General features: G+C 60.1%; 48 protein-coding genes and 1 tRNA gene. 15 read left to right on the top strand and 34 right to left on the bottom strand.

The annotated features are described in order from the left end of the window. Positions 1 to 102: 102 nt before the first annotated feature. Both CMG77_RS15650 and rapA read right to left on the bottom strand, forming a co-directional pair. Positions 103 to 384 (bottom strand): hypothetical protein, encoded by a 282-nt coding sequence (locus CMG77_RS15650; protein WP_024460422.1) that lies wholly within the window; start codon positions 382 to 384, stop codon positions 103 to 105. Positions 385 to 411: 27 nt separating this feature from the next. Further along, complete coding sequence (gene rapA, locus CMG77_RS15645; protein ID WP_286905144.1) at positions 412 to 3,336, bottom strand: RNA polymerase-associated protein RapA; 2,925 nt, start codon at positions 3,334 to 3,336, stop codon at positions 412 to 414. Between the two features lie 185 nt (positions 3,337 to 3,521). Between rapA and CMG77_RS15640 the strand changes: the two genes are divergently transcribed. Beyond that, positions 3,522 to 4,418 (top strand): D-hexose-6-phosphate mutarotase, encoded by an 897-nt coding sequence (locus CMG77_RS15640; RefSeq protein WP_286905142.1) that lies wholly within the window; start codon positions 3,522 to 3,524, stop codon positions 4,416 to 4,418. A gap of 125 nt (positions 4,419 to 4,543) precedes the next feature. Here the strand turns inward: CMG77_RS15640 and CMG77_RS15635 are convergent, their stop codons facing one another. From CMG77_RS15635 to CMG77_RS15610, 6 genes are all read right to left on the bottom strand, one after another. After that, positions 4,544 to 5,527, bottom strand: coding sequence for a malate dehydrogenase (locus CMG77_RS15635; RefSeq protein WP_286905140.1), 984 nt, complete (start codon positions 5,525 to 5,527; stop codon positions 4,544 to 4,546). Between the two features lie 217 nt (positions 5,528 to 5,744). Further along, entirely contained in the window at positions 5,745 to 6,899 is a 1,155-nt protein-coding gene (lapB, locus tag CMG77_RS15630; RefSeq protein WP_502691985.1) for a lipopolysaccharide assembly protein LapB, read from the bottom strand. A 35-nt stretch (positions 6,900 to 6,934) separates the two neighbouring features. Further along, positions 6,935 to 7,234 (bottom strand): lipopolysaccharide assembly protein LapA domain-containing protein, encoded by a 300-nt coding sequence (locus CMG77_RS15625; RefSeq protein ID WP_123637566.1) that lies wholly within the window; start codon positions 7,232 to 7,234, stop codon positions 6,935 to 6,937. 27 nt (positions 7,235 to 7,261) lie between these two features. After that, a complete protein-coding gene (gene ihfB / locus CMG77_RS15620) occupies positions 7,262 to 7,552 on the bottom strand; it encodes an integration host factor subunit beta (RefSeq protein ID WP_024460428.1) in 291 nt (96 codons plus the stop codon). 158 nt (positions 7,553 to 7,710) lie between these two features. After that, on the bottom strand, positions 7,711 to 9,612 hold the full coding sequence (htpG, locus tag CMG77_RS15615; RefSeq protein WP_123637567.1) for a molecular chaperone HtpG: 1,902 nt from the start codon (positions 9,610 to 9,612) through the stop codon (positions 7,711 to 7,713). Positions 9,613 to 10,241: 629 nt separating this feature from the next. Beyond that, entirely contained in the window at positions 10,242 to 12,587 is a 2,346-nt protein-coding gene (locus CMG77_RS15610; protein WP_502691984.1) for a glycoside hydrolase family 3 protein, read from the bottom strand. A gap of 293 nt (positions 12,588 to 12,880) precedes the next feature. Between CMG77_RS15610 and CMG77_RS15605 the strand changes: the two genes are divergently transcribed. The 3 genes from CMG77_RS15605 (at position 12,881) to CMG77_RS15595 (ending at position 14,699) form a co-directional block, all read left to right on the top strand. Next, positions 12,881 to 13,300, top strand: coding sequence for a secondary thiamine-phosphate synthase enzyme YjbQ (locus tag CMG77_RS15605; RefSeq protein WP_286905135.1), 420 nt, complete (start codon positions 12,881 to 12,883; stop codon positions 13,298 to 13,300). 89 nt (positions 13,301 to 13,389) lie between these two features. Continuing rightward, on the top strand, positions 13,390 to 14,364 hold the full coding sequence (locus CMG77_RS15600; RefSeq protein WP_286905133.1) for a DnaJ C-terminal domain-containing protein: 975 nt from the start codon (positions 13,390 to 13,392) through the stop codon (positions 14,362 to 14,364). Between the two features lie 2 nt (positions 14,365 to 14,366). Then, a complete protein-coding gene (locus CMG77_RS15595) occupies positions 14,367 to 14,699 on the top strand; it encodes a chaperone modulator CbpM (RefSeq protein ID WP_286905131.1) in 333 nt (110 codons plus the stop codon). A gap of 10 nt (positions 14,700 to 14,709) precedes the next feature. Here the strand turns inward: CMG77_RS15595 and CMG77_RS15590 are convergent, their stop codons facing one another. Beyond that, the gene (locus tag CMG77_RS15590) at positions 14,710 to 15,501 is read right to left on the bottom strand and encodes an ion transporter (RefSeq protein WP_286905129.1); all 792 of its coding nucleotides are present in this window, start codon (positions 15,499 to 15,501) and stop codon (positions 14,710 to 14,712) included. Between the two features lie 10 nt (positions 15,502 to 15,511). Then, complete coding sequence (locus CMG77_RS15585; RefSeq protein ID WP_286905127.1) at positions 15,512 to 16,183, bottom strand: RluA family pseudouridine synthase; 672 nt, start codon at positions 16,181 to 16,183, stop codon at positions 15,512 to 15,514. A gap of 35 nt (positions 16,184 to 16,218) precedes the next feature. Between CMG77_RS15585 and CMG77_RS15580 the strand changes: the two genes are divergently transcribed. Further along, positions 16,219 to 16,440 carry a DUF2970 domain-containing protein gene (locus tag CMG77_RS15580; protein ID WP_024460435.1) on the top strand — a complete coding sequence of 74 codons (222 nt, stop codon included), beginning with the start codon at positions 16,219 to 16,221 and terminating at the stop codon, positions 16,438 to 16,440. 1 nt (position 16,441) lies between these two features. On the opposite strand, the gene CMG77_RS15575 is transcribed toward CMG77_RS15580, so the two are convergent. Both CMG77_RS15575 and CMG77_RS15570 read right to left on the bottom strand, forming a co-directional pair. Beyond that, positions 16,442 to 16,840, bottom strand: coding sequence for a MarR family winged helix-turn-helix transcriptional regulator (locus CMG77_RS15575; protein ID WP_502691983.1), 399 nt, complete (start codon positions 16,838 to 16,840; stop codon positions 16,442 to 16,444). Positions 16,841 to 17,091: 251 nt separating this feature from the next. Continuing rightward, positions 17,092 to 17,229: a hypothetical protein gene (locus CMG77_RS15570; RefSeq protein WP_170162818.1), complete on the bottom strand. Its 138-nt coding sequence runs from the start codon at positions 17,227 to 17,229 to the stop codon at positions 17,092 to 17,094. Positions 17,230 to 17,615: 386 nt separating this feature from the next. On the opposite strand from CMG77_RS15570, the gene CMG77_RS15565 reads away from it, so the two are divergent. The 3 genes from CMG77_RS15565 to CMG77_RS15555 all read left to right on the top strand — a co-directional run bounded on the left by CMG77_RS15565 (position 17,616) and on the right by CMG77_RS15555 (position 20,608). Next, positions 17,616 to 19,280, top strand: a complete 1,665-nt coding sequence (locus CMG77_RS15565; protein WP_286905124.1) for a nitrite/sulfite reductase — start codon at positions 17,616 to 17,618, stop codon at positions 19,278 to 19,280. Continuing rightward, positions 19,177 to 19,773, top strand: a complete 597-nt coding sequence (locus CMG77_RS15560; protein WP_502691978.1) for a DUF934 domain-containing protein — start codon at positions 19,177 to 19,179, stop codon at positions 19,771 to 19,773. Before CMG77_RS15565 ends, CMG77_RS15560 begins: the two co-directional genes overlap by 104 nt. A 118-nt stretch (positions 19,774 to 19,891) precedes the next feature. Beyond that, positions 19,892 to 20,608 carry a LamG domain-containing protein gene (locus CMG77_RS15555; protein WP_502691976.1) on the top strand — a complete coding sequence of 239 codons (717 nt, stop codon included), beginning with the start codon at positions 19,892 to 19,894 and terminating at the stop codon, positions 20,606 to 20,608. On the opposite strand, the gene CMG77_RS15550 is transcribed toward CMG77_RS15555, so the two are convergent. From CMG77_RS15550 to CMG77_RS15510, 10 genes are all read right to left on the bottom strand, one after another. Continuing rightward, complete coding sequence (locus CMG77_RS15550) at positions 20,605 to 21,684, bottom strand: alkene reductase (RefSeq protein ID WP_286905119.1); 1,080 nt, start codon at positions 21,682 to 21,684, stop codon at positions 20,605 to 20,607. The two genes, CMG77_RS15555 and CMG77_RS15550, sit on opposite strands and share 4 nt — an antisense overlap. 162 nt (positions 21,685 to 21,846) lie before the next feature. Further along, on the bottom strand, positions 21,847 to 22,869 hold the full coding sequence (gene yiaK, locus CMG77_RS16045; protein WP_353743509.1) for a 3-dehydro-L-gulonate 2-dehydrogenase: 1,023 nt from the start codon (positions 22,867 to 22,869) through the stop codon (positions 21,847 to 21,849). A 21-nt stretch (positions 22,870 to 22,890) separates the two neighbouring features. Continuing rightward, positions 22,891 to 24,060, bottom strand: coding sequence for an ABC transporter permease (locus CMG77_RS15545; RefSeq protein WP_286905117.1), 1,170 nt, complete (start codon positions 24,058 to 24,060; stop codon positions 22,891 to 22,893). Next, complete coding sequence (locus tag CMG77_RS15540; RefSeq protein ID WP_286905115.1) at positions 24,057 to 24,740, bottom strand: ABC transporter ATP-binding protein; 684 nt, start codon at positions 24,738 to 24,740, stop codon at positions 24,057 to 24,059. The genes CMG77_RS15545 and CMG77_RS15540 overlap by 4 nt, the downstream gene beginning before the upstream one ends. Before the next feature lie 84 nt (positions 24,741 to 24,824). Next, complete coding sequence (locus CMG77_RS16040) at positions 24,825 to 26,345, bottom strand: alpha/beta hydrolase (RefSeq protein ID WP_502691974.1); 1,521 nt, start codon at positions 26,343 to 26,345, stop codon at positions 24,825 to 24,827. Positions 26,346 to 26,368: 23 nt separating this feature from the next. Then, positions 26,369 to 27,514, bottom strand: a complete 1,146-nt coding sequence (locus tag CMG77_RS15535; protein WP_286905113.1) for a patatin-like phospholipase family protein — start codon at positions 27,512 to 27,514, stop codon at positions 26,369 to 26,371. Between the two features lie 19 nt (positions 27,515 to 27,533). Then, entirely contained in the window at positions 27,534 to 29,162 is a 1,629-nt protein-coding gene (locus tag CMG77_RS15530; protein WP_286905112.1) for an AMP-binding protein, read from the bottom strand. 179 nt (positions 29,163 to 29,341) lie between these two features. Next, entirely contained in the window at positions 29,342 to 30,148 is an 807-nt protein-coding gene (locus CMG77_RS15525; protein WP_286905110.1) for a dienelactone hydrolase family protein, read from the bottom strand. Positions 30,149 to 30,605: 457 nt separating this feature from the next. Then, positions 30,606 to 31,463, bottom strand: coding sequence for a CheR family methyltransferase (locus tag CMG77_RS15515; RefSeq protein ID WP_286905107.1), 858 nt, complete (start codon positions 31,461 to 31,463; stop codon positions 30,606 to 30,608). A 49-nt stretch (positions 31,464 to 31,512) separates the two neighbouring features. After that, positions 31,513 to 32,466: a chemotaxis protein gene (locus CMG77_RS15510; RefSeq protein ID WP_286905148.1), complete on the bottom strand. Its 954-nt coding sequence runs from the start codon at positions 32,464 to 32,466 to the stop codon at positions 31,513 to 31,515. Positions 32,467 to 32,680: 214 nt separating this feature from the next. On the opposite strand from CMG77_RS15510, the gene flgA reads away from it, so the two are divergent. From flgA to CMG77_RS15485, 5 genes are all read left to right on the top strand, one after another. Next, positions 32,681 to 33,451 carry a flagellar basal body P-ring formation chaperone FlgA gene (gene flgA / locus CMG77_RS15505; protein ID WP_286905104.1) on the top strand — a complete coding sequence of 257 codons (771 nt, stop codon included), beginning with the start codon at positions 32,681 to 32,683 and terminating at the stop codon, positions 33,449 to 33,451. A gap of 139 nt (positions 33,452 to 33,590) precedes the next feature. Continuing rightward, the gene (flgM, locus tag CMG77_RS15500) at positions 33,591 to 33,908 is read left to right on the top strand and encodes a flagellar biosynthesis anti-sigma factor FlgM (protein WP_286905102.1); all 318 of its coding nucleotides are present in this window, start codon (positions 33,591 to 33,593) and stop codon (positions 33,906 to 33,908) included. Between the two features lie 69 nt (positions 33,909 to 33,977). Continuing rightward, the gene (locus tag CMG77_RS15495; RefSeq protein ID WP_286905101.1) at positions 33,978 to 34,472 is read left to right on the top strand and encodes a flagella synthesis protein FlgN; all 495 of its coding nucleotides are present in this window, start codon (positions 33,978 to 33,980) and stop codon (positions 34,470 to 34,472) included. A gap of 89 nt (positions 34,473 to 34,561) precedes the next feature. Then, positions 34,562 to 34,637 (top strand) — tRNA-Arg (locus tag CMG77_RS15490). A 36-nt stretch (positions 34,638 to 34,673) separates the two neighbouring features. Further along, complete coding sequence (locus CMG77_RS15485; protein ID WP_286905099.1) at positions 34,674 to 35,384, top strand: 16S rRNA (uracil(1498)-N(3))-methyltransferase; 711 nt, start codon at positions 34,674 to 34,676, stop codon at positions 35,382 to 35,384. Positions 35,385 to 35,394: 10 nt separating this feature from the next. Here the strand turns inward: CMG77_RS15485 and CMG77_RS15480 are convergent, their stop codons facing one another. From CMG77_RS15480 to ttcA, 3 genes are all read right to left on the bottom strand, one after another. Further along, positions 35,395 to 37,326 (bottom strand): putative bifunctional diguanylate cyclase/phosphodiesterase, encoded by a 1,932-nt coding sequence (locus CMG77_RS15480; RefSeq protein WP_286905147.1) that lies wholly within the window; start codon positions 37,324 to 37,326, stop codon positions 35,395 to 35,397. Positions 37,327 to 37,886: 560 nt separating this feature from the next. Beyond that, positions 37,887 to 38,999, bottom strand: a complete 1,113-nt coding sequence (ald, locus tag CMG77_RS15475; protein ID WP_286905097.1) for an alanine dehydrogenase — start codon at positions 38,997 to 38,999, stop codon at positions 37,887 to 37,889. 77 nt (positions 39,000 to 39,076) lie between these two features. Then, positions 39,077 to 39,958, bottom strand: a complete 882-nt coding sequence (gene ttcA, locus CMG77_RS15470; RefSeq protein ID WP_286905095.1) for a tRNA 2-thiocytidine(32) synthetase TtcA — start codon at positions 39,956 to 39,958, stop codon at positions 39,077 to 39,079. Positions 39,959 to 40,525: 567 nt separating this feature from the next. Between ttcA and CMG77_RS15465 the strand changes: the two genes are divergently transcribed. Together CMG77_RS15465 and CMG77_RS15460 are read left to right on the top strand one after the other, a co-directional pair. After that, positions 40,526 to 41,278: a flagellar brake protein gene (locus CMG77_RS15465; protein ID WP_286806499.1), complete on the top strand. Its 753-nt coding sequence runs from the start codon at positions 40,526 to 40,528 to the stop codon at positions 41,276 to 41,278. Positions 41,279 to 41,418: 140 nt separating this feature from the next. After that, on the top strand, positions 41,419 to 42,990 hold the full coding sequence (locus CMG77_RS15460; RefSeq protein ID WP_286876482.1) for a methyl-accepting chemotaxis protein: 1,572 nt from the start codon (positions 41,419 to 41,421) through the stop codon (positions 42,988 to 42,990). A 23-nt stretch (positions 42,991 to 43,013) separates the two neighbouring features. On the opposite strand, the gene gorA is transcribed toward CMG77_RS15460, so the two are convergent. The 9 genes from gorA to lolA all read right to left on the bottom strand — a co-directional run bounded on the left by gorA (position 43,014) and on the right by lolA (position 53,292). Beyond that, positions 43,014 to 44,381, bottom strand: a complete 1,368-nt coding sequence (gene gorA / locus CMG77_RS15455) for a glutathione-disulfide reductase (protein WP_286806494.1) — start codon at positions 44,379 to 44,381, stop codon at positions 43,014 to 43,016. A 387-nt stretch (positions 44,382 to 44,768) separates the two neighbouring features. Continuing rightward, on the bottom strand, positions 44,769 to 46,190 hold the full coding sequence (locus CMG77_RS15450) for a DUF3482 domain-containing protein (protein ID WP_286806492.1): 1,422 nt from the start codon (positions 46,188 to 46,190) through the stop codon (positions 44,769 to 44,771). Next, positions 46,187 to 47,233: a DUF2868 domain-containing protein gene (locus tag CMG77_RS15445; protein ID WP_286806490.1), complete on the bottom strand. Its 1,047-nt coding sequence runs from the start codon at positions 47,231 to 47,233 to the stop codon at positions 46,187 to 46,189. The genes CMG77_RS15450 and CMG77_RS15445 overlap by 4 nt, the downstream gene beginning before the upstream one ends. A gap of 110 nt (positions 47,234 to 47,343) precedes the next feature. Continuing rightward, positions 47,344 to 47,577: a hypothetical protein gene (locus CMG77_RS15440; protein WP_024460462.1), complete on the bottom strand. Its 234-nt coding sequence runs from the start codon at positions 47,575 to 47,577 to the stop codon at positions 47,344 to 47,346. Between the two features lie 121 nt (positions 47,578 to 47,698). Beyond that, the gene (cysG, locus tag CMG77_RS15435) at positions 47,699 to 49,096 is read right to left on the bottom strand and encodes a siroheme synthase CysG (RefSeq protein ID WP_286876141.1); all 1,398 of its coding nucleotides are present in this window, start codon (positions 49,094 to 49,096) and stop codon (positions 47,699 to 47,701) included. A 199-nt stretch (positions 49,097 to 49,295) separates the two neighbouring features. After that, positions 49,296 to 50,588, bottom strand: coding sequence for a serine--tRNA ligase (gene serS, locus CMG77_RS15430; RefSeq protein ID WP_286806487.1), 1,293 nt, complete (start codon positions 50,586 to 50,588; stop codon positions 49,296 to 49,298). A 357-nt stretch (positions 50,589 to 50,945) separates the two neighbouring features. Continuing rightward, positions 50,946 to 51,320, bottom strand: a complete 375-nt coding sequence (gene crcB / locus CMG77_RS15425; RefSeq protein WP_286806486.1) for a fluoride efflux transporter CrcB — start codon at positions 51,318 to 51,320, stop codon at positions 50,946 to 50,948. Then, the gene (locus CMG77_RS15420) at positions 51,320 to 52,672 is read right to left on the bottom strand and encodes a replication-associated recombination protein A (protein ID WP_286806484.1); all 1,353 of its coding nucleotides are present in this window, start codon (positions 52,670 to 52,672) and stop codon (positions 51,320 to 51,322) included. Before CMG77_RS15420 ends, crcB begins: the two co-directional genes overlap by 1 nt. Then, the gene (gene lolA, locus CMG77_RS15415; RefSeq protein WP_286806483.1) at positions 52,672 to 53,292 is read right to left on the bottom strand and encodes an outer membrane lipoprotein periplasmic chaperone LolA; all 621 of its coding nucleotides are present in this window, start codon (positions 53,290 to 53,292) and stop codon (positions 52,672 to 52,674) included. Before lolA ends, CMG77_RS15420 begins: the two co-directional genes overlap by 1 nt. Positions 53,293 to 53,654 lie beyond the last annotated feature (362 nt).

Below are 53,654 nucleotides of genomic sequence, written 5' to 3'. Positions count from 1 at the left end.
TGAACCCATCCCTGGGGGCTTCTCGTCGGCATCCATGCCTCCGAGAGTCTCCAACCGGTTTATACCGTGGCCGCCTCAGTGCCAGATTATTGTATCGGTGTCCTACTCATCAAACATCTGAATCATGTAGCCGCCTTTGATGGCGGCCTGCATCGCTTTGTCAGCTTCCACGACGCGGGGGTCTTTGCGCAGGGTGTCGGCGACGTATTTGCGGTTTTCAATTTCGATCTCGGTGAAGCCCGCGCGCATCAGGTAGATTTTGCACAGTTGTTCCGCACCGAATAAATCCACGTAGTCGATGTAGACGATAAACGGCTTTTTGTCGCCGGCTTTGATGTCGTCGCGATCCGCACGTGCGGTGCCATTGGCGGAAAATATATACATTCAGAATCCTCTGGGACGGCCGGGCCGTCATACCGTCATGATGACACGCACTGCGTCCATTCGCAGTTGCNCACGATTCAAATACTGCTCGGAATCCGNNAGCTGTTTTTCAAGCGTTTCGATTTCCTGGTGGCGAACGTTCGGGTTCACTTCGGCCAATGCCCTCAGGCGCTCAAGCTCTGCGGACAGCGCTTGGGTNACTCGTGTGCGTGCGTCGTCGATCAGGGCCTGTTGNTTGGGTGCAACCANGGCTTCNGCCTGGTCCATCATTTCCGCCAGTTGTGGGCGGGCGTGGCGGACGAGGTCCTGGGCGCTGGGGCGTGGGACTTTTTGCAGGAGGCTGTCGAGCTTGCCCGCTGCGAGTGCGCCGCTGAGGTCTTTGCCTTTTGGATCGAGCAGAACCCGCAGGACCGATTCGGGCAGGTAGCGGTCCAGTTGCAGTGCGCGCGGCGCCGGGCAGTGCAGNACGAACAGGGCTTCCAGCANCAGGGTGCCGGGNTTCAGGGGCGGCAGCTTGATGGTGGCCAGGGCGGTGTTGCCGAATTCGCTGTGGGCAATCATTTCCTGGGCGCCATGTACCATTGGGTGCTCCCAGGTCAGGTAGTGCATGTCTTCCCGGGACAGGGCGAGGTCGCGATCAAAGGTCACGGTCATGCCCTCTTCCACCAGACCGGGGAAGTGGGAGACGCGCATCTGTTCGCTCGGGTGCACCACCCAGCTCTGNTCNCCGTGCTCGTCCTGATCAATCCCGAAAGCGTCGAACACCCGCTCCAGGTAGGCCGGCAGNGTTTCATCGGAGTCCTGTTGTTCCAGCGCCTCGACCAGAGGTGCGGCTTTTTCCGGCTGNCAGGAGTTCAGCTCCAACAGGCGATCCCGTCCGGCCTGCAATTGCGCCCGCAGGGCTTCNGCCCGCTCGCGGGTGTCGTCCAGCAGNGNATCNAATGCGGTGTCGTCTACATCGGTGAGCGAGGCGAGCAGTCGCGCTTCAAACTCATCGTACAGTGTCCGGCCAATGGCACAGGTGTGCTCGAAGGCNTCCAGGCCACGGTGATACCAATACAGCAGGTGTTCCTGGGCGGTATCCGCGTAGTGCGGCGTATGGATATTGACCTGTCCCTGTTGGCCGATGCGGTCCAGGCGACCGATGCGTTGCTCCAGCAGGTCCGGGTTCAGAGGCAGGTCAAACAGCACCAGGTCCTGGGCGAACTGGAAGTTGCGCCCCTCACTGCCGATCTCCGAACAGATCAATACCTGAGCGCCGGCTTCCTGATCAGCAAAATAGGCGGCGGCCCGGTCGCGCTCCAGCAGACTCAGGTGCTCATGAAAAACGGCCGAGGCGATGCCTTTGCGCAAGCGCAAATAGAGTTCCAGTGCCTGGGCGCTATCGGCACTGGCGCAGATGACCAGTACCTTGTTACCGCGTTGGCTTTTGAGGAAATCACTCAGCCAGTCGACCCGTGGGTCCACCAGCCACCAGTCGGCCCCCCGGTGTTCAAACCAGAAATTTTCCGGTCGCAGTTGTTCATCCAATGGCCGCTCGCTCAGGGCCATCAGGTCGTCATCATCCAGGTCCAGGGGATGGTTGTGCAGCTTGCGCTCCGGGAAGCCGGATACGGACGCACGGGTATTGCGAAACAGTACCCGGCCGGTGCCGTGACGATCCAGCAGGGCGTGAATTGCCTGCCCCACGGCTTCACCCGGCTGATCCTTGGCCTGGGTCTTGAGGCGCTTGAGTTCCGCCTCCGACAGATAGTCGGTCAGGGCGCCATCCAATGCGTTTACCACATCGCTTGAGCTCCCGTCGCGGGCGGCCAACAAACCCTGTACCCGCTGATTGAGCGCTTCGTAGCCATCGTGCTCGGCGAGAAAGGCGTTCAGGTCATGGTAGCGATCCGGATCCAGCAGGCGCAGACGGGCAAAGTGGCTTTCCACACCCAACTGCTCCGGTGTCGCGGTCAGCAGCAACAGACCGTCCGAGACTTTCGACAGCCCCTCAATGCAGCGATAGGAGGCGCTGGGCTCGCCATCGTGCCACTGCAGGTGATGAGCCTCATCCACCAAGAGCAGATCCCAGCCGGCTTCCACCGCCTGCTGGTAGCGCTGCTCACTGCCGCTCAGAAACTCCAGGGAACAGAGAATCAGCTGTTCGCTTTCAAACGGATTGTCCTCGGCCTCGGCAATAACGATTTCCTCGTCATCGGGCAACAGGGACGGATCGATATCGTCCAGTCCGGCCATGCCCTGGCAGCGCGCTTCATCCAGTAGCGTAAAGCTCAGGTTGAAGCGTCGCAGCATTTCCACCAGCCACTGATGCTGCAGACTTTCGGGCACCACTACCAGCGCGCGACGGACCCGCCCGGTCATCAGCTGCTGATGCAGAATGAGGCCCGCTTCGATGGTTTTACCCAGGCCAACCTCATCCGCCAAGAGCACACGAGGCGCCTGACGTCGCCCCACTTCGCTGGCACTGTATAACTGGTGTGGCAGCGGTTGAATGCGCGGACCACTCAGGCCATAAACCGCGCTCTGCCGGTGGCGGTGCAGGGTGTCCAGGGTCTGGTGGCGCAGGCTGAAGTGGGTGTACTTGTCGATCTGGCCGGAAAACAGGCGCTCGCGCGGCGTGCTGAATTGGACAAAGCTGTCCAGTTCAAACTCCGGGATCAGGTGCTCGTCCCCTTCCTCGGTATAACCTTTGTAGGCCAGCAACAGCCCCTGCTCCATGACTTCGGCGATGGTGATGGTGGTGCCGTCCTGGTGGCTGATCACCTCGTCCACCTGATAACGGACCCGACTGACCGGCGCACTGCGCAGCGCGTAAGTCCGACGCTGACCGGCGGCCGGGAACCCCAGGGTGACCTGTCGCTCGTCGGTTTCCAGGACAATGCCCAGACCCAGTTCCGCTTCGGTGTCGCTTACCCACCGCTGACCAATGACAAATTGCTGTTGACTCACGCCGGCCTCTTTCTTTCGCTGATTTCAGGGTGCGCATGATACTGGCTGCGTGGCCGAAAGCCAAAGGGTGAGCGGGCGGCGGAGCAAAATAGCCGGTGTTGCCGCCGGCAACATGGTCTGTTTTCCCCCATTTGGCGTAAAATAGGACGGTTTTTCTTCACAACGTCCGTCGACGAGGAGTCACTATGCCCGCATTGGCCGATCTGGTGCGCCCCTACGCGGGGATCACTTTGACCGACAGCAAAACCCTGTTTCCCGACGCCCAGGGCACGGGACTGCCCCTGATTCGCATTGACACCGACCTGTGTCAGGCCGTGGTCGCCCCCCAGGGCGCCCAGTTGCTGTCCTTCACCAAGGCCGACGGCACACCCCTGCTCTGGCTGAGCCCGCAGTGCCAGTTCGAGCCGGGCAAGGCGCTGCGCGGTGGGGTNCCGGTCTGTCTGCCCTGGTTTGGCCCCCACCCTGACGACAATAAACCCCAGCACGGGTTTGCCCGCACCTCCGACTGGGCGCTCACGCAGGTGGCCCAGGCCGATAACGGTCGCTGNGAACTCTGGTTTGAACTNGAACACNCCGGCGATGANCGNTTNNNGCAACCCTTTACNGCNGCCCTGCGNATGGTATTGGGTCAGACCATTGAGCTGGAACTGNGCCTGACCAATCACGACTCCCACGCNGCGGATTTNACCTGGGCGCTGCACAGCTATCTGCCGGTGCAGACACTGNNCGANGNTCGGGTNCCGGTGCTTGCCGGNCGGGANTATCTGGACAACCTGCAGAACCACGCCCGCCTGANGCAANGNGGCCCCCTGACNTTCACCGGGGAGGTNGACNGNGTGNTCCCCGACGTGGAATCCGAGGNGACTCTGGAGCCAACACCGCNCCTGCGGCTGAGCCATGAAAATTGTCCCAGCCTGGTCACNTGGAATCCCGGCGCCGAAAAAGCGGCGGCCATGGACGATATGGGAGAAGGCAACGAACAGGGGTTTGTGTGTCTGGAACGGGGGGCGGTACTGGATGAGGGATGGACATTGGCACCCGGCGAAACCCGCCGAGGGAANGTGACGATCAGTGCGCTGTAGTTTTCAGTCGAGAGGTGAGGTGTCGGATTACGCGCTGNGCGCTAATCCGACCNACGGNCCGACCATATTCAGTAGGTCGGATTAGGCCCGAAGGGCCGTAATCCGACACCACTTCAGGAGCCGCCTTATGCCGGCAGCAGATCCTTCACCGCNTCACGCTCTTCCTGCAGNTCTTTNTCGGTGGCCTGCATCTTCTCGCGGGAGAAATCATTGATCTCCACNCCCTGAACNATTTCCCAGTCGCCGTTTTTGCANACGCAGGGGAAAGAGTAAATCAGGCCCTTGTCGATGCCGTAGCTGCCATCGCTGTACACGCCCATGCTGACCCAGTCNCCTTCAGCACTGCCCAGNGCCCAGTCGCGCATATGGAAAATNGCCGCATTGGCCGCNGATGCCGCGGANGAGGCNCCACGGGCATCAATGATNGCCGCACCGCGCTTCTGNACCACCGGAATGAAGTCACTCTCGTACCAGGACTGGTCAACCAGTTCCATGGCGTTGGTGCCGGCCACTTTGGTCTGGTGAATGTCCGGATACTGAGTCGAGGAGTGATTGCCCCAGATGGTCANGTGGGTGATATCGTTGATGGTTTTGCCGGTTTTCTGGGCCAGTTGAGTCAGGGCACGGTTGTGGTCCAGNCGGGTCATGGCGGTGAACTGACGCGGATCCAGATCCGGGGCGTTGCGNTGGGCGATCAGGGCGTTGGTGTTGGCGGGGTTNCCGACCACCANCACTTTTACGTCGCGGGAGGCGTGGTCATTCAGCGCCTTACCCTGAACAGAGAAAATCTTGGCGTTGGCTTCCAGCAGGTCCTTACGCTCCATACCGGGACCACGGGGACGGGCACCTACGAGCAGCGCGTAATCGGTGTCTTTGAAAGCCACCGCCGGGTCGTCGGTGCAGGTCATGCCTGCCAGCAGCGGAAAGGCACAGTCGTCCAGCTCCATGGCTACGCCTTCGAGGGCCTTGAGCGCCGGAGTGATTTCCAGCAGTTGCAGAATGACCGGCTGATCTTTGCCCAGCATTTCGCCAGCGGCGATGCGGAACAGAAGTGAGTAGCTGATTTGACCGGCGGCGCCGGTGACAGTAACGCGTACAGGTGCTTTCACAATGTGTCTCCGTTTTGGGTATAAATTCAGTGGCTTCCCCGGCGCCCGTAACCANTAAGGGGGCGGCTTCATCCGGCGGAAGTAGTGGCTGTCTTGTTGTGGGAGGTTGAACCGACGCAGCCTGACGGCCGGACATTATAGGGGATTGGGAGAAAATTTCACCCGTTTGGCGCCTATTAACTCCTGCGATGGAGGGAACACTACCGCCGAACCGGTACTACTCCCCTTCCACCCCGGTAATAGGTGTGATGCTGCCCCAGGTCTTGCAGCTGGGACACAGCCAGTGCAGCTGGTTGCCNGTGAATCCACATTTGCGGCAGTGGTGGCTGGGCTTGGCTTCCAACACCTGATCCACCAGTTGCTTGAGCAGTTGCAGGTTGTCTCGCGCCCTGCCCTCGGAGTGCAGCAGATACAGCTCGACCAGCCGGTTCAACAGCTTGATGGTGGGCCGCTGACGCAGATGCTCGGCGATAAAATCCGCCGCCGCGTAATCATCCCGTGCCCAGCGCACCTGCTCGGCCAGTTTGATCACCAGGGAGCTGCTCGGATATTGGGCCAGCAGCTCTTCCAGATAACGCTGCAGCCCTTTACTGTCACCCAGGCGCTCGTAGCAGGCACATACCAGCTCCAGACTCTCCACCACCAGCTCAGGGTCCTGGTGGGGAATGCGCTGCAGAATTTTCAGCGCTTCGCGTTCATTACCCTGGCCGTGTTCCAACTGGCCCCAGAGCAGGCTGGCGCGCACCGACTGGCGATCAAAGCCCAGCGCTTTCTGCAACTGGCGGCGCGCGGTGAGCAGATCGTTCCGTTCCATGGCGTCTTCCGCCAGCTCACAACAAAAGTGCGCCCGCGCTATGGCCCGCTCGCCGGTGTTTCGGCCAAAGCGACGCTGGCCGATCTGATTGGCGGCCTCAATGGCTTTTTCCCAGTCTTTTTCGTCCTGGTAGATTTCAATCAGGTGGGTGAGCGCTTCGGATTTATATTGGCTGTTTACATCCACCAACTCGTGGAGCAAGCCTTCCGCACGATCCAACAGCCCCGCCCGGATAAAGTCGCGGGCCAGTTCCAGCTGGGCTTCATGGAGTTGCGGAGTGGTCAGACTGGGGCGAGCCAACAGGTTCTGGTGAATGCGGGTGGCTTTGGCAATTTCGCCCTTGCGACGCAGAAGATTGCCCAGGGCCAGGTGGGTTTCGAGGGTATCAGAGTTGACCTCCAGGGACTCGATAAAGGCATCCACGGCGCTGTCGGCCTGTTCATTCAGCAGGTAACTGAGCCCCTTGAAATACTTGGGGCCATAGTGCTGGTTCTCCTGCTGCAGGCGACGACCACGCTGCCGCCAGCCGAGCACAAAGCCCGCCGCAATCGCCACCATGATCAGGCCAAACAAGCCGATATCGACCATGGGCATCAATCCCGGATGGGTTGCAGGCGAAGTTGCTTGAGCTCTTTCTCGCACCGGGCGAGTTGACGTTCACGGGCGCGCAACTGACGGCGCAACCGCAGCACTGTCGGCAGACTGACCGCCATGCCCAACAGGGTACCCAACGCGGTGAAGATCAACAGCCAGACGCCCAGAGACAGGCTGGGAAGCCCCAATCCCATAAGAGTGACCGGTACCGCCTGAGCGTTTTCCAGCGCGAACCAGACGCCCAGCAGAAACGCGAGCACCAACAGGGCGACTTTAATCCAACGCAGAAGTGGTTTCATGGTGCGATAACCTTGGGATAGGGTGCGTCAGTGGTGCAGGCTTTCGTTAACACGATCGCGCATCTCCTTACCCGGCTTGAAGTGAGGGACATACTTGCCTTCGAGTTCAACCGTTTCGCCGGTTTTCGGGTTGCGGCCCATACGGGGAGCCCGGTAGTGCAGAGAGAAGCTTCCAAAGCCGCGTATTTCGATCCGCTCGCCGGATGAGAGTACGTCGGCCATGTGGTCGAGAATGAGCTTAACCGCTAACTCAATGTCTTTGACCGGCAGTTGGTCCTGTTGCTCGGCAATGTACTCGATCAGTTCCGATTTGGTCATGGCATTTGCCCTGTTATTGGAGAAGAGGGTGCCCGCCGTTTACGTCGCTGGGCACCCCGTGCTGGCCTTGCACTTATTTTTGTCCAATTTCAACAACTTAGGCTAGCTTATACCGGACCAGAGGTACAAGCAAGGGGGCGGATTTTTGGGGAATGCCTTCAGTGGCTCAGCTCCAACAGCAGCTTGTTCAGCCGCTGCACGTAAGCCGCCGGGTCTTCCAACTGGGTGCCCTCGGCCAGGTTGGCCTGATCGAACAGCACTTTGGCCAGATCGGCAAAGCGGTCTTCATCGGGCTCCTGATCCAGTTTCTGTACCAGCGGATGGTCCGGATTGAGCTCGAAACTGGGCTTGGACTCGGGCACTTTCTGTCCGGCCTGCTCCAGAATACGGCGCATCTGGGCGCCCATTTCATGCTCGGCCACCACCACACAGGCGGGCGACTCGGTCAGGCGATGGGTAATGCGCACCTCGGCCACGTCGTTCTCCAGGGCCTTCTTGACCCGTTCCAGCAGCGGCTTGAGTTCTTCGGCCTGCTTCTCCTGAGCCTGCTTTTCGTCCTCGGAGTCCAGCTTGCCCAGATCCAGCTCGCCCTTGCCCGCGTCCTGGAATGACTTGCCGTCGTATTCCATCAGGTGGCTCATCAACCACTCGTCCACCCGATCGAACATCAGCAGCACCTCGATGCCCTTCTTGCGGAACACTTCCAGATGCGGGCTGTTCTTGGCGGTGTTGAAGTTCTCCGCCGCAATGTAATAGATCTTGTCCTGGCCTTCCTGCATCCGGCTGATGTAATCGTCCAGGGACTGATCCTGCTCTGGCTTGTCAGTGTGGGTGCTGGCGAAGCGCAGCAGCTTGGCGATTTTCTCGCGGTTGGCGAAATCCTCCGCCGGCCCCTCTTTCAGCACCTGACCAAACTCGGTCCAGAACTTCGCGTACTGCTCCGGCTCGTTCTTGGCCATTTTGGTCAGCATATCCAGCACCCGCTTGGTCAGCGCGGTGCGCATGGTGTCGATGTTCGGGTCTTTCTGCAGGATTTCCCGCGAGACGTTCAGGGACAGATCGTTGGAATCCACTACCCCTTTGATAAAGCGCAGATACAGCGGCAGAAACTGCTCGGCGTCATCCATGATGAAAGTGCGCTGTACGTAAAGCTTCAGGCCGCGAGCGCCGTCCCGGTTGTACAGATCAAACGGGGCATGCTCCGGCACGTACAATAGGCTGGTGTAGTCCAGCTTGCCTTCCACCCGGTTGTGGCTCCAGGTCAGCGGATCGGCATAATCGTGGCTGACATGCTTGTAAAACTCTTTGTACTCTTCATCGCTGATATCGGAACGAGAGCGGGTCCAGAGCGCGGTCGCGGTGTTGACCACTTCGTCCTCGGGCGCCTTATCCTTGTCCTCTTCCGAGGTCTGCAGCTTCTGCATCAGCACCGGAATATCGATGTGGTCGGAGTACTTTTTGATGATCGAGCGCAGGCGCCAGTCATCGGCAAACTCGTCGGCATCGCTGCGCAGATGTAACTCAATCGAAGTACCACGGTCAGCCTTCTCGACGGTTTCGACACTGAATTCGGCCTCACCGGCACTTTCCCAGCGCACCGCTTCGCTGGCCGGAAAGCCGGCCTTGCGGGTGGTCACCACAACCTTGTCGGCGACGATAAAGGCGGAGTAAAAACCCACCCCGAATTGACCAATCAGTTTGGAGTCTTTCTTCTGGTCACCGGTCAGGTTTTTAAGAAACTGGGCGGTACCGGACTTGGCGATGGTGCCCAGATGCTCGATGACCTCGTCCCGGGACATGCCGATGCCGTTGTCGCTGATGGTGAGCGTCCTGGCTTCTTTGTCGACGCTGACACGCACTTTGAGGTCACTGTCGCCTTCGTAGAGGCTGTCATTTTCCAGGGCTTCGAAGCGCAGTTTGTCCGCCGCATCGGAGGCGTTGGAGATGAGCTCGCGCAGGAAGATCTCGCGGTTGGAGTAGAGCGAGTGGATCATCAGGTGCAGCAGTTGTTTGGCTTCGGTCTGGAATCCAAGCGTTTCTTTATGGGCGTCCACGGTCATGGGTGCGTAGCTCCTGTCATACAATTGGCATTGAACACGACTCCCAACCATCACTGGTCGGGGTTTGAATTCTGTGGGTGGGTAATGGGGGCTTTCGGGGGAATATCAAGGGTTGGGGCTTGTACCTTGAGGCGGATTGTTACTCCGGCCAGAGGGCTGCGGGAGGGTAGGTAGTTGCGAGACACGCCGTGAACCCATCCCTGGGGGCTCATCACCCGCCGTCCAGGCGGGTGACGGTCTCGCAACTACCTACCCTCCCTCCGCGGCGGCAGATTCACGTTCCGGGAATTAGCGCCTTTGCACCAAGCATTCTCTAAAATCGTAGGGTGGATAAGGGGGTGCCCCCCGTCATCCACCTTTGGTAAAGTCGTCAGCCTCGTTATTGGTGGATGACGCACTTCGTGCTTATCCACCCTACGCGCCCCTTAAGGCAAGTATTACCGCTGGTGCTAGTTCCCGAAACTTTGAATCTGGCANAGNGCTGNGGGAGGGTATACCGCTCCGAGACCGTCNCCCGCCTGGACGGCGGGTGATGAGCCTACATGGATGTATTTACGGCGTGTCTCGGAGCGGTATACCCTCCCGCAGCCTTTTGATCGAAGTACCAAAGACCAACCGTCCCTGTAAAACTACCCCTTCTCAACACGCACACCCGAGAAAGTTAGCTCCAGCTCGCCTTCGGTCGCGAGGCTGAAGGGCTCGAGGACGCGGGTGAAGAACTCTTCCGGGGGGAGGACCAGGCCGAAATCCGANCCGACGTCGGGGAAGCGNTCCAGGGCGATGGACAGCGTCNGCCAGCCCTGCCCNGCCANAGCGCGCAGCTCNTCAGTGANATCCACCTNNGACAGNGCCGANGGGCCACAGCCNACGCGCCACTGCACCGGTGCNGTNGGNGCGCGATCCACCTTCACGTCCACCACCANNGCNCCGTTGGCCTTCCAGTAATCCGTCAGCACCTGACGATCCCGGGTNGCCAGNGCCATNGCGCCGAANCCACCGCCACTCCAGATCACCTGCCGGGCATCCTCCTGCACCTCACGGTCTACCGCANTCACCGTTACCGTGGACACNTGCACCTGGTTNCCCTTCATCACCGCCTTGTCGTTCACCTGGCCCTCGACTTCCACCTGCCAGGCGTCCAGCGGGCGCATCTTGAACAGCNTCCAGACATCNTCGGTAGCGGGNAGTTGCAGGCCCTCCTCNGACAGATCGTCGCCCAGCGGATCGTNCTGNCCNTACGCCAGGCNGTAGCCNNAGGGAAACAGCGGCGCGTAGCCNGGCTCNCCCATATTCAGGGGGCACTGATCCGGGCGGTCGGGCCAGGAGAAACTCAGCTTNCCCTTGATNGGATGACGCACCTGANCCTCGGTGTCGGTAAANAACACGTCGGCAACGCCNCCNCCTTCGGTGCCCGGCTGCCAGATGACCACAAATGCATCGGAGGCGTTCAGCTCGCGGTTCACCCACAGCGGACGACCAGTAATAAACAGGGATACCACCGGAATGCCCCGGGCCTTGAGGGACTTGAGCAGTTCCCAGTCTCGTGTGTCGCGGGGCTTGTATTGGACATTCTGCACGTCGCCCTGCATTTCGGCGTAGGGGTCCTCCCCGAACAGGACGATGGCCACATCCACGGACTCNTCGCACTGACCGNCCGGNCTGACGAACACCTCGCCACCGGCATCACGAATGGTGGCCTCAATGCCGGCGCTGACGGTGGTGGCGCCCGGAAAGTCCCGAGCGTCCGTTCCGGTGCCCTGCCAGGTGACCGACCAGCCGCCCACCTGCTTGCTGATATTGTCGATNCCGTCGCCCGCCAAAAGCACCCGCTGTTTTGGGTTGAGCGGAAGCANCTGATCGCGGTTTTTCAATAGCACCAGGGATTCACGCACCGCCTGACGGGCCACGTCCCGATGTTCTGGGGCACCAATGAGTGACTGACGACCNGCAAGGGTCCGGCTTGAGGGACGATCCCGCTCAAACAGACCCGCGCGCAACTTCACCCGCAGAATCCGACGCACCGCATCATCGATTCGGGATTGCGCAATGGTGCCGTCGCGCACTTGCGCCACNGTGTTGTGGAACAGGGTTTTCCACTCGGGGTGTGGCACCATGAAAATATCGAGCCCGGCATTGATCGCCTGAGGACAGTTCAGCACATCGGCGCCGGGGATGAAGGCGTGACCATTCCAGTCCCCCACCACCAGGCCATCAAAGCCCATCTGTTCTTTCAGGACACGGGTCAGCAGGTGATGGTGACCGTGGAGCGGCTCACCGTGCCAGCTATTGAATGACGCCATCACGGCCTGCACGCCGGACTCGATCGCACTGAAATAGCCCGCACCGTGAATGTCCCGCAAGCGCTCCTCGGAATCGACATTGTCACCCCGATCGATGCCGTTNACCGTNCCACCGTCACCGATAAAGTGTTTGGCGGTAGCAATGACATGCTGCTCATCCAGGCAAGCCTCGCCCTGCCCCTGAAGCCCCCGCACCATCTCACCGGCATAGGCACGCACCAGCTCCGGGTCTTCCGCCCAGGATTCATAGGTCCGCCCCCAGCGATCATCTCTGGCCACGGCAACGGTGGGCGAAAAATCCCAGTCCAGACCGGTTGCGACAATCTCCCGAGCGGTNGCCTCGCCAATGCGGCGAATCAGTTCGGGATTGTGGGCGGCGCCGAGCGCAATATTGTGTGGAAACAGGGTGGCCCCCACCAGGTTGCCCACCCCGTGCACCGCATCGGTTCCCCACATGATGGGAATGGGCAGGCGTCCATCCCGGTCATCCATAGAGGCTTCCCAAAACTGATCGGCCAGGGCGACCCAGTCACTCGCCTGAGCGTACCGGTCATTGTTGGGCACACTGCCGCCGCCGTTGAGCACGGAACCCAGGTGGAAGTCCCGGATATCGTCCGGGGTTACCTGTTTGATCTCCGGTTGAATCATNTGACCCACNTTCTGNTCGAGGGTCATTCGATGCAATAGCGCGTCGATACGCTGCTCAATGGCATCATCCTTGGANANGGCGCTTTTNAGGCGCGGCCAGGTCACTTGGCGGGAAGCGTTGAACATGACGACAGGGGCTCCGATTATTAAATGGTTTTACGGACTATAAGGTGGGGCATTCTAGCACAGTCGCCAATCCCATAAAGTCGGGGCTGCAAATTCAACAACACCGNGTTACCCTTTGTGTCTGCANGACGTCGAGTGCGCCATTTCTGGCGCCGACGTCCTCCACGCGACCGACCGATACAGGCAGATTACCTATGTGGCAACAGACTGAATTTCGCCTGCCCCCCAAAAGCCGGGGCTTCCACCTGGTCACCCAGGAAGTGCTCAGAGCGCTGCCCCCGCTGGACCACCTTCGCTGCGGCCTGCTGCACCTGTTTATTCAGCACACCTCCGCATCACTGACCATCAACGAAAACGCCGACCCGACCGTACGCGGCGACCTGGAGCGACACTTCAATCANTTTGTCCCCGAGCGGGCCCCCTACTACGAGCATGACTACGAAGGCGACGACGACATGCCCGCCCACATCAAATGCACCACCATTGGTGCCAGCCTGACCATTCCGATTACCGACGGGCGTCTGAACCTGGGAACCTGGCAGGGAATTTACCTGTGCGAGCATCGCAATCNCGCCGGTAGCCGCACCCTGGTCGCCACCGTTCAGGGAGAGTAAGTGCCATACTTGATGAATATCAATTTGCCCCAACCATTTAGGCGCTAAGGTTTGTTCGTATTGGGTTCCTGTGATTCGCGAGGTCACCGATGGAATACAAGGACTACTACAAGACCCTTGGGGTCGAGAGAAACGCCAGCCAGGATGAGATCAAACGCGCCTACCGGAAGCTGGCGCGCAAGTATCACCCGGATCTGAACAAAGACGCGGGGGCGGAAGACCAGTTCAAGGAGCTGGGCGAGGCCTACGAGGTATTGAAGGACCCGGAAAAACGCGCCGCTTACGATCAGCTCGGCAGCAACTGGCAGCGCGGCCAGGACTTTGAACCGCCCCCGGATTGGGGGAAGGACTTCGATTTTGCCGGCGCCGGGCGTCACTACAGCGGCGGTATGGGCAGTGGCGATTTCAGTGACTTTTTCGAGAATCTGTTCGGCGGTGGTTTTCACGGCGGAGGCTTCACCCAGAACANCAGGTTCGGCCAAGGTGGCGGTTTTCGGGCTCGCGGCGAAGATCAGCATGCCCGCATTCAGATCGANCTGGAAGACGCCTTCAGCGGCGCCTCCCGGCAGATTACCCTGCGCAGCCAACAGGCGGATGCCCAGGGACGAATCCAGGCCGTCCCCCGTACCCTGAACATCAAAATTCCCAAAGGGATAAAGCCCGGACAGAATATCCGCCTGGCGGGCCAGGGATCGCCTGGTTTGGGTGGTGGGCCCAGTGGCGATCTCTATCTTGAGGTGGAATTCAGACCTCACCGGTACTTCCGGCTGGACGGGCGAGACCTGTTTCTCGATTTGCCCCTCACCCCCTGGGAGGCAGCATTGGGTACCAAAGTGAAAATCCCCACGCCCACCGGCAAAGTCGACCTGAAGATTCCCGAGGCATCCCAAAGCGGCCGCAAACTCCGGCTCAAGGAGCGCGGACTGCCCGGCTCTCCGCCGGGAGACCTGTACGTTGAGCTGAGCATTCACACGCCGCCCGCNCAAAACGCCTCGACGCGAGCGGCTTACGAGCAGTTGGCAAACGCCGCGCCGTTCAACCCACGCCGCCACCTGGAGAGCTGATTATGTCGGGAGATACCCATCGCCTGATGGCAGGCACCATTCTGGAAGAAGACGTTGANTTGACGCTGGGCGAGCTCTGCCGNCATTGCCAGGTGGAGGCCGACTTCGTGGTCGAACTCATCCATGAAGGGGTCATCGATCCGATCACCCCTTCAAGCCCGCGCTGGACCTTCAGAGGACACTGCCTCACCCGATTGAAGCGTGCCCGTCGCCTGCAACGGGACCTGGGGTTGAACCTCGCCGGTATCGCGCTGGCACTGGAGCTGCTCGATGAGCGCGAGCGCCTGTACGCCGAGCTGGCCCGCTGGCAGCGGNCGGATCGCGAAACAGAATAGTCCGGCNGAGTTAATCGTCCTTTTCCCGGCGGTTTTTCTGCATGGCTTCGCTGAACGCTGCTGCCATGATTCCCGTCGGCATGGCGATGATGCCAATACCCGAAAGTGCCGTCAGCGCCGCAAAAAACCGCCCGAGCCCGGTCACCGGATACACGTCGCCGTAACCTACGGTGGTCAAAGTGGCCACTGACCACCACATGGAGCGGAGCACACTGCCGAATGCCTCCGGCTGCACCCCTCCCTCCAACAGGTACAACATGATGGACGAGGTCAATAGCACCAAAAACGCCAACCCGAAACTGACATACAGNTCAAACTGACGCAGCCGGACCGCATGCCCCAACTCCCGCAGGGCTTTGGAGAAACGCCCCAGCCTCGCCAGACGCAAGATCCGCAGCACCCGGATCAGACGCATGAACAGGGCTTCCATGCCCACCAGCCCCAAAAACAGCGGCAAAATGGCCAGCAGGTCAACCACCGCGGCAAAGCTGCCCAGATAGCGAAGGCGGCCCCACACCGGGTGGGCATAGCGGGCGCCCTCCACAGCCACCCAGGCTCGAATCAGGTATTCCAGCAGAAAAATCGCTCCCACCACCCACTCGAAAGCGACGAACCACGGCTCNCGCCCTACCCTGATGGCGGGCTCGGTTTCCAGNAATGCCACCAACACCGCCACTGTGATCAGCGCGCAGATCCATCGGTTGGCCGGGGAAAGCCCCTGATCAGGCCAGGCGCCNGGCTCCAATTGCCGATANAACCNGGCTCGCCAGGGGTGCTTTGCGGAGGATGACGAGTGAACCATGAACAGGCTCCTAAAACGGTACGACCGACTCAAAAGAGGCAGNCTCACCCGATTCCGGGTGGGCAAAGCTGAGCGTTGACGCGTGCAGCAGCAGACGTGTCGCCTGCTGGCGCACCGACTCCGGCGCATAGAACTCACAACCCAGAATCGGATGCCCCAGCTCGGCACAGTGTAGGCGCAACTGGTGCGAACGCCCGGTGACCGGAGAGAGCGCCAGGCGCGTGGTATTGTCCTCCCGGTTGCGGGACAACACCCGGTAATGGGTCAGCGCCGGCTTGCCGTCCTCAGAGATTTTACTCCGTGGACGCCGCTCCGGGTCGGGGGCAATCGGCCACTCCATGACGCCCTGATCTTCCAGTACCAGGCCGTGTACTACCGCCGTATAGGTTTTCTTCACTGTACGAGCCTGAAATTGGCGACTGAGGTTGGATAGGCTGGCCTTGGTGAGGGGAATCACCAACAGTCCGGAGGTGTCGAAATCCAACCGGTGAACCGCGTGAACATCCGGGTAAGTCTCCCGCAGCCGGGCGATGACACTGTCACGATTGGCCGGATGACGTCCGGGAACGGTCAACAGCCGGGTCGGCTTATCCACCACCACAAAGCTGCTCTCCTGGCGTACAATCCCAACGTCCTCCTCACAGGGGGGCAGAACGGTCAGATGATCCGTTGAAGACGACATAATACGACTCGCAAATAAGACTATGAGGCCGAAACATGAGTGCCCCTGAAGACCCGGATAAAAAACCCAACCTGTTTCAGATCATCATCAGCACTCTGGCCGCTGCGTTTGGTGTGCAAAGCAGCAAAAACCGCGAGCGCGACTTCAAGCACGGCAGCATTGCCGCCTACATCATTTCCGGGGTGTTGTTCACCGCGATCTTTATCCTGATCATGGTGTTCGTGGTTCGACTGGTGCTCTCTCAGGCCGGACAGTAAGTCAGACGTGCTTCCAGAGCTGCGTGCTATCGATATCAACGGCCTTGAGCAGCTTCTGAATATTACCCTTGANTGCCCGAAGCTCCGTCGGNTGCAACTGATTCAGAAAGCGGTTCTGGTGGGTGACAGCCAACTCATTGAGCGTTTCGACCAGTGCGTGTCCCGACCGGGTCAGGTGCACTTTCACGGAGCGACGGTCCAGACCGTCGTGCTCACGCTGCACCAGTTGCTTGGTTTCCAGGCGGTCCAGAAGACGGGTGACCGCTGAGCGATCCACCGCGATATTATCAGCAATCTGGGCCGGCGTATTGGCCAGCTCATGGAACAGCACGTTGAGGATCATCCACTGGGGCCAACTGACCTCATGCTCGGTCAGCGCCTCATTGAACGCCTCCCGCATCTGACTGGCCAGACGGTTGATCCAGAAGGTGAAACTGTTGTGCAGGTGCAGGCCTTTGGTGGCCGCTCGATCAGAACCCAGCATGACTCCCTCGCAATGACATCAGACAGGTGAAAGGAATCCTGCCAGACATTAATTGACAACGCAATTATTTCAATGCAAAGAGTCGGAAAGACATCGGGTGGGATCGGGGCGCTCTGATGGCAACGTCAAAGACACCCCCGGTCGATCAGTGTGCCGGCAAGAAAATCTTATTGGCCACTGACCCAGTAAACACAGGTGACCACGAAGATGGCAATCAGCGCCACCGCCGCCATGGCATCGGCAAACGCATCGCCCTCGTGGGCTTCATGGGTCTCATTTTTCATAACATCAGTCTGCTCAGACATTATTGTTATTCTCCTCTCGCCAAACGTGGTAAGGATAGGAGCGCTTTACAGCCATCAGCTGAGCCGCTTTACGCCCCCAACAGGACAGTCGAATCTAATCACACCCCACCCGGATTGACAAGCGACCGCCACCGGATATAACCAAAAAGCATTAGGATAGCGGAAAACATTCGTTCAAACCGGCCCCCGGTCTCTGGTATTTTTGCGCCCTCTGAGACGGGTGTGTGGCCTGCCACCGGGCCGACCACCACCTCCGTTCAGGGTCGCGCCGAAGCGGGTTTTGCTGTATCCTCCGCCGCGACAATACACCGGTTTACGGGCGCTATTGCATTAGCGTTCGCTAACATACCCAACCTTTCCCGGAAGTACAGGTAATACAGCCCTCTATGTACATCTATGACGAATACGACCGCCGCATCCAGGGGCAGCGCGTTACCCAGTTTCGCGCGCAGATGGAGCGGTATCTGGACGGCCAATTGGAAGAAGCGGAATTTCTTCCCCTACGCCTGCAAAACGGCCTCTATGTTCAGCGCCTGGCGCCGATGCTGCGCATTTGCGTGCCCTACGGCCTGATGAACAGCCGCCAGTTGCGCAAAATGGCCCACATTACCCGTACCTACGACAAGGGTTACTGCCACATCAGTACCCGCCAGAACATCCAGCTCAACTGGCCCCAACTGGAAGAAGTGCCGGACATTCTGGCGGAACTGCTGGAGGTGGAGATGCACTGCAACCAGACCAGCGGTAACTGCATCCGCAACACCACCACCGATCAGTTTGCCGGTGTCGCGACCGATGAGCTGGTGGACCCCCGCCCCTATTGCGAACTGATCCGTCAGTGGTCCACCTTCCACCCGGAATTTGCCTTTCTGCCGCGCAAGTTCAAGATCGCCGTGAGCGCCACTCAGGAAGACCGGGCCGCCATCCGCGTACACGATATCGGCNTGCAGATTGTGCGTAACGAGGCCGGCGAACTGGGCTTCTCTGTCTTCGTGGGCGGCGGTCTGGGTCGCACCCCGGTCATTGGCAGTCTGATCAATGAATTCGTACCGGAGCAGCATCTACTGACCTACCTGGAAGCGATTCTGCGCATCTACAACCAGTTCGGCCGCCGGGACAACAAATTCAAGGCCCGCATCAAGATTCTGGTGCGCGCCATGACCCCCGAAGTATTCGCCGAAAAGGTCGAGCAGGAATGGCAACACCTGCGCGATGGCAGCGCCACCCTCACTCAGGCAGAAATCGACCGGGCCCACAGTTACTTCACCGAGCCGGCCTATGAAAGCCTGGATGATGCCGCCGCACAGGCCGAGCTAGACACGCTCGCCAGCGACAACAAAGCCTTCTCCAACTGGCTTAAGCGCAACGTGCGCGATCACAAGAAGCCCGGCTACGCCGCCGTGAACCTGTCGCTCAAACCGACCGGTATCGCGCCCGGCGACATTACCGACCGGCAGTTGGAAATCATCGCCGATCTGGCCGATGACTTCAGCTTTGGCGAAGTGCGCACCACCCACGAGCAGAACATGGTGTTGGCGGATGTGAAGAAAGCCGATCTTTTCGACCTCTGGCAGAAAGCCAAGGCCGCCGGCTTTGCCACGCCCAACATCGGCACCCTGACGGACATCATCTGCTGCCCGGGTGGCGATTTCTGCTCACTGGCCAATGCCAAATCCATTCCGATTGCCGAGGCCATCCAGCGTCAGTTTGAAGATCTGGACTACCTCTACGATCTGGGTGACATCGACCTGAACATCTCCGGCTGCATGAACGCCTGCGGGCATCATCACGTCGGTCACATCGGCGTTCTCGGGGTCGACAAGAAAGGCGAGGAGTTCTACCAGGTGACCCTGGGTGGCAACTCCAGCAACGATGCCGCCCTTGGCAAGGTGATCGGCCCCTCTTTCACTNCCGAGGATATGCCNTCGGTNGTNCAGAAAATCATCGATGTGTACGTCGAGAAGCGGACCGAAGAAGAGCCCTTTATCGACACNGTCAACCGACTGGGTATTGCCCCCTTCAAGGAGCGTGTCTATGCCAAAGCTAGTTAAAGACGGCGCCATCGTCGACAACGAATGGACCCTNATGGCCAAGCCCGAGGGCGAGGCAGCCGAGGCGGAAGTACCCGCCGGACAGATCATTGTCCCGCTCTCGGCCTGGCTTGCCCAGAAGGATAAGCTGTCCGCCCGTGACGATATCGGCGTATGGATCGATACCGACGAGACCGCCGATCAACTCGGTGAAGACGCGCAGCGTTTCCCGCTGGTCGCAGTGCACTTCCCGGCCTTTGCCGACGGTCGCGCCTTTACCAATGCGAGGATGCTGCGCGAGCGCTTCGGATTCACCGGTGAGCTACGTGCCGTTGGGTATTTCCTGGCCGANCAGGCCTGTTANCTGCGNCGCTGTGGCGTCAACGCGTTCGATTTCGGCGCGGATCGGGAACAGCACCTGCAGGCGACGGTCGATGCACTGCAGGATTTCACCGAGTACTATCAAGCCTCGGTCGACGAGCCCCTGCCGCTGTTTCGCCGCCGGGCGTCCTGAGGGACTTTCATATCGAAGAGCTCCCAGCATAGCGAGGGCCTCCCGGCCCTCGCTTGATCNATTCCGCTCGCTGTGACACGCTTTGGGGACAACAACATAACCCCAGAGAATCAACCTGATGACACCATCTTCCCNGATACCGAAGACTCTGATCCTCGGNNTNTTAGTCTGTGCCGCCGCCAGNTGCAGCACTTCCCNTTNAACGCCNGATGACANCGACAGCACCCTNTGGAGACTTGATCGCCTGGACCGGGNGGGCTCTGNGCCGGCTCGANCTGAGGGNNATCCNACCNTNGTGGACACCGTCCACGGCCCCGCGATTCNCTTCGATGGCGATGNAGACCGACTGCTGGTTGAGCACAATCCGCTGGCCGANCAGAATCAATTTACCATCGAGGTCTGGTTCAACCCGGCAGATGTNTGGCCGGCGAACTGGGAACCNCGCTTCTTCCACATCGAATCACTCGACAACCCCGATCGTCGGATCACAGTCGANCTTCGGCTGAATGATCAACAGCAGTGGTACCTCGACGGGTTTCTGAAGTCCGAGCGGGACGCCCTGACGCTNATTGACGAGACGCTAGTCCACCCGGTGAATCAATGGCACCACGCCGCCCTCACCTTTGATGGAACCACGATGCGTACTTACGTCAACGGTGCACTGGAGCTGGAGGGTACAGTAGACTTTGAACCGATTGGTACCCNCGCGCGCACTTCAATAGGCGCCCGATTGAATCGGGTTCACTGGTTCAATGGTNTGATGCTTGCAGTGAGAATGACGCCCCGGGCCCTGGAGCCCGAAGCGTTTCTGGACTGGGAAAAACTGCCCGACTAGACCGTCTCGGGCTTCCTTGCAGAGTACTTGAGCGAAGGATAGTCGGTATAGCCTTCCGGGCCCGAGGCATAAAATGTTGTCGGATCCGGTTCGTTCAGGGGAGCGTCCTGAGCAAAACGTTCCGCCAGGTCCGGATTGGCGATATAGAGTCTGCCAAACGCGACGGCATCCGCTTTGCCTTCGGCCANCCAGCGCTCGGCGCTGGTCTTCTCATAGTTTTCGTTAGCAATGTAGACGCCGCCGAACTGCGCTTTCAGGTCCGGACCCAGGCTGTCCTCCGCTTCGTGCTCCCGCGAGCACAGAAAGGCTAACTCGCGCTTGCCAAGCTCCNGCGCCACATAACCGAACAGCGCGGCCGGGTCTTCATCCCCCATGTCGTGGCCATCACCGCGCGGNGCCAGATGCACCCCGACCCTACCCGGCTCCCAAACGCTCAGTACCGCATCGGTCACTTCCAGCAGCAGTCGGGCACGGTTTTCGATCGAGCCCCCGTACTGATCGGTGCGCTGGTTACTGTTGGTCTGCAGAAACTGATCCAGCAGATAACCATTGGCGCCGTGAATTTCCACTCCATCAAACCCCGCACGCCGAGCGTTCTCGGCCCCGCGTCGATAGGCTTCGACCAACTCCGGAATTTCATCCAGGGTCAGCGCTCGCGGCGTGACATATTCTTTTTTCGGACGAATCAGACTGACGTGCCCTTCCGGACGAATCGCACTGGGGGCGACCGGTAATTCGCCCTCCAGATACACCGGGTCCGAAATCCGGCCAACGTGCCACAGCTGCAAGAGAATTTTTCCACCCTCAGCGTGCACCGCCTGTGTCACCTTGCGCCAGCCCGCTACCTGATCTTCCGACCAGATTCCCGGGGTGTTCGGGTAACCAACGCCCATGNGCGTCACNGAGGTGGCCTCGGTCANAATCATGCCCGCACCGGCACGCTGGCGATAGTACTCCGCCATCATATCGTTGGGCACCCGGCCTTTGGAGGCGCGACANCGNGTCAGGGGCGCCATGATGATNCGATTGGACAACTGTAGGTCGCCAATCCGGATTGGGTCGGTCAAATGGGGCATGTTTCGTTCTCCTGAACAAAATCCGTAGAGCACGGAAAATCAATGAACGGATGTACGTGAACCCCTATTGCTTGGGATCATTTCCCCCTTTTAAATCCTCCCCGAGATGACCTTTACCTTCCTTTACGTNAGNCNCNGCTNTCGTNTCTGNCANAGCACACGCTANANCGCTTGAATCGAANCCCAGAGTGCNGCATCAACCGGTATGCCGCNCTGCNGNTTNTCCGCNCGTCGAGCCANTACCGCNTCACCCGGATAGCGGATNACNCCGTCGGGCTTTGCCNGCCGGGAGCNATGNAGATCGTCGATGATCGACTGGACCGCGCCGCGTAAAGCGGGNCGATCNCCNAGNTGGTTGAGATCAATGGCGATAAAAACCTGAGACACACCATACTCCAGTGTCTGCTGACTGATNTCCGCCGTGGAGCGGCCACCACTGAGCAGGGTGGCGAGCAGGTCCAGCATCAGCGACAGCCCNGCGCCTTTCCAGTAACCCACGGGCACTGGCCGCTGACTTTNNAGAATNGCCCGGGGNTCGTCAGTCATGTGCCCGGCGGTATCGTAACCCCCNGGCACGGANAGCNTGCGCTGCTGTTCGACNGCCAANTCCATCGCACCGTAGGAAAATTGCGATTGCGCCATATCCAGGACAACCGCACCCGGTTCGTGAGGTACCGCCATCACCAACGGATTGTTCCCCAAACGACAATCCGCAGCCCCCCAGGCCGGCAGGTTGGCGATGGTGTTGGTCCAACCGATAAACACAAACCCGCGCTCAGCGGCTTGCCAACCATAGGTACCACCGCGCATCCAGTGGTTGGTNTTCGCCAGTCCCACACAGCCCAATCCGTGNGATTCGGCCANNNCCATGGCCCGNTCCGTNGCNGTGNNGGCNTTGAGTATCCCNGCNCCCAGNTGNCCNTCCCACTGCTCNAGAGCNCCCGCCGCCANNGTNCNCTCNGGNTTCGCCGAGGGCACGACATGNCCGCGNCGGATCAGGTCGACAAANCGGGGAAAGCGGTTCAGTCCGTGGGTGTAGACACCATCAATACTGNTATCGGTGAANGTCTTCGCCAGGTGCGCCGCCTCGGTTTCTGCGAAACCCTCCCGGCGCAGAATGTCNCTCAACGTCTGNACGCTGAGCNCCGGACTGATCAAAANATTCTGAGCCTTNTGGGACGACATANACNCCTCGCCTTCANTGAATTACTGGAGAATCGACTCGTGACGATATCGACGCACGGCCATCGACATCAATAACACCGCCAGCNCAACGCAGCTGGCACTCGAAAGCACCCAGTGCACCGGAACAATCGACTGCCCATTTACCAGTTGAGTCATCAGNTGNTACTGACCGAGCANTGGAATCGCCATGGTGAGACTNTGNTCGGGAATNTTCAGGAACTGCAGNAGGAAAAACGGCAACATGGGCACCAGCATGGCAATGCCCANCTGCGTCTGAGCCTCCTTGGTCGAACGGGCAAACGCCGCAATGACAAACAGGAACGCGGTCATCAACAGGGCGACCGGCAAATGCAAAAACGCTGCGGCNACGAACGTCGATGCCGAAAAATCATAACGGCTGGTGAATACTCCATCGTCCAGCANNCCGAACAGAACNAAGCCGCTGATCAANGGNAGAATGAGAGACATCAGGACGAACGCCAGTATGGCGACATACTTACCCAGTACCAGTTGCCAACGCGGGACGGGTAAAGCCAGCAAGGGCTCAAGCGATAACCGCTCCCGCTCTCCGGCGGTCGTGTCCACCGCCAGATAGAAGCCGCCCATCATCATGGAGAAGAGCAACATGAACGGCAGGATCAAGCCCATGAACGCCTCACCCGGCACNTGGGTGGAAACATCCCGCTCGCTGATATGNAGCGGGTCAAAGACCTGCTCGTCCATCCCCCGGGCCAGAAACCGCAGGCTTCNCAANCGGGNATCATANCCATCGAGCACCGCCCGNAGTCGCCGCCGCTGCTGGGTCGCGTCGTCANCTCCNCTGTGNTAATGNATCACCACCGGGGCGGGTCTGGCGTTGCGCANAGCCGGTTCATANTCCTCCGGAATTTCCANAACCAGCGGCANNTCACCACGGCGCAGTGGCTCAATGAAGTCCTCTTCCGTCGCNTCGGTANTGATGTTGTGCTCGGCNAGAAANGCCATCAGGTTGGGNGCNCGNTCGCGCCCGANCACCGCCACTGANAGTGGCTGTTCCGTATCGACACTGAATTTATTGACGTTGAATACCAAGGGCCCGATCATCAACGCGGGTAACAGCAGNGGGCCGTATAACAGGGTGAAAAACATGGAGCGCCGATCCCGCAGGTTGTCCCGGATCTCCTTCANCAGAATGACCCAGAAGGACCTCATGGCTGCACCTCGGGCTGTTCNCCAATGGCGGNCACAAANGCATCTTCCAGATCACTCTGCCCGGTGCGTTCCAGAATGCCGGTCACGGTATCGGTCATGGCAATGCGTCCCTCACTGATGATGGCCACCCGATCACACAGACGGGACACCTCCTGCATGATGTGGCTGGAGATCAACACACAATGGCCCTCGTCCCGAAGGCGGCGGAGAATCGTCCGCAGGTTGCGTGTGGCCATGACATCCAGNCCATTGGTTGGCTCATCGAGAATGAGGGTGCTCGGGTTGTGAATCAAGGCGCGCCCCAGCGCNACCCGGGTTCTCTGTCCCTGGGAAAATCCCTCAGCCCGACGATCGGCAAAACCTTCCATATCAAGCCGCTCAATNAGATCACTGGCCCGATGATGCGCCTCCTNGGCACTCAANCCGCACAACTGCCCGTAGTACACCAGGTTTTCCCGACTGGTCAGNCTNGGGTACAGGCCGGCATTGTGNGGCAAAAACCCCAACCGCCGGCGGACNGCCAGGGGCGCTTTCACNACNTCATGACCNTCCACNCTGGCCAGGCCGCGGTCNGGTTTGACCAGCCCGGCCAGAATTCTCANGGTNGTGGATTTACCGGCACCGTTNGGGCCGAGCAGACCGGTGATTTCCCCATCCNGCGCGTCAAANCTGACATNCACCAGNGCCTGGACCNGNGTCTTCTTGCGGCCCCTGGNNTGAAAGGATTTTACTAATGCCTNGGTGTGAATCACGTCANNGCCGCCTCAGGGTGATGGTCCGTTTCGGTCCAGAAACAGGGGAACCGNCTGCACTCTGTCCAGACAGTCGGCCGACAATGANNCCGGNTCCGCCGAGATGACAAAGCGCGCGATGATATCCGGCACACACCCCAGNAANCCGACCTGGTGNCCCCGCTCCGGCACCACCAGGTGGCGCGCATTGCNCAGGGTCTNCATGAGCTGATCNCCGTAGNCCGGTGGCGTAATCGGATCCCNCCCACCGCTGAGCAACAAGGTGGGAATGTCCGATTTCAGGGGCGCTTTGAATTGCTCGCCNATCTCTCCGCGAGGCCAGGGTTCGCACATGGCTTTCAGCCCCGCCAGAAAGCCCGGCCCCATATAGGTGCCCTCGCCNTCCTCNGCATCGANCTGNGGATAAAAGGGCGCGTCCTCGGTACAGACCACACTNTTGTGCATNCCCAGTGCNATATCGTCACTGATATCGAGCCGCTGCGCGAGCCGCGCCAGAGCGACCAGATTGTTGTCCCGAGCCGCNGAGTCAATCATCGGCGGCANCACCGANAGCACATCGCTGTTATACAGCGCCATGCGAATCACGTTGACCANGTGGGCGCGGGTGAANCTCAACGTTTGCCAGCTTCCATCGCGAAGGGATTCATAGCGAACCTCNACCGGCTCCGNNTCAAGNCGATCCAGCAGTTNNGTNATGTCCCGTTNCAGTTNGGGAAACCGCTCCCGACAGGGNGATGNNTGNTCGCANTGACGAATCAGNGCATCCAGGGCGGCCTGGCTGTGAANGGCTATTTGNGGNCCGAGACTGACATCGGCGGGCAGCACACCGTCCAGAACGGNCGTNCGGACAGCNTCCGGATAGCGGCGCATGTAGGTNTGCGCTACCCGNGTGCCATAGGANACGCCGTACAGGTTCCAGCGNGACACCCCGAGNGCCTGACGCACCNGCTCCAGATCCCGNACNGCCACCTCGGTTGTATAGTNNCGCGGGTCGCCGTTGAAATCCTGCAAACAGGCCCTTGCCAGAGAGGACAATTGCGCGGGGTCCGGGTCGGCCAATGGCATGGCAGCATCATCCACCGCACAAGGCTGCGGGTTCGATTGTCCCGTGCCGCGTTGATCCACCAGATAGATATCACGCCGCCGGGCCAGTTGGGCAAAGGCCCGATCCAGACGAAGAAAACTGCGACTGGCCGCCTGACCGGGGCCGCCGGCAATCGCCAGAACCGGATCATCCTGGACCTGAGCGGCAGTGGCCGGAAGACGCACGATCAGCAGATCGATCCAGACATCGTCCGGCCCCTGCTGCTCATAATTCTCCGGAACGCTCAAACGGGCGCACTGCACATGGCGAAGTCGTTCGTTGGCCGTGAGGGCACAGTCGGAAAACTCCAGTTCTTTCCCCGAGGATGNCAACGCCCCGACCTTACCCGCTTGAGGTTTATCGTCCGCCGCCAGGGCAAAGCCTGTTACTGATACCAAAGCAGGCAACAGTAGTGCGAACCAACGGTGCCCGAATTTTCGCTGTTGCATGAACATCGACGGAGCCTCCCGGGTTACCCGCTTGTGACTCCAAAAAACGGCTTGAGTCGATCGGCTTCCCACATGGTGTCCTGGTAACCGAGTTCCATCAATTCGCCGATGAAAGACTGGTGAAACAACAGATAACTGGCCGCTGTCGCACCGCCTCCCTTGGCGGTCGCACCGATGGCACGCAGGAAAAAACGCAGGCTCTTGGGCAGGTTCCGCACCTTGCGCCCGGCGATATTATCCAGCTCCCGGGAGGGGGAAATGATCCGGTTATCCACCGCGCGCAGCGGTAAATCGGCGGCGGCGAGCTTGTCTTCGGGAATCATTCCAACCAGTTCATTGATGCGTTCCAGATGCTCCAGGTCTCCTTCCAGTGCATCGATGAAAGCGCTGTTGAAAAGCTGCCCGACAATCTGGGCCATGGACGGCGAGTGCCGTACGGTACGCCGATGCACCGGCTTGCGGGCTTCACGATTGCCACTGACCCCGACAATAAACAGGGATTCCGCCCCGAGGTGTAGCGCCGGGCTGATGGGTGCCAACTGGCGAAGCGCACCGTCACCGAAATATTCCCGATTGATGCGAACCGCCGGGAAAATGGTCGGAATGGCCGACGAGGCCAACAAGTGCTCCAGTTTCAGTCGGGTCGGCATACCGACTCTACGATGGCGATTCCAGCCCTCCAGCTCGGGCGCCCCCTGAAAGAAACTGACCGACTGCCCCGAGCTGTAACCCATGGCGTTGACCGCCACTGCATGCAGCTTACCGCTGGCAATGGCGGCATCGAGATTTTCAAAACGTACCGACGTACCCAACAGATGCCACAAGGGACCGTTATCCAGCATCGACAGAGGCCGCGTNCGCCCCACCCCTTCGTTGAACAGGGAAAAACCGAGCAGACCCAGCCCGCGGGCCAGATCACTCCAGCCGTGGCGATAGACCTGGCCGGGGGTCAACCGCTGCCAGATGCCCGCCAGCGACTGGACTGATTCGCGAAAATTGCCCGGGTGNCACGCCAGCGCCAGCGCATTGATCGCCCCGGCGGANGTGCCGCAAATGATCGGAAACGGATTGACGGTGTCNGCNGGCAGAATATTGGCCAGCGCCTGTAAAACACCCACCTGGTAAGCGGCACGCGCGCCACCTCCAGAGAGAATCAGGGCTCTTTTCATGAACACTCTCTAGCTGATGTCACGCACGGCCGGTTTTCGCTGGTTCCTCGTCCCGCAACTCNCGCCGCAGCACTTTGCCCACGTTGGATTTGGGCAACTCGTCCCGGAACTCGACATCGTGCGGCACTTTGTAAGGGGTCAGATTTTTCTTGGCAAATTCCCGGACTTCTTTCACGGTCATGTCCCGGTTGGNGACGATATAGGCTTTGACCAGCTCACCNCTTTCCTCGTCGGGNACACCCACGACCGCCGCCTCGACAATGTCCGGNTGGGTGCAGAGCACATCCTCCACTTCNTTCGGGAAGACCTTGAACCCGGACACATTNATCATATCCTTCTTGCGATCGACAATCCGGATGTAGCCATCCTCCTGAATGACCGCCATATCGCCGGTTNTGAACCAGCCNTCCTCATCGAGTACCTGNCGGNTTTCATCGGGTCGATTCCAATAGCCCTTCATGACCTGGGGGCCANGCACNCACAGCTCACCGGGCTCACCGTTGGGNAGCGACTGNCCNTCTTCGTCNATNACCTTGCACTCNGTGTCCGGCATGGGNAGCCCNACAGTGCCCTGCTGGATCGCACCCGGCGGATTGATGGAAACCACCGGNGAGGTTTCGGTCAGGCCGTAGCCTTCAAAAATGCCGACACCGGTGACTTCTTTCCAGCGCCGTGCGGCAGCGGCCGTCAGCGCCATGCCACCNGANGCNGTCAGNCGCAAATGGCTGAAGTCCAGNTTGACGAAATCCGGATCCCGGCANAGGGCNTTGAACAGGGTGTTCAACCCGACAAAGCAGGTAAANGGNTTGNCTTTGAGGGTTTTGACAAANCCTTTGATATCCCGGGGGTTGGGAATGAGCAGGTTGTGATTGCCCANGGACAGCGCCGAGGTGATATGCAGCGTAAACGCATAGATATGGTAGAGCGGCAACGGGGCAATATAGTATTCCTGATTGACCCGGAACTCCCCNTCCATGTGCTTGTTCACCTGAAGCATATTNGCAACCAGGTTGCGGTGCGTCAGCATGGCGCCTTTGGCAACGCCGGTTGTGCCGCCGGTGTACTGGAGCACGGCGACATCGTCCGGAGACTGCTCGACTTTGCGATAGGCACCCTGAGCAAGCCCGAGCGCCTGGCGGAACTCAACCTGANGGGGGAAGTGAAAGCTCGGCACCATGCGTTTGATGTACTTGATNACGGTGTTGAGCAGCACCCGTTTCACGGGTGGATGGAGGTCCGCCAGCTCAGTNACGATCACCTGCTCGACCTCGGTGTCAGCCACAATCGAGGCNGCTTTGTCCGCGATGTTGGCCANCACCACCAGCGCCCGTGCGCCGGAGTCCTGCAACTGATGTTTGACTTCCCGGGCGGTGTACAGTGGGTTGGTGTTGACCACCACCAGCCCCGCGCGTAGCGCGCCCANGAGTGCCACCGGGTACTGGAGAATGTTGGGAAGCTGGATGGCAATGCGGTCGCCCGGCTGCAGGTCCGTGTGCTGCTGTAGATAGGCCGCAAATTGGCCGGAGAGACGGTCCAGATCGCCGTANGTCAGCGTATGGCCGAGACAGGTGAACGAATCGCTGCGTTCGTACTGCCGCAGAGCCTCATCCAGAACCGACACGACGGTACGGTCATAATCTANGGTCATAATCACTGTACTCCATTTCAGGGCCCGCTCCGTCTTCCTGTGAACCGCGGTGCCGGGCTTGATTTAGTGTTATCTACAGTGATTATCGGTGCCCGGCCAGGGACTTGCAACCGATGTCCCGCACTTTTGCNCCGCCACCCCGACATTGCTTGCCGAAGTGGCNNAACACCGNCAACCCGCTAGCGGAACAGGTCCTCAAGGAANTGTTGCGTCTTGTGCCAAGAATCCGCATCGGCACTGGCGTCATAGCTCAGCGGGAGCTCGAANTGACGCNCCANCTCGGTCGCCTCCGGGTTGGTAAAACCATGTTGGGCACCGGCGTAGTTCACCAGTTCGTAGTCCACGTCGGCCTGACGCATTTCCTCCTCAAAGTCCGCTACCTGNTGGGCGGGCACCATCGGGTCCGCCTCGCCGTTGAACACCCTGACGGCGGCCTTCACATCTCCCGGCTGCGCCGGTGACTCTGCGGCCAACATNCCGTGATAACTCACCACCCCGTCCAGNTCCACNCCGGCGCGGGCCATGTTCAACACCACGGCGCCNCCAAANCAATAGCCCAGCGCGGCGATATCATCCGGCGCCACCATGGACTGCTCACGCAACACCGAGAGCGCCTCGGTGAAGCGCNCTTTGGCCGCCTCTTTATCGCTCATCACNGCCTGCATGAACTCATTCGCCTGGCTGGGATGTTCCGCGTATTTATCCGAGCCATACATATCCAGCGCGAAGGCGGCATAACCGAGNTTGGCCAGCATCTCGGCGCGCTGNCGGACATACTCGCCGTGCCCCCACCATTCATGCACGATCAATACACCCGGTCGGGTTCCGCTATNCGCATCGTCATACGCCAGGTAGCCGGTGAATGTCTCACCATCGACCTGATAATCAATTTCACGGGTCTGCAGCTCGGCCTGGGCGCTCAGGCAGACCGAAAGCAGGCTGCCGGCAAGCGTCCATCGAATCAAACGGGGGAACAGGTTGTTCATGACNAGTACTCCTTTTTCCTTTGGGGGATAAACATTGGGTAGAGCTATACGCCGCAACCACCGCCTTGTATCACTTTGNATCCTTGCTGAAACCGGAAANCNCGGGNNTCACAGTTCGGCCAGCTGCCAGACNTCGTACGCCGGTTCTTCGTAGGGATGGGCCGCCTTCAGGGCCGAAATGGCNGGGCGGATCAGATCGTCGGCGCACACCAGNTCNACGCGATACTCGGATACGCGCTCGACCTCGCCCTGACNCCCGAGAAACGGTTGACTGCCCGCCAGNGGTCGAAACTGTCCCTGCCCCAGACTCTGCCAGCAACAGCTGTCGTAATCACCGATACGCCCGGCCCCGGTGGCAAAGACGGCGGCTTTGACGGTTTCAAGATGGCTTTCGGGAACGAAAAAAGCCAGTTTGTACACGGCGTTTCTCCTCTCTCATCCTTTCTCGGGTCATTCGCTATTTGGCGCGATAGAGAATACCGGGGTCACACCGGACCATTTCGAACAGATGGGACGCTCCCGCCAAGCCTTCGGANGAACCCAGAAAAAGAATACCGCCCGGCTTGAGCGAGCCGTGGATTTTTTCCAGAATCCGACGCTTGAGGTCAGCGTTAAAATAGATCAGAACNTTGCGGCAAAANACGATATCAAATTTGCCCAAGCCCGCGTAGGAATCCAACAGGTTCCAGGCNTTGAANTCNATTCGATCCCGCACCAGCGGCTTCACCCGCCAGACNTTCTCCCGNGGGTTGTCAAAATAACGCTCCAGCCGCTCNGTCGACAGNCCNCGCACCACCGACAGGCGATCGTATTCGCCCCGCTTGGCCTGNTCCAGCACNATGGATGACAGNTCNGTNNCNACNANNTGTACCGGNCGGGCCAGNGCGCCCATCCGCTGACGCCGGAANTCCTCCACCATCATGCTGATTGANTAGGGTTCCTGGCCCGAGGAACAGGCGGCAGACCAGATGCGGATCGGCCCGGCCATGCGGTGTTCGGTCTGCATCCAGGACGGCAGCAGGGTGTTNCGCAGATACTCGAAGGGNTANATGTCACGAAACCAGAANGTTTCGTTGGTGGTCATGACATCAATGACCNGCTCTTTCANNCGACGGTTNGTNTTCTGCTTGAGCGCNCNGACCANGTCACTGAACGAGGACANTTGATACTCTTCCAGCAGGCGCCGGATGCGATTGGANACCAGGTACTGTTTATTGTCCCCCAGCGCAATGCCGCAGGCNTCCTGCAGAAACTGACGAAAGTGATCAAANTCCGCCTGATCAAAATTNTCGCGTTTTCCCGCCGCATTACTCATCAATACTTACCGCTCAAAAGTATGCTCCCACGGNNGCCTGAGCCACCCCTCATTCGCTCTGNTCNAGCAGATCTTCGCCCGTNATGGCTCTGACCCGGTCATTGACCTGNCGCGCCAGCTCATCCGGACTGAACTTGGCCAGNAAGGCNTCCGCCCCCACTTTCTTGACCATTGCCTGATTNAAAACNCCACTGAGCGAAGTGTGCAGCAAAATGTGCAGNCCCTTCAAATCCGGGTGATTNCGCACCTCGGCGGTGAAGGTATAGCCNTCCATCTCCGGCATTTCGATATCCGAGATGATCATCACCANCGCCTCATCCGGGTTCTTACCTTGAGCGACCATATCCAGCAGNTAGTCCAGCGCTTCGCGCCCGTCTTTTTTCAGGGTTGTCTGAATCCCGATGGACTGCATCACCCGCTGCACNTGCTTGCGGGCAATGACCGAGTCATCCACGATCAGGACATGCTTCTGGACNACCCGCTCGCTGATGCCGTCTTCAATGACACCTTCACTGATCTGCTCATTGACCGGAGCCGCTTCCGCCAGAATTTTTTCGACATCCACGATCTCCACCAGCTCGCCATCGACCTCGGTAACCGCCGTCAGGTAATGGGCTTTGCCGGCTCCCCGCGGTGGCGGATGGATATCGCTCCAGTTCATATTGACGATCCGGTCTACCCCACGCACCAGGAACCCCTGGGCCGTGCGGTTATANTCGGTAATGATGACAAANCTCGACCGTATGTCTTCCAGTGGCNCTTTGCCCATGGCCTGATTCATATCCATGATCGACAGGGTACCGCCGCGGATATGAGCGACCCCACGTACCACCGGGTTCCGCCCGGGAATGGCATTCAGCGGCGGGCAGGGTAACACCTCTTTCACCTTGAACACGTTGATGCCATACAGCTGCCGTCCCCCCAAGCGGAACAATAGCAGCTCCAGCCGGTTTTCACCCACCAGACGCGTTCTCTGGTTCACGTTATCCAATACTCCGGCCATGGATGCCCCTTCTACCTCTGATTTCATTNAACGTTCATTAANCCACTGNNNGNGAGAATACGCCCACACCCCATACTGCGGATGCCCCGGCGCTCCCCGCGAGCATTCCGCCCGACGGCACGCTCCTTGCTTCATTAGTGCCGATAGTTCCGTTAGCGGCTGAAAACCGTCACGCTTTAACCTTTACCGTCATGCACAAAGAATAGGACAAAAGATGGGTCCCTGTCGCCTTTTTCAGAGCCNGAGCCAATGCTCCCCCCGGGGAGTCGGGNCGTTGTGCGGGCGACTGGCGGGCGCATTGCTGNTGGTTCTGCTCGCCGCGCTGGCCCAGGCCANNCCGGAGAGCGCGNCATACCAGGATTTGNGCGAGCTCAGGGCCGACGTGCGNCAGTTCCTGGAGGCACACTACCGAGTTCCGTCAGTANAGCGGACCAAGATTACCGTGGGCCGGCTCGACAGCCGCCTCCGNCTGAAAGCCTGCGAGGCCCCTCTGGCGCTGNCGGTNAGCGATGAGGAGCGCAGCGGCGGAAATCTGACAGTGCACACCCGCTGNCCCGGCCCCACCGCCTGGGCGCTGTACGTCCCGGCGCAGGTGGCGGTATACCGNGAGGTCGCCGTCGCCAGCCGGAGTCTGGGNCGAGGNCACCGGATCGCCCAGGACGATATGACCATGGCATTGCGAGACACNGGCCAATTGCGTCAAGGTTTTGTCGTTGATGNAACGTCGGCTNTGGGAAAGGAGTTGCGCCGCCCGCTGAAGGCCGGCGAGCCGGTCCGGCTGGGGTTACTGATCGAGCCAACCGTCGTCGAACGGGGCGACCAGGTGCGCCTGCACGCCCGGATGGGCACCATCAGCGTTGATACCACGGGCACCGCCCTGAGTTCCGGGCGGGTGGGAGAGCAGATCCGGGTGCGGAACGACCGCTCTGAACGTATCGTCAGAGGGCGAATCACCGGACCCGGGANGGTCGACGTGATTTTATAACGCGAAATGGGTCACATTTATACACAAAGANTATTAAAGTTATAAGGATGCCGGCCGATAGTATGGTCAGAAGCCCGCATTTTGGCTGGCTCNCGGTCTTTCGGCCGGCATCATCGAACATTTTGTTGGGGAACAAAATATGGTTATTGACTCAAACAACGGTATCAAGCCCGGCAATAACGGCGGCAACAACCGCCCCAGCACCGTGGCACCCCGAGAATCCGGTCCNCAATCCGGAGCCGCTGGCAGCANCCCGCGTCCGGCGAGCCGNGACAGTGTTGAACTCAGTGCGGAGGCACAGAGCATGAACCGCCTGGAAGAGAACCTGGCGCAACTGCCGGATGTCGACGTCGAGCGCGTCGCNANTCTGAAACAGGCCATTGCCGAGGGTCGATTTGAAATCGACNCCGAACGCATCGCCCAGAATATGCTCAATCAGGACGACCTGCTGGGATAACCCCCCGCTGGCCCGGCGGGCCCCCAACACCGCCNGGGCCAAGCAGCNTTCGATTTTCGATGATCCGCCATGACCGAGGCCAANATGACTCCCTCAGCCGAATCCGTCAGCCAGATGCTGGCACACGACGCCCAAGCCATTGAAGAGCTCAGNCAGGTGCTGTTGCAAGAGCGCGAAGCGCTGGAGCNGCGCGATNTGGACGCCCTTCCCCCGCTCATCGACGCCAAAAACCGGCTCATGGCCGCACTCGGNGAGCACGCCCTGCAACGCCAAAGCTGGCTGGATGCNNCCANGCTNNCCCACAACCACGAAGGCTGGCAGCAGTGGTTGCACCAGCGCCCGGACACCCGCGNACANNCCCCACAATGGCAAGAGCTCGCCGAGCANTTTGAGGCCTGTCGGGCACTCAACGATATCAACGGCAAAATCATTCAGCGCTCCCGGCAGACNGTGGGCACGCTNCTGGANCTGCTNAGAGGNCAAAGTAACGACGGTCCCTCGCTGTACAACGCCCAAGGNCGCTCCGGNCCNCAGGGCGGCTCCCAGACCCTGGTCAAGGCNTGATCGCCNCTTACGNCGGCTTGTGCCNGNGTAAGGCTTTTTAGTATAGTTGCCGCCCCTGTCGGCGCCCCCGGGCNAGCGCGGCAGCNGATGTCCCCGTCGATTAACAGGATAAATCCTCCGCCTCCTAAGCGGAAGCTCCAGGTTCGAGTCCTGGCGGGGACGCCATTTTGTCGATTCAACGCCCGCAACCGGTCACCCCCAATGAACTTACTGCTGCTTNCCGACAGCGACNTGCTCAGTCCCACGGTGGCCGACCTGTCGGATAAGCGCCGACTCGACCATATTCTTNAGGTNCTCAAACCCCAGCTNGGTGANNGCCTGACCGTTGGCCGGCTGAACGGCGACTGGGGTACTGGCGAGGTGACCGAACTGAGCCGGNAACGAATCCGGTTATCCCTGACGCTGAATCGCCCGCCTCCGGAACCTCTGCNNTTGACCCTGGTTCTNGCCCTNCCCCGTCCCCAACAGATCAAGCGNATATTGCAGACCGTCGCCGGTAGCGGCGTCAAAGAGCTGCACCTGATTCACAGCCGTCGAGTGGAAAAAAGCTACTGGCAGTCACCCAGCATCCATCCGGACGCGGTGGAGACTCAGCTGCAACTGGGGNTGGAACAGGGGTGCGACACGGNGATGCCNCAGGTGCANTANCATCGNCAGTTCAAACCGTTTGTGGANGACACNCTNCCCGGGTTGATCGAAGGNCGNCGNGCCATGGTGGCCCACCCCTACGANGCCATTGCCTGNCCNGCTCAGGTGCAGGAACCGGTCACCTTNCTGGTGGGCCCGGAAGGTGGGTTCAATGAATACGAGNTCGGNCGNCTCNGNGAACTGGGGGTTCAGGCNGTACACNTGGGGCCCCGCATTCTCAAAACCGAAGTGGCCATNCCNTNCCTNCTGGGACGCCTGTTCTGATACNCGGCCCTCANGCGGANACGGTATGCTCCGCCAGCATGGNATCGAACGCCGACAGGGTAACGCCGGGGCTGAAATAGAACCCTTGATAGTAATGACAGCCGTAGCGCTGGAGAATATCGAACTGGGCCTCCAGTTCCACGCCCTCGGCGACCACATCGAGATCCAGCANCCGACCCATGGTAATGATGGTTTCCACCAACACCCGGTCGTTGTGATCATCCACAATATCCCGNACAAAACTCTGNTCGATTTTNAGCACGGTCACCGGTAGCTGTTTAAGGTANCTGATGGAGGAGTAGCCGGTCCCGAAATCATCCAGAGAGAAGCTGATCCCCTGCTCTGCCAGGCGCCGCATGGTNACAATCGCCTCGTCCACCTGCTGAATCACAATGCCCTCGGTCACCTCCATTTCCAGNGAATTCTCGGGTATCGGNTAGCGTTTCAAGGTGCGCAGGACGTCATCGGCAAAGGCGGCGCGCCGAAACTGCCGGGGGCTGATATTGATGCTCAGACGCATACCCGGTTTCCACCAGCCCTGCGCCTGCCAGTGCACCAGAGTTTCACAGGCGGTTTCCAGCACCCATTGGCCNACNTCCAGAATCAGCCCGGANGTTTCNAGAANGGGAATGAAATCCGCCGGCGAGATCAGNCCCTTGNTGGGATGNTGCCAACGCAACANGGCTTCGGCGCCGACAATGGTTCCNGTGCCCATATCNANTTTGGGNTGATAGTGCAGCGCAAACTGNTTGCCCTCNAGCGCNCGATGCAGATCGCCNTCCATNACCANCTGNCGGCTGACCTTGTCCGCCATNTCCTCNTTGAAAAACTCGATCGCATCGCGTCCCTTTTCTTTNACCTGGTACATGGCGGTATCGGCAAAGCGCAGCAGCTCATGCACCGAGCTGTTTTTATCCGGATAGATCACCACTCCGACNCTGCAGCTGATNCGCAAATCCAGNNTNTCCGTGTGGAAGGGGCGGGAAATGATACGCCGGATTTTTTCACTGATTTCCCCCGCCCNCANCGCGGCGGTCGANAGGTCTTTNTCCANNACNGTCAACACCACGACAAATTCATCGCCNCTNAGNCGGGCAACCAGNTCNTCNTCCCGNACCGAGCTGACCAGNCGCTGNGCCACNTCCTTGAGNACCTTGTCGCCCACNGGATGNCCCAGTGANTCGTTGATGTTNTTGAACTGNTCCAGATCGATAAACAGCACCGCACCGCAATANCCNTGCCNGGNCGCNCGACGGATTTCNAGATCCAGNCGCTCGACCANTTGNACCCGNTTGGGCAGATTGGTCAGGGCGTCGTGATGGGCCATGTGCTCCATCTTTGCCTGNGCATTCTTGCGCTCGGTNATGTCCACGGACACGANCAGAGCNACNGTCTGATCGTAGTAATGGAGCGGCATGANGTGACTCTGCAGNTAGAGTTTTNTGCCTTCNCGNGTNANAAAGGNCTCNTCATTGATTTCNACATCAATGCCCTGACGAATCACCCGCTGATCGTTCTGCAGAATCAGTTCCACATCATCCACGGCATNGCGGAACAGGTCCCGNACNTCCTGTCCGCGCATGGTGTCNACATCGCGACCNACCATGCTCGCCAGCGCCTTGTTGGCAAACAGGTAGCGNCCCTCAATATCCCGGGCNCCGATCATCACNGGCAAACTGTCGATAATCTGGCGCAGATGNCCTTCGCTNTTTCGCAACGCCANCTCNACCGCGCGACGCTTGGCNAGCGACAGATCNACNGCGTTCANCAATTGGTTACTGCTGTCGAGCAGTTGCGCCAGCTCATCNTGNCGNCCGGGCAANGGNGTNAGNCGNCGGACNCCGGGNTCTTCCGGGTTGATGCTTTTGATTTCCCGGGACAGGCGCGCGAGGGGTTTGGCCACCACAAAGTAAAAGGCNAANAACANCAACACCACCAGCATCGCNTTGCGAACCAGCCCGGTGATCAGGTTGAGNCNCGATCGCTCATANAANGCCTGNAGCGCCTGNTCCATATCGACGGTAAACGCCAGACCACCGGANGCGGTCTGGCCNTAGCCCGGGATNATCAGNTCGGAATACAGCTCCCGGGTCTCGTCGCTGATCAGCGAGGTCAGCCACCGNGTCTGGGAGGGTTTCTGTGCNGTCTGNCCCTCGGCCAGGGTATTNCCCAACTCATCGGTGACNCGCACNCCGATGACAAAGTCATAGGCCANCAGNCCATTGACCACTTCAGCGGACAGGTCATCATCCAGGGTNTGAACGGCGCGCATCGCCGGCGGCGTGGCCACTTCCATGACCCGACTGAACANCAGGTTAAGCTCCTCACGCTGGTTGTCCAGNTCNAGATACAACTGCACCGAGCTCATCAACAGGCCGAGCAGAAAGGCCAGGATGATGCCGATTTTCGCCAGCNGGAAAGAAACCCCCTGGAAAAGCGACGGTTCGTTCGTCATTTATGCTTATTGTCCNNTNAATGTCGTTTGTTTCAACAATTGNTAGCTTACTCCGGTCCGCNGCCGAACGCTACCCAGGGTTTGCCNANCGCCCGNGCGACCGCCTCNTGGGTGATNTGGCCCCNGTGCACNTTCAGGCCCGCCCTNAGGCCGGGGTCCCGCNTCAGNGCCTCCAGGCCATTCTGCGCCAGCGCCTGTACATATGGCAAGGTGGCGTGACTCANCGCCAGNGTGGCGGTTCGGGCCGCCGCCGAGGGGATATTCGCAACNCAGTANTGNACCACGCCATCGAGCGAAAAGGTGGGNTGACGGTGCGTNGTGGGCCGGGAGGTGGCGAAGCANCCNCCCTGGTCAATGGCCACATCCACCAATACNGCCCCCNTGGGCAANGCCCCCAGTTGCTCCCGGGACAGCAGCTTGGGCGCCGANTCGCCGGNTACCAGTACCGCGCCGATCAGCAGATCGGTCTGCGGNAGCGCCTGCTCCAGCGCGTNTTCNGTCGCGTACTCGCAGACCAGTCGNCCGTGAAACAGCGCATCCAGCTCCCGCAGGCGCACCAGGGACTTGTCCAGAATTCTGACCTGCGCNCCCAGCCCCAANGCCATGCGCGCCGCCTGAGTCCCCACCACTCCCCCGCCGANGATGGTGACNCCNGCCGGCGGTACNCCCGGAACCCCTCCGAGCAGGATGCCCCGCCCGCCCTGATGCAGCTCCAGGTGATGGGCGCCCGCCTGGGTGGCGAGCCGCCCGGCNACNTCGGACATGGGGGTCAACAGNGGCAGGCGTCCCGCCTNGTCCGTGACGGTTTCGTAGGCAATGCAGGACGCGCCCGAGGCCAGCAGCCCCTCGGCCTGCTCGGGGTCGGGCGCCAGGTGCAGAAAGGTGAACANAATCTGATCNGGATNGAGCTGGCGATACTCCTCCGGCTGCGGCTCCTTGACCTTGACGATCAACTCGGCCTGGGCGAATACCGCTGAGGCCGAGTCCACCAGAGTGGCCCCNGCCGCTTCGTANGAGGCATCATCCAGGCCNACCGCAGCGCCCGCCTCCNGTTCGACCAACACGCTGTGGCCCTGGCCCGCCAATTCCCGCACNGCACTGGGCGTCAGCCCTACNCGGTATTCATCGGTTTTGATTTCCCGGGGTACGCCAATCCTCATAGACACCTCTCTGCCTGAGNCCCGTGNATAGGGCCGATGTACCCCGAGTATAGGAGCTGGNCGCCNGCCGGGCTAACTCAGGANACTTGCAGAGCCGGGATAAACTGNTGAACGCCGGCCTCNGCCTGGGNNTCNTCCCCGGCNTCGGCCACAGCATCCGGNTCCACTTTCAATCCNGCGAAGTCAAACAGCGCGGTATCCGCCANCTGAGAGGGGGCCACATTGCGGATGGCGGAAAAGATGGTCTCGGTGCGTCCGGGGTACTGACCTTCCCAGTCGGTCAGCATCTGCTTGATCACCTGCCGCTGGAGGTTCTCCTGGGAACCACAGAGGTTGCAGGGAATGATCGGGAACGCCTTGTACTCGGCAAAATCCGCCAGGTCCTGCTCTTTGCAGTAGGCGAGCGGGCGAATCAGGACATTGCGCTTGTCATCGGCGAGCAGCTTGGGCGGCATGGCCTTGAGTTTGCCACCGTAGAACATGTTGAGGAACAGGGTCTCGATGATGTCGTCCCGGTGGTGACCCAGGGCGATTTTGGTCGCCCCGATCTCNTTGGCGAAGCTGTACAGGGTACCGCGCCGNANCCGCGAGCAGAGCCCACAGGTGGTTTTNCCCTCGGGAATCACGTCTTTGACGATGCTGTAGGTGTCGCGNTCNATGATATGGTANGGCACCCCGACCTGTTCGAGGTATTCGGGCANTATGTGCTCGGGAAAGCCGGGCTGTTTCTGATCCATGTTGACGGCGATCAGTTCGAAGCGGATGGGGGCGGTTTTCTGNAGGCTCATGAGGATGTCGAGCATGCCGTAGGAGTCTTTGCCACCGGAGAGGCAGACCATGATCCGGTCGCCCTCTTCAATCATGTTGTAATCGGCAATGGCACTGCCGACCTGACGACGCAGGCGCTTTTGCAGTTTGTTGTATTCGAGGCGNTCTTTGCGCACGGCGGGCTGNCTCATAATACTCTCNATNTTCGACGGTCCGAAAAATGCCGCCATTGTACGGATTTTAGCCGCCCCAGGGAATTGCCGCTCTAAGCGGCAACCGTCTGCCGCATTTCCTACTGAAACCTGGCTCTTTTGGGACTTCGCATAGAGGGCTGCGGGAGGGAAGGTCTCTTTGAGACACGCCGTGAACCCATCCATGGGGGCTCATTACCCGCCGTCCAGGCGGGTAACGGTCTCAAAGAGACCTTCCCTCCCTCCGCTGTGCAAACATAACGTTTCGGGAAATAGCCAGCCCAGCAAACACATGCTTGAGGTGCGTGAAACGGGCTACCTCCACCGCCCTTGACGTTGGTACTAGCGGAGGGAGGGTAACCCCCTTTGGGGACGTCACCGGCCTGGATGGCCGGTGCAGAGCTTACAGGGACGTATTCACAGCGGTCCCCAAAGGGGGTTACCCTCCCGCAGCCTTCTCTGCGAAGTCCCAAAATTTCGATCTGCACAATATGGCACACCCATTGCAAACTCACTCGTAACCGGCAAAGAACCGTCCGTTTTATCGACCTGGAATACGAGTCACCTATGGCCCTGTTGCGAGCACTGCTGCAAAAACTCTCCGCCAACGAACCCGCTGAGCGGCCGGCGCCCACGCCACAGGCTCCTGCGCCCGAAGCCGAGTGCGTCAAACACCTGCGCCCGCTCGCCGAACGTCGGCAACTGCTCGCCGTGCGCCATCAAGGCAGCGAATACCAAAGCCTCATCCTCGCCCTCGACACCCAACGGCAACTCCTCTGGCTCGACGAACTCTTCCCCCGGGCACTCAATCTCGAACCTGGCGACGAACTGACCGTCAGCTACCACGAAAACGGCCGCCTGTTCGAATTCAGTGCCCCGGTGGTGGGCTGGAGTACGCCCCAGAGAAGCGGTGGGCTCGCCCTGCCCTTGCCCGAACAGTTCTATCTCGGCCCCCGACGCCGTTGGCCCCGCCTCGACGTCTTCGGCTGGTACCCGATCAGCGCCCGCCTCGGTGTACCCGGGCTCTCCCCCCTGTGCGGAGAAATCCTCAACCTGTCCGCGGGCGGTATACGACTCGGACTCACCGGCGACTGGCGGCCGTTCCTGCACCACCGGGACATACTCCCGCTGTGCGAATTCACCGTCGCCCCGGGGCTCAAGGTTCGCTGCCGGGTGCGCGTCTGCGCGTTCAATCTCAGTCAGCGGCCCTGGCGTCAGACCCGGGTCAGCCTGTCTTTTGTCGACTTGCCTTCCGATACCCAAAATGCCCTGGCGGCCTTTGTGACCAACCAACAGAGCCGTGCACTGGCCGCCGCCTGAACGCGTGAGAATTCACTCAACTTAACGTCCGTGCGGTCGATAACGCCAGTAGGAGGACTACCCTTAAAGGGGTAGTTTCATCTAACATCGGCCAACAAACGCCGACTAGAAGTGATCGCGGTAACCGCTGAGGACACTGTATGCGCAACAACGGCCCCGTAACCGGCCGCAATATTCCGGTGAAACCCGGCGATGAACTGGTTTCATCAACGGACACCAAAGGCACCATCCAGTTCTGCAATGACACCTTTCAGGAAATTTCGGGCTTTACCCGGGACGAGCTGATCGGCCAGCCGCACAATATGATTCGCCACCCCGAAATGCCCGAGGCAGTCTTCGGTGTGATGTGGGGCGCGCTGAAAAGCGGTCGGCCCTGGATGGGTATTGTCAAAAACCGGTGCAAGAGCGGCGATCACTACTGGGTGGATGCCTACGTCACCCCCCTCAAAGACCGCGGCCAGGTACAGGGTTACGAGTCGGTGCGGGTTCACCCGGACGCGGAGCGGGTTGCCCGGGCCGAGGCGAGCTATCGACGGATGCGTGCCGGCAAGCCGGCCTGTCCGCGCTGGTTGAGCCTGTGGCATGCGACTCGAACACCGGTTCAGATCGGCGGCATTGCATTGCTCGTGCTATTACTGGGCAGCTGGCTGCTGGGATTGCTGACCCCGACCGTGGCGCTTGCCGCCCTACTGGGGAGCGCGGTCATCGGTGGTGCTACCCAGGCACTACTGGTACAGCACCTCAGCGAAAGCCTGAGCCGAGCCCGCGCCATTATGCACGACCCGATCGCGGCCTATATTTACACCGGTCGCAGTGACGCTTTGGGTGAAATCGAGTTTGCGCAATTGGCGCTGCGGGCGCGCCTGCGCACTGCTCTGGGGCGCTTTGGCGAATCCGCCCGGGAGTTGCACGGCCACGCCGCGCAGGCGCAGGCGCAGGCAGCACAAACCCACCGGGGTATGGACGAACAGCAGCGGGAAACCACTCGGGTGGCCGTGGCCATGCAACAGATGGCCCAGGCGGTGCAGGAAGTGGCCAGCGGCGCCTCGGACACCTCCGTGGCCACCCAAAGTGCCCTTGGCGAAGTCCAGCGCGGCGGCACGGTCATCAATACCGCCAGCGGCGCGATCGGGGACCTGTCTCGGCAGGTGGACAACCTGGGGCAAGTACTGGAGCGTCTGACCGCCGACAGTGGCGAGATTGCCAAGGTGGTGGATGTCATTCGGGGTATTGCCGAACAGACCAACCTGCTGGCGCTGAACGCGGCGATCGAAGCCGCCCGCGCCGGTGAGCAGGGGCGCGGGTTTGCGGTGGTGGCCGATGAGGTGCGCACCCTGGCTCAACGTACCCAGGACTCCACCGGGCACATTCGCAACATCATTGAGAAGCTCGGTGAAGCCACGGGGCAAGCTGGGGAGAGTATGGAGCAGTGTCTGAGTCTGGTCGATCGTAGCGTGGGCGAAATGGACAATGTACAGCAGGCGCTGTCGACCATTTCCGCCGCTGTGGAAAAAATCGATCAGATGTCACACCAGATTGCCTCCGCCGCCGAGGAGCAGTCGGCGACGGCCGTGGATATCGAACAGAACACCCAGCATATCAGCGACATTTCCGACCGCACCCAGAAAGAGGTCGCCGAGGCAGAAGCGCTCAACAAGGAAATGGAGCAGTTGTCAGAACGTCAGCTGAACCTGATTGTGCGTTTCGATTAACCGCCGTTTAGACGGGCACCGCGTCACTCATTGACGCGGGCCACCGGCTGGCGCAGGGTGACAAACTCTTCCGCCAGGGTCGGATGAATACCGATGGTGCGATCAAAGTCCGCTTTGGTCGCACCGGCGGTCATGGCCACACCCAGGCCCTGCATGATCTCACCCGCCTCAGGCCCCACCATGTGGCAACCCAGCACCCGGTCCGTATCCCGATCGACGATCAGTTTCACCAACGCCCGCTCGTCCAGATCCGGCAGGGTATATTGCATCGGGCGGAAGGCGCCCCGGTAAATATCCACGTGAACGCACTCCTTTCTGGCTTCTTCCTCGGTCAGACCGCAGCTTGCCATGGGCGGCTGACTGAACACCGCGGTGGGAATGTGCCGGTAGTCCACCCGCTCATTCATGCCGCCGAACAGGTTGCGGGCCAGGGCCATTCCCTGAGCCAGGGCAACCGGCGTCAGTTCATCGGGCCCGGTCACGTCGCCCAGTGCGTAGATGGACGGCTCGTCGGTCTGAAATTCCTCGTTCACCTGAATACGGCCCGCATCACTCAACCGCACCGCCGTGTTCTCCAACCCGAGCCCATCGGTTTTCGGCTTGCGCCCGGTAGCGTACATGACCTGCCCGACCGATAGCGTATTTCCCTGATCGGTATGAACCGTCAGCACATCGTCCGCGTTTTTCTCAATACGAGTGATGTCGGTGTTAAAGTGCAGGTGGATGCCTTTCTTGGGTAGCTCCTGCGCCAGATGCGTCCGCATATCCTCATCGAAACCACGCAGAAACAGCTCCCCGCGATAGCACAAGTGGGTTTCAACACCGAGGCCATTAAAAATCCCGGCAAACTCCACCGCGATATAACCACCGCCAACGATGACGATGCGCTCGGGAAGACTGTCCAGATAAAACGCTTCGTTGGAGCTAATGGCGTGCTCGACACCTGGCACTTCCGGCATCCAGGGCCAACCGCCCACAGCAATCAGGATGCGTTCGGCGGTGTAGGTATTGTCGCCTACGGCGACGGTGTGCCCGTCAACCAAGCTACCGGTGCCGTTGATGATTTCTACCCCAGCGGTGTTGAGCAGTTTGTCGTACACCTGATTGAGCCGTTCGATTTCGCGATCTTTGTTTGCACGCAGTTCCTGCCAATCAAACTTGATGGCCCCAGCGTGCCAGCCATAACCGGGGGCGGCGTGAAAGGTTTCTCGGTAGTGGGAAGCAAACACAAACAGTTTTTTGGGCACGCAACCGACATTGACGCAGGTACCACCAAGGTAGCGTTCTTCGATAATGCCCACTCTCGCCCCAAACTGCGCCGCAAACCGACTGGCCCGAACCCCACCGGACCCCGCGCCGATCACCAGCAAATCGTAATCGTATTGGCTCATTTTTGTCATTGCTCCTGTCGGTTTTCGTTCTCGAAACATTAGTCAACATTTAATCAATCGCAGCGTCACGACCGGTTCGGGAAGGGGGATACCTTTTCAAGACACGCCGTAAACCCATCCCTGGGGGCTCGACGCGCGGAGTCCCTCCGCTTACGGTCTTGAAAAGGTATCCCCCTTCCCGACCCTCAGTGCCACATCCAAATCTTGGCGTAGGTTCTATTTCCCGAAACGTTACGTTGGCACTGCGGAGGCTGGGTAACCCCTTGCGAGACCGTCACCCGCCTGGACGGCGGGTGATGAGCCTACAGGGATGTATTCACGGCGTGTCTCGCAAGGGGTGACCCAGCCGCAGCACTCAATTCGAAGCGCTACGCTCGAAATACAAAGTCAAACCCAACTGGTTTTTTCTTCCCGCGAAAACGCCTCGTCCAAGGAAACCCGTAACTGATGCTCCACCCAACGAACCAGAGCATCCTGATGTTTGGCCTGCCAACGCCCCTGCTGAAGTCGTTTTGCCCAACCCAACAGTTGCACCTGCTCCTCTCTTGGCCAGGTACCCGCCTCAGAACGCAACACCACCGCACTGCGCTCCGCGTGCGGTTTCAACCACAACTGGCGGGTGAAGGTCAGCGCCCGCGCCATCACCACCAGCGGGAAATTGGGGTGCTTTACCGGCCCCATCACCTGCTTTTGACGGGCCAGCGGCAGCCAGCCCAAACGCTTGCCCGGCAACTCCCGGCTGGCCAACCAACCGCCTACCGAACCGATGACACCACCGGAAATCGCACCGGTCAACAGCGAGGCACCGCCCAGACCAGCGTCCACCGCCAAGCCGGTCGCCGCGCCCGCACTGCCGCTGACCCAGAGCAGATCCCGCTGCTTGAGGCCCCAGAGATACCAGGTTTCCGTATTCATCAACTGATCCGCGTCCAGCTCCCAACCGCTGTCCCGCTCCAGTTCGCTGGTGCGATGGCCCCAGGCTTCACGCAGATGACGGAAAAAATCGGTTTCGCGCTCATCCAGCGCGCGACGCAACTGTTCTTCGGCCCGCTGACGACCGATGGCGCCGGGTACCTGTACCGGCTGGCGCTCCACTAGCTGCTCCGCCCAGTAGGCGGCCAGGGCGTCGCTGACATCTGTCAGGCGCTGTTGATCGCGCGCGGCCAGCCCCTGAATGAGCCCCTGTATCGGGGCAGACCATTCCGGGGTCAGTTCCCCCACGGCGCGTAGCAACGCCTGGCGAGCCGGCAGCGTAGCGGTAAGCGGGTTGAAGACCCGCACCCATTGAAAAAATTGGCCAAGGGTTCGCTGCCAGGTCTCGGTTTGCGACTGGGGCGCCATGGGGTTGATCACCGCCAGCCTGGGCTGTCCGGTCCAGCGCAGGATTTCCATTTCCGCTTCGTCCATCGGCGAGGGCGCCTGGGCACCATCCACCACATAGAGAATACCCGCACCTTCCATGATCGGCCGGAGCAGAGCGACTTCATCGGGAAAGCGCTCCGTGTGTCCCGGTTCCGCCAGGAAGGCGCGCACCCGGTCTGGCCGTGCGCCGGGGCTGACCGGTTCACGCTCCAGCCAGGCCTGTACCTGACGCGCCCGCTGAAAACCCGGCGTATCGATCAAGGTCAGTAACACCCGGCCATCCAGCGAGAACTCGAACCGGTCCGCCCGGCGCGTGGTACCGGAAGCCGGGCTGATCCGCACGCTGTCGTTCTCGGTCAAAGTCGAGACGATCGAGGACTTGCCCCGATTGGGGTGGCCCACCACGCACAGCCTGGGCGTCGGGTGTGACGATCCGGATCGGCTCATTCGGTCACCCATTGCAGCTGATGCTCACCGGCGAACTGACGCCAACTGGCCAGGTGCCGCTCGGGTTGGGTCTGGGCATCCACCATGGCCCGAAGTCCCTGTCGAGCCACGCCGGCATTTCTTACTTGTGCGACCAGGTCGGCCAGCTCTCCCAAGGGGGAGCGATTGGCGGGCACTTGCCACAACACAGCGGAAGGTTGTTTGGCCAACAGGGCCTCCAACTGAAGTTCGTCGTCGGACCAGAGTTCGCCCCCCAGGGTCGGTTGACCCTGTTGGTGCCGTTCCCAGTTGATCACCAGGGCGCCATCCCAGGCACTCAGAGGCGAGGCGGCCACCGGGGCCAGCCTTGCACCGCCACCCTGGCTGGTCCCGCGGATGGCGGGCCCGGGAGATTGAGCTTTCAGTTGACGCAGGCGGATCACTCCGACCACAGCGAGCAGTGCCCGCGGCACCAGGTTGTAAAACAGCAGGCTGGCCATCAGAAACGGCCACCAGTCCCCTGCCCGCTCGGTGCCCGACGCCCGGGGGTCAATTCGCACATAGCGCGTCGCGTCCAACAAAGAGGCGTCCGGCACCGCCGCCGACCAGAACCACGCCCAGGGCATCGCCAACCACTGCAGCAAGCGCAGAGGGCTCTGATCGCCATCGAGCAAGGTGGAACTCCAGCCAAAGGCCAGATCGGTGAACAGGAGAAGCGTCAGGAACCCCAGGATCATGCCCAGCCCGAGCAGAAGCCAAAAGCTCTGCAGACCGATCAGCATTTGCCAGCGCTGGCCGGGCTTGGGATACCAGTGGAGGGTTTTATGGCCCCAGCGGAACAACCAGGGCCGGTCGCGCCCAAAGGCGGCGGCTCCGGCGGCCACCAGGGTGCCCAGGAGGGGAATTCCGGCCCACAGCCACCAGAGCCAGAGCACGTTAAGTCGGCCGCCCGGCGCGTAGCTCAGTGACGCGGCGGCAATCAGCCAGCCGATGATCACCGCAAGCGGCCAGAGCCAGAAAGGTAATTGCAGGCGGGCATCAGTGATGCCATTGGAGTGGGTCATTCCGTCCCCGGGTCAATCGAAAGATCAGGGGAGATTTAACCACATTCGGAGGGGCGCCCGCGAGCGTTAAGGCCCGCGAGCAGCGGTGCGGTCACCCGAGGGGGTAAGCGTCACACCTCGATATCGATTTTGCGCCGACGGCGCCGGTCACCGGAGCGCATATCCACCAGGGGCTTGATATCCCGGCGGCGGCGATCACCTCGACGGCGCTCACGAATGGGCGCCACGGGTGTGGTATCCAGCACCTGCTCGCTCACCGGCATGGTTTCGTCTTTGGCCCGCGTGGTGTTGATCTTGGTGCGGGCCGACGGTGGCAAGGTGCTGGTTGGGCCTATGTAGGTCATGGTGACCTCCGATTCAGTTCGGACCGTCAAAACGACGGCGCTTACCTCTCATATCGGTCTTGGACCCGAAATCTTGACTGGAAGTTCGTTATTTTGTAATCAAAGTCTCGCCGCTGTCAATTTATTGACTGCCGGACCGCTCTGGAGAAAACCAGCTCAGCTCGTGATGTAACTGCACCACCTCACCCACAATCAGCAGCGTCGGACCGTGCACATCGCTCTCGGCCACCCGCTGGGGCATGGTTTCCAGGGTCCCGATCAGTACCCGCTGATCCTGGGTCGTGCCCTTCTCCACCAGTGCCACCGGCGTCTGGGGTGACCGGCCATGGCGAATCAGAACCTGACAGATTTCCTCCAGCCCCACCAGGCTCATATAGAACACCAGCGTCTGTCCCGGCAACGCCAGCTCGGGCCAGGTCAGGTTCGGATTGTCGGTTTTCAGGTGACCGGTGATAAAGCGCACCGATTGGGAGTGATCGCGATGGGTGAGCGGAATACCGGCATAGGCCGCGCAGCCCGAGGCGGCGGTAATGCCCGGCACCACCTGAAAGGGAATCTGGTGCGCGGCCAGCAGATCAATCTCTTCGCCACCACGACCAAAGATGAACGGGTCGCCTCCCTTCAGGCGCAGCACCCGCTTGCCCTCCTGGGCGAGCTTGAGCAACAGTTCGTTGATGTTTTCCTGCGGCATGTGATGATCACTGCGCCGCTTGCCGACATAAATCCGGTCCGCGTCCCGACGGACCAGCTCCATCACCTCTGGTGACACCAGCCGGTCATAGAGCACCACATCAGCCTGCTGCATCAGGCGCAGGGCTTTCAGGGTCAGCAACTCCGGATCACCGGGACCACCGCCCACCAGATACACCTCGCCCTGGGTATCGACATAGTCCGGATTGGCCAGATCCTCGGCAATGGCTTTCTCCGCCTGCTCGTCCTGACCACTGAAAACCAGCTCGGCAATCGGGCCCTGCAAGACTTTCTCCCAGAACCGGCGCCGGTTTTCCTCACTGAACGACTGCTTCACCCGCTCCCGCCAGCGGCTGGCCAACTGGGCAAGGCGACCGTAGCTTTTGGGAATCAGGGTTTCCAGCTTGGCCCGAACCATCCGCGCCAACACAGGCGCCTCACCGCCGCTGGAAATGGCGATCACCAGGGGCGAACGATCGACAATCGCCGGGGTGATAAAACTGCAGAGCTTGGGGCTGTCCACCACGTTGGTGGGCAGATAGCGGGCCTGGGACTCTTCCGAGATACGCGCGTTAAGTTCGTTGTCATCCGTCGCAGAACAGACCAGCACCACATCGTTCAGATCGGTGGATTCGTACTCCCGGTAATGCAATTCACCACCGCCCTGCTCGGCCAGGTGTTTGAGCTCATCGGAAATCTCGGGGGCCACAATACACAGCCGCGCCCCGGCACGGGCCAACAATCGGCCTTTGCGGGTGGCAATGTCGCCGCCGCCGACCAGAAGGCAGCGGCGGTTTTTCAAATCCAGAAAGACGGGGAAATAATCCATGGGGTATCACCGAGGGTGGAGCGAAGTCGAGTGAGGTAACGGCGGATGCGGGCTGCGCCCTTATCCGCCCTACGCCAACTGCCGTGCTATTCGTAGGGCGGATAAGCGGTCTTGCCGCGCATCCGCCGTTACCGAAACTCCAGAGGCCAACTGTCGGATTACGCGCTTTGCGCTAATCCGACCTACAAGACACTCCGGTTTAAACCGGGGTGTTTACGCCCAGGCTTTTCAGTCCACCCATGTAGGGCTGCAAGACTTCCGGAATGGTGATGCTGCCATCTTCCTGCTGGTAGTTTTCCAGCACCGCCAATAGCGTGCGACCAATCGCCAGGCCGGAACCGTTCAGCGTATGCAGCAGCTCCGGCTTGCCGGTTTCCGGGTTGCGATAGCGGGCCTTCATGCGGCGCGCCTGGAAATCCCGGAAATTACTGCAGGATGAAATCTCCCGGTAGCGCTCCTGGGACGGCACCCACACCTCAATATCGTAAGTTTTCGCCGCCGAGAAACCAATATCGCCGCCGCACAAGATGACAGTGCGGTAAGGCAGACCCAGCTTCTGCAGAATTGCTTCGGCGTGGCCGGTCAATTTTTCCAGAGTCTCATCCGACTCTTCCGGGCGGACAAACTGCACCAGCTCCACCTTTTCAAACTGGTGCTGACGGATCAGGCCGCGAGTGTCTTTCCCGTGCGAGCCGGCTTCACTGCGGAAACAGGGCGTGTGGCTAACAAACTTCATGGGCAACTGGTCCGCTCCGTCGAGCAGCACGTTGCGCAGAATATTGGTCACCGGCACTTCCGCCGTGGGAATCAGGTAAAAACACCGCTCATCATCCAACTTGAACAGGTCTTCCTCAAACTTGGGCAACTGGCCGGTGCCGGTCAGCGAATCCGAGTTCACAATAAAGGGCACATTCACTTCCTCGTAACCGTGCTCCTCAATGTGGGTATCCAACATGAACTGCGCCAGGGCCCGATGCAGACGGGCAATGCCCGAGCGCAGCAACGCGAAGCGCGCACCGGTCAGCTTGCTCGCGGTATCAAAATCCAGCCCGCCCAGGCGCGCGCCCAGATCCACGTGATCGACAATCGGAAAACCGAACTCGCGCGGCGAACCCCAGCGGCGCACCTCAACGTTATCGTCTTCGCTTTTACCTTCGGGCACTTCATCGGCGGGAATATTGGGAATTCCACTCAACAGGTCATCCAACTCCGCCTGAATCTCATCCAACTCTGCTTCGGCTTTACCCAGGGCCTCTTTCAGCTCACTGACCTGGGCCAGCAGGGGCTCCACATCCTCACCCCGCTGCTTCGCCTGGCCAATCGATTTGGCGCTGGCATTGCGCTCCTTCTGCAGGTTCTCGGTCTTAACCTGCACCTCACGACGGCGCTCCTCCAACGACATCAGGCGCGCAACGTCCAACTCATAACCACGCTTCTTTAGCGCCTCGGCCACCGCTTCGGGATTGGTACGAACAAGTTTTGGATCCAGCATAAAAATGTCTTATTTAGTTCAGAAGGTTAAAAAATAGAGGTCCTGATCTGGGGAGCCGGTGGGGTTACCCCTTTTCAAGACACGCTGTGAATGCATCCCTGCACGCTCGACGTCGGCATCCATGCCTTCGACGGTCTTGAAAAGGGGTAACCCCACCGACTCAGTGCCACGCGATGAATACGCAGCTTCGTTTCACGGAGTTTCTTATCTCCAAACAACTTGATGGTTAGCTCCAGCAAGTTCGGGTATCAGCATCCGGGGCCGTCGTCGGCGGGAAGCCGACGCAGAGCTACAGGGATGTATTCATGCGTGCCCCGGATGCTGATAGCCGAACTTGCCATCGAACAGAGCTAGACACTAAAAAACCATACGAGCCACATACACCGACACAATAACGGCAGACAGACAGCTCAACAACGTGACCAGCGAATAAACCACCGCCACCGCCGGCGCCCCATTCTGCCAGAGCAACAAGGCATCCAACGAAAACGTCGAAAAGGTCGTCAACGCCCCCAGAAAACCCGTAATCACAAACGGCCGATACTCCGGCGCAACAAGCCCCTTATCGACAATCAACACAAAGGCCAGGCCCACAAGGAGACAACCGAGCACATTGGCCACCAGCGTTCCCAGCGGAAAGCGCGTACCCATCACCGGAAACAGCCAAGTCGTCAAACCAAACCGACCCATCGCCCCCAGAGCACCGCCCAAGGCCACGGCCAACCACTGCATCAATCGCTCTCCTGGCTATAACGCCGAATCGGACTCTTGGCATCCAGCTCGCGGAAATAGGCCAACTTCTCCCGAATCCGTTGCTCAAGCCCCCGCTCCACCGGCTCGTAATAGACTCGATCCGCCAACTCTGGCGGCAAATAACACTCACCCGCCGCGTAAGCACCGGGCTCATGGTGGGCGTACCGATACTCCGCCCCGTAATCCATGGACTTCATCAGCTTGGTAGGGGCGTTGCGCAGATGCACCGGCACCTCATAGCCCGGCTGCTCGCGCACCTCGGCCATCACCGTATTGAAGGCATTATACACAGCATTGCTTTTGGGTGCCGAGGCCATATAAACCACGGCCTGGGCGATGGCCAACTCACCCTCCGGACTGCCCAGGCGCTCCTGGGTATCCCAGGCCGCCAGCGCCAGGGGCAGCGCGCGCGGATCGGCATTGCCGATATCCTCACTGGCGATACGGACAATGCGCCGGGCGATATAGAGCGGATCGCAACCGCCATCGAGCATCCGGGCAAACCAGTACAGCGCGCCGTCCGGGGAGGAGCCCCGCACCGATTTATGCAAGGCGGAAATCTGCTCGTAAAACAGATCCCCGCCCTTATCAAACCGGCGGACATCGGCGGCCAACACCTCCTCCAGCACCGCCCGGTCGATCACTTTCTGACCGTCGCGCTCCTCCGCCAGATCCGAGGCAATCTCGAGCAGGTTCAGCGCCTTGCGCGCATCGCCATCTGCCGCCTTGGCCAGCGTGTCGAGCCACTCCGCCTCAATCCGGATGCCGTCGTTTCCGAGACCCCTCTCGGTATCCTCCAGCGCCTGGTGTAACACCTGGCGAATATGCTCAAACTCCAGTCCACGCAGCACATACACCCGGCAGCGGGACAACAGCGCGTTGTTCAGCTCAAACGAGGGGTTCTCGGTCGTCGCGCCAATAAAAATCAGCGTGCCGTCTTCCACATAAGGCAAAAACGCATCCTGCTGCGCCTTATTGAAACGGTGCACCTCATCGACAAACAGAATGGTTTTGCGCCCCCGGGCGGCCCGCTCCTGTTCGGCCACCTGCACCGCCGCACGAATATCCTTCACCCCCGCCAGCACGGCCGAAATGGTCTGAAAGCGCGCATCCGCCTGCTCAGCGAACAGTCGCGCCAGGGTGGTCTTACCCACCCCCGGCGGCCCCCACAGAATCATGGAGTGCAGATGACCGCGTTCAATAGCGTCGCGCAACGGCTTGCCGGGCGCAAGTAAATGCTCCTGCCCAATATAGTCCGCCAGGTTCCGCGGCCGCATCCGCGCCGCCAGGGGCTGATAAACCGGCTCGCTTTGAAACAGATCGCCCGCCATCAATCCACCAACACATCAACGCCGTCGGGAACCTCAAAGGTAAACCGGCCGTCATCGATGGACTCATTGCGTTTCAGATCGGACAGAGTAAACCGGGTGATCTGGTCCAGATTGTCATCCATCCGGATTTCCCGAAGCAGATCACCGTCAAACGTCAGAACCAGCGCCGCGAACAGACTGTCATCATCCTTCGGCTCCAGACGGAACGCATCCCAACCCTCATCCGTTTGCGTGTGGGTGATCTCAAACTGCTCATTCAGCGCGGTCAGCTCATCACTGAGAATCAGCGCCGGCGTATCCTGCAACTCCTCATCGAACTCACGCACCGTCACCTGCATCAGATCCGGATCGTACAGCCAGATGGACTCGTGATCCGACACCAGACGCTGCTCAAACGGCTCCCGCGTGTGCCAGTCAAACTTGCCCGGGCGAGCCATGGCGAAATCCCCCGAGCTCTCCTCCAGCACCTCGCCGTCCATATCGATCAAGACCTGAGTAAACTCGCCTTGCAGGCTGGTCATGGCGTCCAGGCGGGAGCGCAGCTCGGCGGTCGGGTCGGCATGGAGGGAGGCGCTCAGAAGGAGCAGGGTTGAGGTGATCAGAGCGTAGAGTCGGTTCATAAATAGTGGCTCGGTTGTTTGGTTGTGTTCTTTGGACCCCGGGGGGTGGTTGTAAAGTTCCGGTGGTTTTTTGGTGGATGACGCCCTTTGGGCTCCGATACGTCGGACCGATCCACCCTACGTCATTACCGCAGCATCTGGTATTGGGTCACGGCGGGTGCGCCTTCGGCTTACCCGCCCTACGCGACCTCAGGTGGAAGCTGGCACTGAGGCGAGAGAGGGGAATACCCCTCGGAGACTCTCGGAGGCATGGATGCCGACGAGAAGCCCCCATGGGCCGCTCATTGGCTCCTGCCATCGCGGCATTCGTGCATCCATGCACATCATGGGTTTACGGCGGGTCTCCGAGGGGTATTCCCCTC

This window comes from Marinimicrobium sp. (genome assembly GCF_002695945.1).
GTDB classification, from domain to species: domain Bacteria; phylum Pseudomonadota; class Gammaproteobacteria; order Pseudomonadales; family Cellvibrionaceae; genus Marinimicrobium; species Marinimicrobium koreense.
Note: the sequence above shows the minus strand (reverse complement) of the source record. Positions and strands in the feature narration are given on the sequence as shown.

Coding starts and splice junctions, on each gene's coding strand:
- CMG77_RS15650 (WP_024460422.1), bottom strand. CDS start 384: ATGTATATATTTTCCGCCAATGGCACCGCACGTGCGGATCGCGACGAC.
- CMG77_RS15625 (WP_123637566.1), bottom strand. CDS start 7,234: ATGAAACCACTTCTGCGTTGGATTAAAGTCGCCCTGTTGGTGCTCGCG.
- ihfB (WP_024460428.1), bottom strand. CDS start 7,552: ATGACCAAATCGGAACTGATCGAGTACATTGCCGAGCAACAGGACCAA.
- htpG (WP_123637567.1), bottom strand. CDS start 9,612: ATGACCGTGGACGCCCATAAAGAAACGCTTGGATTCCAGACCGAAGCC.
- CMG77_RS15580 (WP_024460435.1), top strand. CDS start 16,219: ATGAGTGCCCCTGAAGACCCGGATAAAAAACCCAACCTGTTTCAGATC.
- CMG77_RS15570 (WP_170162818.1), bottom strand. CDS start 17,229: ATGTCTGAGCAGACTGATGTTATGAAAAATGAGACCCATGAAGCCCAC.
- CMG77_RS15465 (WP_286806499.1), top strand. CDS start 40,526: ATGGCCCTGTTGCGAGCACTGCTGCAAAAACTCTCCGCCAACGAACCC.
- CMG77_RS15460 (WP_286876482.1), top strand. CDS start 41,419: ATGCGCAACAACGGCCCCGTAACCGGCCGCAATATTCCGGTGAAACCC.
- gorA (WP_286806494.1), bottom strand. CDS start 44,381: ATGAGCCAATACGATTACGATTTGCTGGTGATCGGCGCGGGGTCCGGT.
- CMG77_RS15450 (WP_286806492.1), bottom strand. CDS start 46,190: ATGAGCCGATCCGGATCGTCACACCCGACGCCCAGGCTGTGCGTGGTG.
- CMG77_RS15445 (WP_286806490.1), bottom strand. CDS start 47,233: ATGACCCACTCCAATGGCATCACTGATGCCCGCCTGCAATTACCTTTC.
- CMG77_RS15440 (WP_024460462.1), bottom strand. CDS start 47,577: ATGACCTACATAGGCCCAACCAGCACCTTGCCACCGTCGGCCCGCACC.
- cysG (WP_286876141.1), bottom strand. CDS start 49,096: ATGGATTATTTCCCCGTCTTTCTGGATTTGAAAAACCGCCGCTGCCTT.
- serS (WP_286806487.1), bottom strand. CDS start 50,588: ATGCTGGATCCAAAACTTGTTCGTACCAATCCCGAAGCGGTGGCCGAG.
- crcB (WP_286806486.1), bottom strand. CDS start 51,320: ATGCAGTGGTTGGCCGTGGCCTTGGGCGGTGCTCTGGGGGCGATGGGT.
- CMG77_RS15420 (WP_286806484.1), bottom strand. CDS start 52,672: ATGGCGGGCGATCTGTTTCAAAGCGAGCCGGTTTATCAGCCCCTGGCG.
- lolA (WP_286806483.1), bottom strand. CDS start 53,292: ATGAACCGACTCTACGCTCTGATCACCTCAACCCTGCTCCTTCTGAGC.